Genomic DNA, 56396 nt, shown 5'->3' with positions numbered 1-56396 from the left:
TGGAATCGTCCATGCGGACCTTGCCAGCTTCTTGAAAGCTGGAAGCAAATTCAGGACCGCACGCGCATGACAGCTTGGCCGCGCGCGGCCTTTTCTCTTAGACGGTTGAAGGGCTCAAACGGTTGACCTAACTCCATTCATCAATGAACGCATTGCCAGACGCGTCACGTCTTTGCCGTCTGGTCTTGCCGAAAAAATTTGCCGACCATTCTTCTTCTCTTCTGCGGCCCAATTAAGCATCGTCAGCGCTTCTTCGACGATGTCTGTGTTTGTGCGGAGTCCGAGCGTGGACTTCAACTCCGCCATGATTTCATCTGGGACCTGCACGCGAACTTCGGCCATTGGGAACTCCTTCTGATGGGCGGTGGCTTCCCTGTTTTACGGAGAATATGAGCCGAATTTAAGCAGACTTCCGCCGCCAATAGTGGCAATTTTATCCAGTTTCGGTCATTTCTCCCTAGAAGAAGGGCCCTTGTCCTACGCTTTGGAGACGGCTCGCGGCAACGATGGGCACGACGCTTGCTCCACAAGCCGTTCGATTGCGTGGAATCGTGCTGCTGACGCGCCGGGCGTGCGGCCCGCTGCAGCAGGCCCTGGAGCCAACCGGCAGACACCCGTCGACGCGCCCCCCGCTGCACAAACGGGTGGCGCGCCCCGGGGATCAGCGCTCGACCAGCACGTATTCGTGCTGCGCGTCGCGCAAGGTCAGTGTGCGCTTGTCGTCCTTGCGGCCGACGACGAACTCCAGGCCGCTGAAGCCGGGCACCACTGTCAGCAGCGAATCGGTGCCGTCGGGGTTGCGGCGAGAGCCCATGTCGCTGGCGTACTCGCCAAAGTCGAAACGCAGCGCGTTGTCCAGCTGGCTGACCCGAATCTCGCCGAGCACCGGGTGGCCGTAGGTCTTGGCCAACCCCGTGGCCACCGCGGCGGCCGCCGGCACGGTCAGCAACTTGCGATCGGCCGCCAGCTCGTCATAGAAGGACTTGGCTGAAGCGCTGATCTGCGCGTCGGCCTCCGGCCGGCCGTCGAACAACACCTCCAGCAGCTTGCGGCGGAACACACTGCGCACCATCCACCCCGGGTCGGCATTGGTCAACACCACCGCGCCGACGTTGTGCTCGGGCAGCCACATCATGTCGCTGTGGAAGCCGATCATGTCGCCGCCGTGGTGAACGACCGGCGTGCCGTAGACCGTGTTGACCTGCAGCCCCATGCCGTAGGTGACGTCGGTGCTGACGGTCACTTGCGGCGCGCGCCGTGCCATCAAGACATCGCGCGACAGCAGCTGCTTCCCATCCGGCAGCCGGCCACCATCGAGCTCCATCTGCACGTAACGCAGCACGTCGTTGACCGTGCTCCATGCGCCGCCGGCCGGGCGCACGGGGATCACCGACAGGTTGGTGCGGTCCTCGGCATGGGTCATGCGGCCGTCGACATCGGGCGCATGGGCCGCTGCCACGTTGCCTTGCTTGGCCAGCTTGAAGTCATGCGTCGTGTTGGTCATCTTCAGTGGGCCGAAGACGCGCTCCTGCATCGCCTTGTCATAAGCCGCACCCAGCTCCATCTGCGGGTAGGCCACGTGGCCGCCGAGGTAGCCCGCCGCCGCGGCCATCGGGTTGGAGTACTGGAACAGCTCGCCGAAACCACTGGTCGGCTGCATCGTGCCCAACAGCGTCATCGCGCTGGCCGGCGTCATGTCCTTGAACTCGAGCAGCCATTCCAGGTCTTGCCGCGGCATGCCGGTGCAGGCGCAGATGAGGTGCTTGACCTTGACCTGCCGGGTGGTCTGGTCGCTGCCGAGCTTGAACGACGGCAGCAGGCTGACTGCCGTCGACTCCCAGCCGATCTTCTGCTCATCGACCAGCGTCGCGAGCATCAGCGTGGCCATCGCCTTGGTGTTCGAGGCGATCATGAAGCGGGTGTCGCCGTCGGGCCGGCCCTGCTTGCCCATCTCTTTCACGCCGAAGCCGCCCGAATAGACGACCTTGCCGTCTTGCACCAGCCCAAGCGCCACGCCCGGCACGCCGGTGGCAGCCATGGCCCGCTCGATGAAGCCACCCAGGTCGGCCAGGCGCGCCGCGTCGAGCCTGTTCGCTTTCTTGCCGGCGAACGATTCGCGCTGATAGCCCTTGGGCAACAGCTTGCCGAAGACCTGGCCGACCTGAGCGCCCCGCTTCTCGCCGACATCGCCGGCCATGTCGTAGATGATCACCGTCCACAGCTTGTTGGCGCGGCGCACCTCGGCCGACACGTCGCGCCTCTCGTTCGGCGAGGTTTGATAGCTGAAGCCCTGGCGGTCGCTCCAGCCGTCTTTCGGCGCGATGGGCGTAGCCACCTTCAATGGCCACTTGGCATCGGGCTTGTACGCGGCCCAGGCTGCGGCCAGCGCAGCATTCGCGTCCGGCGCGTCGATGTCGATCAGCGCCAGCCACGAGCCCCCCTCGGGCGCCTCGAGCAGCGTCGCCGGGCCCCGCACACTCAAGCGCCAGCCGACCGGCGCGAGGAAGGTGTTGCCCGCGACCGTGGCGCTCGGCGTGTCCTTGACCAGCGCGGCAGGCGCAGCCGCGGCGACGGGCGCCACCGGGGCCGCAACGGCCGCACCGAGCCACGGCAAGGTGAGGGACAGGACAACGCTTTGCAGGGCTCGCATGTGGGGCCGCTCCTCTTTGGATGAATGTGGGCGCCATCATGCAGGCCGAGCCGCCTTGCGTACACCCGTGCGAGCCCAGGCAGCGAAAAGCGAGACACGGAATGCAGAAAAGGGCGCCCCGCCTGCGTGGAGCGCCCTTGTAGAAGACCTTGACGGATCAAGACAAGGCCGGCGTCCGCCGGCCCGCCGTCAGGGCTTGATCTGCGAGTTCGTGATCACCGGCTGGCCGGCCTTGGCCAGGATGAAGATGCCAGGCAAGCCGTTGGTCTCGAACTTGTCGTTCGGGTTGTCGATCAACGTCGAGTTGGTGATCGACATCGTGCCGGTGCGGTTATTGCTGACGAAGAACGACGCGCCGCCGCCCTCATTGGCATGGTTGTGCTGGATCTTGTTGCCGCACATCGTCAGGTTGATCGTGTTGCCGTCCTGGTAGATGCCGCCACCGCTGCCCCCGCCGGGCGTGCCCGGGGCGGCAGGGTTGGCGCCGTTGCCGACAGCGGTGTTGTAGCTGATGAGGCTGTTGTAGATGCTGAAGTTCGTGGCCAGGCCGCTGATCGCGCCGCCGTTCGAGCAGCTGTTGCCGTAGTACGAACCGCCACCGAAGGTGCTGCGCGTGATGTAGACCGGTGCCGTGGGTGACGCGCCATAAGCGCGGATCGCCGCCCCGCCCAGGTCAGGGCCGGTCGTTTCGCAGGTGTTCCGGAAGAAGCGCGTGTTGACGACCTTCAGCCGGCCGCCACGCGCGTAGATGGCACCACCGCCGTAGACCTCGGACAAGCCGTAGGTCTGCCCCTTCGAATTGCCCTTCGTCAGCGTGATGTTCTGCACCGTCAGGCGCGGCGTGTCCTGGGTGTCGCAGTGGTCGGTCGTCCAGACCTGCTTCGGGTCGCAGGTGTTCATGTAGAGGATGCGCCGCACGCCAGCGCCACTGAGCGTGACCTTGCCGCCGCCGTCGATCACGACGTTGGGCTTGTTGTTGAAGACCTTGGCCGTCTGCGTCAACGTGATGGTGACCGGGTCCGGTCCGCAGTTGAACTTGATGGCACCGCCTTGCGCCACGGCGTTGACAAAGGCCGCCGACGTGCAGCTGCTCGGCGACCCGGTGCCTACGACGCGGGCATTGGCGATGCTGTCGGCCTGCGCCGCGGTCGGGACGGCGCAATTGCCGTCGGGGTTGCCGGTGCCCGGCGTCGCGGCGTAGGCGGATCCTGCAACAGCCAGGGCCAACAGGGCAAGGCGAGAGGCGCCGGTGTGTCGGGCTTGAAAAGTCGAGTCAAGTTTCATGGCTGCCACATCTCTCAAAGTCTTCACATCCTTCAAGATAGGGGATGCAGCGGCGGAGACTGTGAGCGCATGTGACGAGGTGTGGCGACCGGCCCCGGCGGGGGCCTACATCCAGACGCACCTCAAGCGCTTTACCCGGCAGTTCGGGCGATTCGTTCCCGCAATGCCATTGCAGCGTGCGGGGCCTTTTCTTTCGCGCCGCTGATGAAGAACATGAACACGTCGCGCGGCGACGTGGCCGGCAGCTCGGGCGCCACGCGTGGCACGCCCGCCGGCTCTGCACCATCGCGCCAGACTTGGCCACAGGCAGCCAGTTGGTCCAGCGCTTCCGGTGCAACGCCCAGCGGCAGGCTCGAGTCGGTGCGCATCATGCGGGTGTAGACGAAGTCACCGGTGACGTCGGCGAACGACGGGTAGTCGTCCGAATCGGTGAACACCGTCGCGGCGTGGTAGCGCCGCGCGAGCGCCAGGTAGTCGGGACTCTTGAAACTGTCGTGTCGCACGTCCAAGACGTGGCGCAGCGGCCGCTCGCCGACCTTGGACGGCAACAGCTTCAGGAAGGCCTCGAAATCCACGGGGTCGAAGCGCTTGGTCGGGGCGAACTGCCAGACGATCGGCCCGAGCTTGTGGGCCAGCTCGGCGATGCCACTGCGGACGAAACGATCGACCGACTCGCCGGCTTCGGCCAGCACGCGCCGGTTGGTCGCAAAGCGCGACGCCTTGAGCGAAAAGACGAAATCGTCGGGCGTCTCGTCGCGCCACTTGGCAAACGTCTCGGGCTTTTGCGAGCTGTAGTAGGTGCCGTTGACCTCGATCGCGGTCAACTTGCGGCTGGCGTACTCGAGCTCACGGCTGTGCGGCAGGTCAGCCGGATAGAAGTTGTTGCGCCAGGGTTCGAAGGTCCAGCCGCCAATGCCTACGCGGATGGCGGGGTGCTGCTGCGGGGCGTCGCTCATGCCTGCTTCCCTGGGGCGTTCGTGATGGCTGGCGAGCATACCTGCCCACCTGCCACCCTGCCCAGAGGAGGTCAACGCGAGGCGAGCAAGCCGCCTGCAAGCAGCGCGGGGGTCAGCACCCGGTGGCGCTCCAGTTCCTTCCGCGGCGGGAACCACATCGTGTGGCTTGGCGTGGCGCGCACCTTGTCGATGAACGCGCGCGCCATGCCGGCGTTGCGGTAGTAGCGCATCAGGGCGTCGGCATCGACCGCACGATCGTCGTCGACGCCGGCAAAACTGGGCCGGTGAAAGCCGATGCGCGCGGCCGGCGCGGCACCGCGTTGGCGACCGGCCAGCAGCACCATCGTGCAGGCACTGGCGCACAGGCCGTCGACATAGGTGTTCAGGCGCCGCTGGCGGATGTCGGCGGCAATGCTCTCGGCCTCGAACAGGCGGCCGCCGGCCGATTGCAGGCGCACCAGACGGACGCCCGGCGCGTTGGCCAGCAGCTCGTGCACCTTGTCCGCCGAGCCGGCGCCCAAGGTACCGGACAGCAGCAGGCTGCGGCCATCGGCGCTGATGCGCGCGTCGACCACCGCGACCGGATCCTGGCCGAGCGCGATCTGGCCCATCTCGAACGTCCGGGCGCCGCCGTGGCGCTCTGCAAAGGCGAGGCCGAAGGCCAGTCCGCCAGCCAGCACCAGCACGCGCAAGGCCCAGGTGGTCGCGCAAGCCCCGGCATGCTGCGCCTGGCGGCTCGCGGCGCGCCAGACACCGATCTTGCAGCAGGCCACGGACAGCAGCAGCAGCACCGAACCGGCAAGCTGCAACAGGGCCGACAGCTGCAGGCTTTGCGCATCGTCGGCCGCACGGCCGGCCAGCAAGGCCAGCAGCAGCAAGGGCAGCGCCTGGGCCAGCCAGCCGCCTTCAGACATGGTGCGCCCAACCCGACGCACCACCGCCTTGGGGGGGGGCTGCTGGTGGTTGATCGGCGGCATCGCTGAGTGGCTCTTGTTGAACCACGATGCTAGGAAGACGGCGAGCGGCTGACCGATGAAGAAAAGGCCAATGCACCGCCCTTTTTCACGCCTCGGTGTTTTCCCGCGAAGGGGTCGAAAGGCGTCAGCCCTCTGGCGCGAGGCACGCGAGGCTCCCGTCCCGATGCCCCGATGCAGCGCTGGAATCCCGACCCCGGTTCAGTCCATCGAGCTCAGCCTGTCGTGTCGGCGCGGCGGCGTGGCGCGCGGCCGCACAATAAAAAAGGCCCCGCCTTGCGAGCGGGGCCCATTCCCAACGAGAGAGGAACTTACCAGCCGATGGTGACCGTGGCGGTCGTGGGTGCCGGCGTGTGCAGCGACGAGCTGTAGTTCCACACGTCGTCGTACGGGAAGCCGTACGACTGCTTGGCAATGTTGTGGTCGTGCCAGAACTTGGCGAACCAGTTCGCGGCCTGGCCGCCCGGGTAGAAGTAGTTCGAGTTGCTCCAGTGGGCCGGGTCTTCGACGACGTGGCGATTGAGCGCCGCGCACATCTGGGCCTGGATCTGCAGCTGCTTGTCGTAGGCCGGCGTTCCCGGCGTGGTGCCGGTCGCGTCGTTCAGCACACCATTGCCGAGGAAGGCCTCGGCCGTCGTCGGGGCGCGGTAGATGTTGTAGGTGCCCTGCCCGTCGGTGAACTGGAACCGGCCATTGACCACTTGGCCGGTGAACGTGCCCTGCGCGTTGGTGAAGGTCAGCGTCTGCGTCGTGTACTTGTTCCACACGCTCTGGATGTACGAATCCATGTAATGCGCGTTCGGCGCGCCGTCCTTGAAGGTGCCATGACCCGGCGCCACGATGCGATAGGGCGAGTAAGGCGCCTGCGCCAGGCTCTTGAACTCGTTCGGCACGTTGGCCTGGAAGGCCGAGAACAGCGCGTCGCGGGTTTCGGTCTCGCCGACGGTGCGGTCATAGCCGCCCAGGCCTTGCAGGCGCAGCTTGACCGGGAAGCCGAAGTGGTCGACGCGTGTCGTGTTGCCGAAGAAACCCGTCTCCGGAACGATCGCCATCTCGATGAAATCGAAGTAGACGTCGATGTTCGGATCGTTCGGGTTCTCGATATTGGCACCCGCATAGCCGATGTTGCCGTTGCCGTCGACCAGCACCTTGATGTACATCGGGCTGCCGACGCTCAGCATCATGCGGGCCGAGTTGATCGGTGGGATCGTCACCGATTTCGATTGCGACAACGGGATGAAGTAGTTCGTGTAGGCCTCGCCGTTCTTCCACAGCGCGCCGTTGTCCGACACCTGCATCGGGATCAGGTTGCCGTTCGCATCGACGTGCACGAACTGGCCGGTGTTCCAGTCCTTGCCGATGATGGACCAGTAGACCTGCGAGTCGGGGTACACACCGCGGGTGTTGTTGACCACGTTGAAGGTCGTGCGCTTGTTCCAGGTGCCCACGCCGATCCAGTAGTCGGCTGTCACGACGCCGGATTCGCCCATGCCCGACTTGGTGGCAATCGCGCGCAGTGTCTGCGAGCTGGAGACGGTGACCGGGCCGGCATAGGTGGGTGACGACGCGGTCGGCGACGAGCCGTCGAGCGTGTACTTGATCGTCGCGCCGGCCGTGGCGCTGGTCATCGTCACCTGCTGCGCGCTGCTGAACGAGCCGCCCCAGGGGGACAAGACCGGCGCAGCAGCATTGCCATCGCCACCACCGCTGTCGAACTTGTAGACAGCCTTCGCGACGGCCGACTTGGTCAACCCGCTCTTGAAGCCGACCGCCTTGATCGTGGTGAATTTCTTGACGGTGATCGGCGCCGTGTATTTCGGCGAGGTCTTGGTCGGCGTCGTGCCGTCCAGCGTGTAGCGGATGGTCGCGCCGGCGGTGCTCGTCGCCAGGGTCACGCTGACCGCCGAGGCATAAGTGCCGCCCGGCGGGTTGAAGGTCGGTGTGGCCACCCTGTCGCCACCACCGCCAGAGCCGACGGTATAGCTGAACCACGGCGTGTCGTAAGCCGGTGTGCCCTTGTTGTAGGTGAAGCTGTAGTCGATGACGTTGCCGGTGGCGACCGGCTGCACGATCTGCTCATAACGCGCGTTGCCCGCCACCCAGCTCATGCGGGCGTTCTGCTGCGGGCCGCTGTTGAGCTTGTAGTGAACGTCCACCCACGTGGTGGTGCCGGAGGTCGGCTTGAACCAGACGGTCGCGACGCTGCCGCTGACGGCGACGCCTTGCGTGTAGTCGTCCGAGGTCTGGGCTTGCGCCGGCAGGATCCAAAGAAAAAGGCTGGCCCACGTCAGGGCGAGCCAGGCAGCAAGTCGTCGCATCGGGTGCTCCATTGATGGCCGGGTGGATGAGCAGCCGCGGCAGCAGGCCCGGCATTTCTCAGCGGGCCGATGGTAGGTCGATGCGAGGGGTTGTGAAAGCGCTTTCTCCTCGATACCGGGAAAGCACCGAGCCATCCGTTGCGGCCAGTTTCAAATCACGCACTTTGCAAATGAGCGCGCTCTGATGCCGGCCGCTAACGTCTCGGTTCCCTGGCGCGCACCGCAAGCTGACCGGACAGCCCGCGGTGCGCGGGCCTCACCAGCCGACCGTCACGGTGACCGTGGTGGGCGCCGGCGTGTGCAGCGACGAGCTGTAGTTCCAGACATCGTCGTAGGGGAATCCATAGGACTGGCCCGCGATGCTGTGGTCGTGCCAGAACTTGGCGAACCAGTTCGCGGGTTGGCCGGCGGTGTAGAAGTACCTGGAGTTGCTCCAGTGCTCCGGATCCTCGGCGATGTGGCGGTTCAGGGCCGCGCACATCTGGGCCTGGATCTGCAGCTGCTTGTCGTACGCGGGGGTACCGGGCGCGGTGCCCGTGGGATCGTTGAGCACGCCGTTGCCGAGGAAGGCCTCTTCAGTGGTCGGTGCGCGCGCGATGTTGTAGGTGCCCAGACCATCGGTGAACTCGAAGCGCCCGCCGTTGACACGCCCAGTGAAAGTGCCTTGGGCGTTGGTGAAGACCAGCGACTGCGTCGTGTAGCGCGACCACACCTCGGCAATGTAAGCGTCGAGGTAGTGAGCGTGCGGGCCATCGTGGCGGAAGGTGCCGTGGGCCGGCGCCATGATGCGGTACGGCGCATAGGGCTCTTGCGCGAGGCTCTTGAACTCCGCAGGCGTCTCCGACTGGAAGGCGGCGAAGATCGCGTCGCGCGTCTCGGTTTCACCCACGGTGCGGTCATAGCCGCCCAGGCCTTGCACGCGCATCTTCACCGGGAAGCCGAACTGGTCGACCCGTGTGGTGTTGCCGAAGAAGCCCAGCGTCGGCACGATCGCCATCTCGACGAAATCGAACGTGACGTCGATGTTGGGATCGTCGGGGTTCTCGATGTTGGCACCGGCATATGCGATCTTGCCGTTCACGTCGACGTTGATCCAGATGTACATCGGGCCACCGACGCTCAGCATCAGGCGTGCGGAGTTGATCGGCGGGATCGTCACCGACTTGGCCTGCGCCAGCGTGTAGAAGTAGTTGCTGTACGGCTTGCCGTTCTTCCACAGCGCGCCGTTGTCGGACAGCTGCATCGGGATCAGGTTGCCGGCCATGTCCACGTGCACGAACTGGTCGGTGTTCCAGTCGCGCCCGATGATGGCCCAATAGACCTGGTCGTCGCGCCAGGCACCGTTGGTGCCGTTGGCGATGTTGAAGGTGGTTCGCTGATTCCAGGTACCGACCCCGATGAAGTAATCGGCCGATTCGACGCCCGAATCACCGAACCCCGTCTTCTGCGCGACCGCACGCAGCGTCTTCGACGACGCCACGGTGATCGGGCCGGTGTAGGTGGGCGAGCCCGCCGTGGGCGCCGAACCATCGGTCGTGTACTTGATCACCGCGCCCGGCGTGGCCGTGCTGATCGTGACGCTCTGGGCGGTGGCGTAGCTGCCGCCGGTCGGGCTGAAGACCGGCGTTGCGACGTTGCCCTTGGTGATGGTGTAGATGCCTTTGCCGACGGGCGACTTCTTCAGTCCGTCCTTGTAGGCGCGCGCCTTGATGGTGGTGGACTTGGTCACCTGGATCGGACCGGTGTAGATGGGCGACGACAGCGTCGGCTTGGTGCCGTCGAGCGTGTACCGGATCGTGGCGCCGGGCGTCGCGCTCGCGAGTGTCACGCTCTGCGCCGATGTGTAGCTGCCGGGCGATGGGCTGAATGTCGGCTTGGCCGCCGTGTCCGACCCACTGGTGCCGACCGTGAACGTGAAGACTGGCGTGTCGTAGGCCGGCGTGCCCTTGTTGTAGGTGAAGCTGTAGGTGATCACGTCGCCGCCGGTGACGAGCTCGCGCAGCAGTTTCTCGAAGCGCGAGCTGCCGGCAACCCACGGCATGCTGAGGTTCTGCTGCGGCCCTTCGTTCAGCCGGTAGTGGAGGTCCACCCACGTGGTGGTGCTGGAGGTCGGTGCGAACCAGATGGTGGCGGTATTGCCGGCCACCACCACACCCTGGGTGTAGTCGTCGGGGGTCTGCGCTCGGGCCGGCGAGAGCAAGACCATCAAGCCCGTCAACATGATGACGAGCCACTCGGTCATTCGTTTCATCACTGTCTCCTCGAATGGTTGTGAGCTCCGTTCGCCCGATTGGGCGACGGGCGAAGTCCACACGAGGTGCCGGCGCAGATGCCACCGCCAACTCGCGCGGCGCGATCCTAGGACGACAACGAAAGTTTTGAAAGCGCTTTCAACAATGACAACGTACGCCATCGGGAAAACACCGAGCGGTGTTCGGGCGGCCGTGTTCAGCAGGGGGTTTGCTGCGCCGTCAGGCGATGCACGTGCGGTTCTTTCCGGTGCGCTTGGCCTCGTACAGCGCCTCGTCGGCGCGCTCCAGCGCCTCTTCGATCTTCTCGCCCAGGCGGTACTCGGTGACGCCGGCCGAGAAGGTGACGAAGACCTCCTTGCCATCGTGCATGAACAGACTCGCGGTCAGCAGGCGCTGCAAGCGCGTCAGCGCCTTCTGCGCCTCGTCGAGCGGCGTGCCGGGCAGCAGCACGACGAATTCTTCACCGCCGAAGCGGGCCACCACATCCACCGGCCGCAGCGATTGGCGCACGTGCTGCGCCAGCGCGACCAAGGCCTGGTCGCCGACCGAATGACCGAGGCTGTCGTTCAGCCGCTTGAAGTTGTCGATGTCGAGCAGGCCTACCGCCAGCGGGCCGCCATCGCGCTCGAGTCGGCCCTTCTCGGCTTCGAACGCCTGCATCAGCCCGCGCCGGTTGGCGATCTGGGTCAAGGCGTCAGTGCCCACTTCGTCGGACAGGCGGCGCAGCTCGGCTTCGAGCGAGCGCACCTGCGCTTCGAGTTCGGTCGCGCGCTGGTGCTCGCCGGCCAGACGCTCGCGCGTGCTGCTGACCAAGCCGTGCACGCTGCGGCTCTCGTCGACCATCTCGCGCACGACGCTGGCCAGCGACTCCAGCGAATCGGCGCGCTCGATCGTTTCGGCGTAACGCAGCATGCCGTCGCTGAAGCGGCCGGTGTGTTCACCCAATTCACCGAGCTCGGACAGCATGCGCTGGATCAGCCCCTTCAGCGCATCGCGGGCCTTGTCGCGGTCACCGCGCAGCTCGCGCTGACGGATGCGCGCTTGCGAGAGCAACTGGCTGGCCGACTGCACGGCCCGCGCACTCGGCGGTCCGGACAGGCGCTCGCGCACGCTGGCGACCTGGCCCTGGACCCAGCTGTCGTCTTCGGCCAGCTCGGTGAGGCCCTCGCTCAGCTCCAGGCTGAACCTGTGCACCTGGTCCAGCAGGTGGTGGCGGTGCGCCAGCAGGCGCCGGGCACGTTGGCACAAGACCTCGGTCTGCTTGACCAGCTCGGGCGTGGCGCCTTCTGCGGCCAGGCGGTCGCCCAGCTCCTTCAGCTCATTGGCCAACTCGGTCGCCCGGGCGGAATCGGCCGGCAGCGCGGCCTGCACCGTGGCCTGCAAGGGGGCGACCACCTTCGGCCAATCGCCCTCATGGTCGTCTTCCAACGGGGCGACGCCGCTCACAGGGCCTGCGGGGGCGGCTGCGCCTTCGGCTTCGGCCTCTGGCGTGTCGACGCCAGTGGTGGTCTCGTCCCAAGAGCCGACCAGTTGCTTCAGGCGGTGCAGCATGCGCTGCATGTCGCCGCGGCTGGAATCGAGCACGCGGCGCAGGCTGTCTTTCTTGCGCGCCATCGTCCATTGCTTGCCACCGCGCTCCAGCCCGCGCGCCAGCCTTTCGATCAACTGGGCCCAGGACTGGGACAGCGACGTGGCCGACTCACTGCTGCGTTCCAGCCAGCGCTGGGCTTCGTCCCATTGGCCATGCAGCATCTGCTGCACGAACTCGTTGCGCTGCGATGCGTCGTCGGACAGCCGCTGCGCCATCTTCTCGGCCAGGGCCTTGGCGCGCGGCGGCAAGCCGCCACCACGGACCTCGCCGCTTTCTTCGGCCCAGGCCTGAGCGTAGTTCTCAGGCGTGGGCTCCAGCTTGGCCAACGCCAGGCGACGCAACGCCGCCTTGGCGATCTGGGCCGGGGTGAGGCTGCTGGCTGCGTCTTTCACGCTCTACTCGCTCCCCGCAGGGAGCGACCCTCTCATGTGCCGTGCTCGCGCCGCACGCGCACCGGTATCGGCCCGCGTTGCCAGTCGCCCTGGCCGGCCACGATCTGCTGCTGGTTCCAAGGACCGATCTGTTCGCCCGGCACCGGCCGCGAATACAGGAAGCCCTGCATCAGGTCGCAGCCCTCGTTGACCAGCGCCTGCTGTTGCGCCAGGGTCTCGACGCCTTCGGCGATCACCCGCAGCTCCAGCACCTGGGCCAGCGCGATGATGGTCCGCGCGACCGCGGTGCCCTTGTGCGTGACCGCCATGTTCTTGACGAACGAGCGGTCGATCTTCACTTCCGAGATCGGCAGGTCGGTCAGGCGCGACAGCGATGAATAGCCGGTGCCGAAATCGTCGACCGAGATCTGCACGCCCATCTCGTTCAAGCGCTGCAGTGTCGGCTGGATGCTTTGCAGGTCCTTGACCAGGCTCTCTTCGGTGATCTCGAGCTGGATCATGCGGTGCGGCAGGCCATAGGGGCTGACCGCGCCGTGCACCAGCTCGACCATGTCCTTCTGCAGGAACATGCGGTAGGGCATGTTGACGGCCACCGTCCCGTCGAAGCCGAACTCCTGCTGCCACATGTGCGCCTGCTTGGCGGCCTCGCGCAGCACCCACTCGCTCATCGGCACGATCAGGCCGGTCACCTCGGCCAGCGGGATGAACTCGTTCGGCGCCACCAGTTGGTCGCCGCGCCGCCAGCGCATCAGCGCTTCGACACCGACCATGCGGCCAGTCGAGATCTCGACCTGCGGCTGGTAGTGCAGCACCAGTTCGTCGCGCTCGATCGCCTTGTGCAGCGCGGTTTCGAGCTCGAGCTTCTCGCGCCCGCGGGTCGCGCCTTGCGGGCTGTAGACCGACAGGCGATTGCGGCCATCGTCCTTCGCGCGATACATCGCCACATCGGCGTTGCGCATCAGGTCGTGCACGTTCGTGCCGTCGCGCGGGTACAGCGCGATGCCGACGCTGGCGGTGGCAAAACATTCCTGGCCGCCGGCGTAGACCGGCTCGCGCAACACGTCGAGGATGCGCTGGGCGACGCGCTCGGCATCGTGCTCGTCACCGACTTCGGGCAACAGTGCGATGAATTCGTCGCCGCCCAGTCGGCCCACTGCTTCGAGCGAGCGGTGGGTGCGGGTGCCGGCCGATTCGACCACGCCCTCGACGATCTGGTCGGAGTGGCGCACGCAGCTGCGCAGCCGCGCGGCCACTTCGATCAACAGCTCGTCGCCGGCGGTATGACCCAACGTGTCGTTGATGTTCTTGAAACGATCGAGGTCGATCATCAGCAGCGCGACCTGGTGCCCCAGGCGGCGCGCGTATTCGAGCGCGCGTTCGGTCCGCCAGACCAGCTGGCGCCGGTTCGGCAGGCTGGTCAGTGCGTCGTTGTTGGCCAGCCGGCGCACCGTGTCTTCGGCCTGGCGGCGATCGGTCACGTCCTGCACGATGCCGGTGTAGCCGACGCAATGGCCATGCTCGGCAAACTCCGGCTCGGCCTCGACGTGCAGGATGCGGAAGCGCCCGTCGGGCAGGTTCATCGGCACGTCGGTCGCGAACACCGACACCTGCTGCAGCACCTCGCGCGCCGAACGCAGCAGCGCCCGCCGGTCCGATGGCGGGATCGAGCGCATCAGGTAGTTCAGGCCCGGCTGGTCGTCCGGCCCGAAGCCGAACACGCGCAGCGCTTCTTCCGACAGGTCGAGCCCATGGCTCAGCGGCACGCTGGGGTCGTACCACCAGTCGAAGCTGCCCATGCGGGCCAGGTCTTGCGCGCGCGCCAGCTTGGACTTGCTGCGTGCCAGCTCCAGGTTCGTGCGCGAGGCGCGCAGCATGTAGCGCAGGCGGCCAGCCAGCAGGCTCCATTGGTTCGACTTGACGAAGAAGTCGGTCGCGCCGGCCTGGTAGGCCCGGTTGATCGAGCCTTCGTCGTCGAGCCCGGTCAGCATCAGCACCGGGATGTTCTCGAAGCCGTACATCCGGCGCAGCTCGCGGCAGGTCTCGAAACCATCGAGGCCAGGCATCCGCGCATCCAGCACCACCAGGTCAGGCGTCCAGTCGCGCAGCAGGCGCAGCGCCGATTCGCCGTCGGTGGCTTCGGTGATATCGAAACCGTGCTGGGTCAGCGCGGCCGACACCAGCATCAAATTCACCTCGTCGTCGTCGACCAGCAGCACCCGGGGGCGCTCGGCGTGGCTGAAGCCGAGAGAGGACCCTGCCGCCGTCATGAGGCTGCCGACCCATCAAGGGACGAAGGGCCGCTGCCGGATCCCTTGCCCCCTGCGGAGGGTGCGCCACTCCCGGCGGCTGCGGAGGCGCCCAACTGCGCCTGGACCGCTTCGCGCACGAGGATCGCCTCCTGGAAAAACCGGTCGAGCAGCGGATCGAGCTGATCGAGCTCTTGACGCCGGATGCGGCCCTCGATGTCGGCGCAGATTTGCGAGAAAGTCAGTGCGCCCACGCTGGCCGAGGCCGACTTCAAGGTGTGAGCGGTGCGTGCGAGCGCATCCCACTGGGCAGCTTGGCGCGCTTGCTGGGCCTCGGCCTCGTGGCGCTCGAGCGAGCGGACGTAGGTGCCGAGCACCCGGGATAAAAAGCCACTGCCGCCGGTCGGGTCCAGTTGGCGCAGCTGGTCAAGGCTGGCCATATCAAGCACCGAGCGGTGGGAGTCGTCGAGAGCAGGCGTAGGCCGGGCTTCTTGCATGGTTGTCGAGCGGTCTGCCTCCCATGGACCCTCAGGCGCCTGACATTGGCGCGGGGCGCAACCCACCTGCGGCCTTGGAGCCAGGGAGCAGCGAGCCCAATATACATCCTGTAAGCATCGGTCGTGCCGCCATGTGGCGTCAAGCCCGAATTGGTGGGCGAAAACTTCGCCGAGCTGGCCTTTTGGCACAGCTTGCGAGACTCATTTCGCATCGCGCGCCGCAGGGGCCCGCCGGGCAACACGCTCCGTACAATGCATCGCATGGCCCGCACCCACCGCCTGCCCCGCCACCGATGCAGTGGCCGTGGTTTGGCGATGGCGTTGGTGGTGTCTGCGCTGATCTCCGGCATCGTCGCCTTGATGTGGCAACTGGCCGTGCCTTCGACCACCGCGCCCGCGTCCAGCCATGCATGGCTCGCGATGCTGGCCTTCGGGGCCGCCTGTGCCGGCGCCGGCTTGGCATGGGGCCACCAGCGTAGCGCCGCCCGCTTGCGCGAAGCCCGTCTGCGCCAACAACTGGCCACCCAGCTCATCAACGCGTGGCTATGGGAGACCGACAGCCAACACCGGCTGCGGCAATGGCGCCCACCGCCCGGCGCCACCAACGCAGCCTGGGCCGATGCCCGGCCATTGACCACCGCACTGTGGGACCAGTTCGACCTGGGCGATCCGAACGGCGCGGCACTGAAGGCCCGCCTCGATGCCCAAGCGCCGATCGAGGCCCTGCGCGTGCGGCGACAGGGCGAAGCCCAGCCCTGGCTGTTGCGCGCCCACCCGCGGTTCGACGACGAAGGCAGCTTTGCCGGCTACCTGGGAAGCGCGCATCCGTTGGGCGACGATGAGCAAGGCCGCTTTGCCCAGACCCTGCTGGCCAAGCTGTGGCCCGAACTGGACGTGCCGGCACTGGCCTTGCGGCCCAGCGGCCCGGCCGGTGACCCCGAAAGCAGCTGGGAGGTGACCGCCCTTTCGCCCGACGCTGCCCGCCTGCTCAAGCTCGGCCCGCAAGACGGGTTGCTCAGCTGGGCCGATGCGCGCAGCCGGCTGCCGCCGCCGCTTGGCCAGGCCGTGGCTCACCTGCAGCCAGGACAGACGCGCGAGGAAGGTGGCTGGACGCTGCACCTGCAATCGGTAGGCGACGACAGCACGCCGGCGGGTGGCCGCCTGCTGCTGTTGCGGCCCAAGGCGGCAGAAGAACCGGTCGATGCCGGCGCCGCCGAAGACCAGGCGTCGTTCGCCTATTCGGTGTCGCACGACCTGCGGGCACCGATCCGCGTGGTGGAAGGTTTCACCCGCATCCTGAAGGAAGACTACGGGCGTTTTCTCGACCGCATCGGCAACGACCACCTCGAACGGGTGCTGGCCGCCGCCGCGCGCATGAACAGCATGATCGACGCACTGCTGGCCTTGTCACGCCTGCAGCAGCAGCCCCTGTCGCGCAAGCCGGTGGACCTGTCGCAACTGGCGACCTACATCGTCGAAGACCTCAAACGCGAGCACCCCGAGCGCATGGCCGAGGTGACGATCGAGCCGGGCATGCTGGTGCAGGGCGACCCGACGCTGCTGCGCATCGCACTGGAGAACCTGCTCGGCAACGCCTGGAAGTACAGCAGCCAGACGCCGCTGACGAAGATCGAGTTCCGCCACGACACCCACCAAGGGCAGCGCGTGATGATGGTGGCCGACAACGGCGCCGGCTTCGACATGCGTTTTGCGGACCGCCTGTTCGGCGTCTTCCAGCGCCTGCACAGCGCGAACGACTTCCAGGGCACTGGCGTGGGCCTCGCTTCGGTGCGCCGCATCATCCGCCGTCACGGCGGTGATATCTGGGCCGAAGCCGAGGTCGGCAAGGGCGCCCGCTTCTACTTCACGTTAGGTTAGCCCCCACGCCCCCTTCCGCGCACGCCACTTGGTGGCGGCGGCTCCTGTGAGCGCCGCGCGGGTCTAACCCGAGGCGGGGCGAGAGAGAAGCTCGACCGCATCGAGCAAGGCCGTGGCCTGGGCGTGCAGCGAGCGACCATCGGTCTCCGCCAGACGCTGCAGGCGGGCCAGCGCTTCGGCGCGCGGCAGCGAGTAGCGGTGCATCAGCACCCCGACTGCCACCGGCACCGGGTCGGCGATCGGGTCATGGCCGGTCACTGGCGTCGCCGGCGCCAGGCCCGGCAGCGGGCTGGTGGGTATCGGGGCGCGACGGGCACGCACGCTGGACAGCGCCGCCTCGACCGTCGGCACGATCTGGGCAATGTCGAGCGGCTTGACCAGGTAGGCCACGGCACCAAGCGCCTTGACCTGCGCCACGGTGTCGTCGTCGGCAAAGGCCGACAGGAACATGAACGGGGTGCCGAGCGAGCTGCGCAGGTAGGCGGCGACGTCGAAGCCGGACTTGCCCTCCATGCGGATGTCCAGCAGCGCCAGGTCGGGCTTGTGCTCGCGCGCCAGCAGGATCGCGTCGTCACCGTTGTCGGCGTCGATCACCTCGTAGCCGGCGCGAGCCAGGCCGTGGGTGACGGTGGCCAGCACCAGCCGGTCGTCGTCGACGACGAGGATCTTTCCCTTGGCGCTGGTGCTGACGGCATTCATGGGGTGTCTCTGGGCTCGATTTTGGCCCACACCGATGGGGAGCAATCGTCAGAAATCACAACGGTTCCAGGACCGCCACCGCCGGCGGCTCCAACCGCAGGGTCGCCACGACCTCTTCACCGCGCTGTTCCAGCGTCATCGCCGAGCCTTTTCGAGGTAGCAACGCGCGCACCAGGCCCAAGCCCGAGATGCCAGGCGGCACTTGTCCCAAGGCGAAACCCGCAGGCAACCGGCTCGCACTGGCCACCGAGATGCACACTGCGCCAGCCTCACAGTCGAGCCGGCAGCGCACGTCGCCGTTCGGGCTGTGCTTGATCGCGTTGGTCAGCAGCTCGTTGACGGTCAACGCGATCGGGATCGAATCAGCCTCGGTCAAGGCGAAACGGTGCGGTGCCGGGCCGTCGACGTCGTAGCGGATCGCGCGGCCGAACATGCGCTGCACCGACAGCGTGATCGCCTCGATCACGCCGCGCACCCGCAGCGGGCCGGTCATGCCGACCTGCAGGCCATGCACCTGCGCAATCGCATGCACCTGGCCCACCGCTTCGTTCAGCGCCACCGCCGCTTCGGGATGCCGTTGGGCGTTCTGCTGCAGCAGCCCGGCCACTCCTTGCAGGTTGTTCTTGATGCGGTGATGCACTTCCTTGACCAGCATCTCGCGCTGCGCAATGGCCGCCTCGAAGCGGGCCTGCTCGGCGGCGCGCTGCTCGGTCACGTCGCTGGCCACCAGCAGCAAGTGTTCCTCGCCACCATCGCCGGAGTCACGCAGCGCAACGATGCGCACATCCCATTCACGTGCCGGCTCACCGGTCTCGGGATCGGCGTCGCGGTGCAACTCGCGCCGCACCATCTCCCGGCTGGCGACCGCCTGGTGCAGGTCGGCCGACAACGCCGCCGCCTCGGGGCCAGGCAGCCACAGCGCGGGCGGCCGGCCGATGATCTGCACCGCCGGTCGCCGTGCAAATGCCGACAGCATCTGGTTCAGCCGCAGCACCTGCAGGCCACGGCCATCGAACAGCGCGATCGCCAACGGCGCGGTTTCGATGATGCGCTGCAGGCTGGCCTGCGCCTGCGCGATCTGGTTCTCGGCCTGGCGGCGGCGCTCGATGTCCAGCAGCGCAAAGGTCAGCTGGCGAGCCCCCGTGTCGCGCCCGGTGACGACCGCGTTGCCGACGACCCAGAATTCGCGGCCGTCGCGCGCCACCAACCGGCACTCGAAGGTCTCGGCCTGGCCTTCGTCCAGCACGTTGAGCCAGTCGGTGCGACGCAGCGGGTGGTTCGGCTCGGCCGAGGCGACCACCGCAATCGGCAGGCCCTGGAAGTCGACGAGCTCTCCGCCGAACATGCGGCGCGCCGAGCGGTTCATCCACTCGATGCCGCGCGGCCCGACGGTAACGATGCCCACCAGCACCGAATCGAGCACGGCGCGCGTGCTGTCGGTCTGCTGCACCAGTGATTCGCGCGCCCTTGCCTGTTCCTGCAGCAGTTGCTCGTTGTGGCGGCGGGCGTTTTCTTCGTCGGTGATATCGAGGGTGACCACGCTCATCGCCGGCCGGCCGGTGCCCAGCTCGGCCGGCTCGACGCGGGTCAACAGCCAGCGCCGGCCGGTGTCGGGGTGGCGCACCGCGTAGCGCACCTCGGCCGCCTCGCGCTGGCGCAAGGCCTGCTGCAACTTGGCGTAGTCGGCCAACGATTCGGTTTCGACGACATCGCGGCCAATCGACAGCTGCGAGTTGGCGCCATTGCCCGGCGCCCCTGCGGCCAGCGCGCCGGCCGCAGGCGTGAGCGAAGCGGCAGAGGTCCAGCCCTGCTCGGCGTCCCAGGTGGCCACGCCGACACCGGCGGTGCCCATCAGCGCATTGATCTGCACGGCCGCACGCGCCGCGTCATCCTGCAGCGACAGATCCTCCATCTGCAGCAGCCAGCGCACCGGTGCACCCAGCGTCGGCGCAGGCAAGCGCCGCGCCTGGGCACGGACATGGATACGCCGCCCGCCGCGTCCGTCGACCCACGCATTGGCCACGTCGCTCTCGGCAACCACCGGCATCGCCGGCCAATGCCCTTGCCAGCCCAGCAGCTGCTGCCAGCTGTCGGGCAGCGCTGGCAGGCCGCGGGCATCCCCCCCGGCGGGGCTCAACGCCTGCCAGGCGGCGTTGCTGCGCAGCAGCCGTCCGCTGGCGTCGGCCAGGGCCAGCGCGGTCGGGCTCATCTCGAACAGCGCCGTCAGCTCGGCTGAAACCTCGGCACTGTCGTCCAGCGCGGGGCGGATCGGTGGGCGGCGGGAAGAGAAGATCGGCGGCATGTGGGGCGGGCTGAGCTTCACCCGCAAGGGTTGTTGAGGACAAAGAGGCCGCGGCCGAGTGTACGGCGCACCACGGATGCGCCAGACGTGCCGCCCGCAGCGCCGCTGCGCACAAATTGGCGGACAACGCTGCGCCCGCCCGCGTCAGCTCAATCGCTGCGCAGCTGGCGCGCCGTCCCCATGGCCTTCAAGGCCGCTCGGTTCACCTCGCCGGACGAGAGCATCATGGCCTCGGTGTGATCGCGGATGTCGATCGGCGATTCCATCTCGACCGCCATCGCGAGCTCCAGATAGGGCCGGTACGGCCCTTCGCCGTGCACCAGCGCCTGCGCGACCCGCTCTGGCACCGGCAACGAGCCCAGCAATTGACCGAAGGTCTGGCCCAGCATGCGGTCGAGCAGCGAGAACACCCCGCACAGGAAGACCTCGTTGCGCGTCGTTTCGTCACCGTGGTTGCGCGCCAGCTCTTCCATGAACAGGCCGCGGCGGACCGCCAGGAACATCATGGGCTTCAGGTCCGGGTCGTCGATCGCGCTGGTCATCAGCAACGCCAACCAGCGCTTGAGCCGGCCGTAGCCCAGCATCATCAGTGCATGCGAGAACGAGTTGATCTCGACCGACAGGCCAAAACCCGGCGAGTTGATGTAGCGCATCAGCCGGAACGCGAGCGACGGGTCGCCGCGCAACACCGCCTCGAGCTTGGCCGCGGGTTCCTCACGCTCGACGCGCTGGATCAGGTCCATCACGACCTGCACGCTGCCGGGCACGCCTTTCTTGGGCTTGTCGCCGTCTGGCGGGTCGCCCAGCGGCCAGCCCAGCACAGCCTGCGCACCGCGCTTGAAGCTGTCCCCCGCTTCCGCGGGCGTCGCGTTGCCCGATTGCACGAAGGGCAGACTGCGTACCGCACCGCCGGGGGGCGGGGCATCGGTCAGGCGTCGGTCGTCGGCGCGGTCGACGATGGCGCACTTGAAGCACGCCATCAAGACGGCCGGCAACGGGCTCAAGGGCCGACCTTTGAGCACCATCATCAGGCCTTCGGCGGCACGATCCCGGATGCGCTGGTCCCAGACCGGGTCGCTGGCCAGAAAGGCCGGCACCTCGATCATCAGGTGGGGCGGCGTCTTCACGTCCATCAGCGCCGACAGCCAGGCTTCGCTGGTGAGGTTCAAGGACATCGGGCCCGCTTCAGTCGGCCAGGCGTCGTCCAGCGCGGCCAACAGGCCGTTCGGATCGGGCGCAGCGCCTTCGGTGACCGGGTGCACGGTCAACCGGGTCGACATCGGTGTCCGGCGGGCGTCGAACAGCGCGCCACAGCCAAGGATCACATGTTCAAGAATCGCGTGCGTCCCGGGGGCTGTGCTCATGAGGTGGGCTAAATCTTGATGTAGTCGAACAGCGACATGCGCTGCATGCTCGAATAGGTCTGCAAGGCGGCCTGGTAGCCGGTCTGCTGATTCTGGAAATCGGAAATGGCCTGGACCATATCGAGGTCTTCTGCGTCGGAGCGTGTCGTCTCGCCGAACAGCTTCAGATCATCAAGCCGGCCTGACACGCCGTCAATGCGATTCAACACCTCACCAGTCATGCTGCGGGTTGATTGCAGATGGTCGCTCAGGCTGTCCAGGTCGCGCAAGCCATTTTGCACAGTCTGTGTGATTTGCGCGGTGGTTCGCAAAGGAGTCTTCAACTCGTTGACCACACGGTCCAGCGCGTCGAACACGCTCAGTTCGGGTTCGGCCGGAGCCAACTCGAAGCTGTCGCCGTCGCCCGGGGTGCCACTGACGGTCACGGCCATGCCGTCGATCTCGATCGCCTGGCCATCGACGAAGGATGCATTGGCCACGCTGGTGGCCACACCGTCACGCAGGATCGAATAGGTCGTCGCCCCGCCGCTGACGGTGAAGTTGATGGCATAGGTCGAACCGGTGACCTGGTCCGGCGCGGTCACGCGGCCGGCGTCGATCCAGGCGCCGCTGCCGCTGACCGTGCGGGTTTCGAACACTCCGTTACCGGTGGGTGCCGACAACCACACCTGGCCGCCATCGAGCGTCAGCGGCAAGGGCTCGTCGGAAGCGACGCGCACCGACCCGCCGGTGCCCACATAGTCCACGCCACCTGGCCGCTCGAGGAACGGCGGGCGGCCCGAACCCTGGCCGGAGAACACATAGCCGCCCGAGCCGTCGCTGCGGTTGGCCACTCCCATCAGCTGCTTGCGGATCTCGGACAGCTGGTTGGCCACGTCGGCCCGCTCGGCGTCGCTGTAGCTCGCATTGCCGGCCGCGGTGACCAGCTCGCGCGCTTGTTGCAGCAGCTCGCCCGCATCGGACAGCGCGGATTCGGTCAGGGTCATCGAGTTGCGGCTCGCGTCGACGGCGCGTTGCGTCGAATCGGCGCGCTGCATCAGCGCCCGTGCGCGTTCGGCGCGCGCGGCGGCCGTCGGGTCGTCGCTGGCGTGAATCACTCGCAGACCGCTGGTCAGGCGTGCCTGCGCGTCGGTCATTTCGTTCTGGCGGCGCTGCAGGTTGGCCAGCGAACTGGCGTAACTCGTCAGGGTGGAGGTGCGCATGGTGGGTCAGTCCCTTCAGCTTCCGATCTGCAACATGGTGTCGAACACCGCTTGCGCGACCTGCAGCACCTTGGCTGCGGCCTGGTAGCCCTGCTGGTACTGGATCAGCCGGGCCGCTTCTTCATCGAGGTTGACACCGGTCTTGGACGCCAACTGTTCGGTGGCCTGGGTCGACGAGGCGTTGGAGATCTCCGAAGCCACGCGCGCGCTCTGCACGCGCACGCCGACGTCGGCCATCGTGTCGGCATACGCATCGGTCACCGTGGTGCCGACGAGGTAGTTGCCGTTGGCATCGAGCGTGCGGCCCACGAACTGTTCGTCGGCCAGGTGCGACTGGGCCAGCGCATTGCCGTTGTTGGTTGCCGGGAACAGGGTCTTGTCCACCGTCACCGTGTCGCCGGTGGCCGGCACGCCGTTGAGCTCCAGGGCGAAGCCGTTCAGCTCTATCGGCTCGCCTGCCGTCCATTGGCCGGTGCCGCTGCTGGCCAACGCACCGGTGCTGCGGTCACGCAGTTCCCAGGTGTAGGCGCCGGTCTCGTCACTGAAGGTGACGGTGGCCGTCAGGTTCGGATCGACGGTGCCGTCGGTCATACGCAGTTGATCGACCGTCGCGGTCCCGGTGTTGTCGACACCCACCGAGGCTTGCACCGGCAGGGCGGCGGCCACGCCGTTCGGATCGTCGAGCACTCGGTGCATGCCGCTGGCGGCGCGCGCCACAGGTTGCAACAGGAACCGATCGGTCGAATTCGGCGCCGGCGTCCCGATGCGGACAGTGAAACCATCGACGGTGTCACCGTCGGCAATGCTGCGCGTCACCCCGTCGGACAGACGCACCAGCTGGTATTGGCCGGCATTGTTCGGGTCGGCTCGCAGCGAGTAGTCGCTGGCTTGCAGCAGGCTGGCGTCGTCGATGTCCATCGACACGGACGAGAGCAGCTGGCCGTTGACATCGCGGGCGTTGGTCGCAGCCGGCAACACCTGCGAGGGGCCGACTTCGAAGATGTCGGAGCCGGCATTGCCGTTCAGGTCGATGCCCATCGACTGGGCATGGTTGACCTCGGAGGCGAACGCCAGCGCCATCTGGCCCAGCCGGTTGCGCGCATCGACCAGGTCGTCATTCTGGAAACGCAGCAGGCCGGCCATCGAGCCGGAACTCAGCAGGTCTTCGCTCAGGGCCAGCGAATGGCCGTTGGACGTGACCGACAGACCGACGCGCGAGGCGTCCAGGTCGTCCGGTCGCACCGTCACCTCGGCCGATTCGCTTCCCAGCACCAACCGGTGACCACCGGCAAGGAATACCCCCACGGAGCCGTCGGACGCGGGGATCGTCGTCACGTTGACGTACTCGCTGATCTGCTCGATCAGGCGGTCGCGCTGGTCCAGCAGGTCGTTGGGCTGCTGGGTCTGGCCGCGGTTGGCGGAGATCTGTTCGTTGATGTCGGCCACGCGGGCGGCCAGTGCCGTCACCGTCTGGGCCGAGTTTTCCATGTCGCTGCGCACGCCGGCCTGCAGGATGTCGAGCCGGTCCGATGCGTTCGAAAAACGATCGCTGACATCGGCGGCACGCGCCAGCACGGCCTGGCGGGCCGAGTTGTCACCCGGCGCGTTGGCCAGGTCGACCATCGACGCAAAGAAGTCGCCCATCGCGTAGCCCAGGCCCTGGTCGCCGGGCGGGAAGATGTTCTCCAGCTGCGACAGCTGGTTGTAGCGTGACTCGTCGGCGGCGGCCATCGACTTGGCGGCCGCGGCCTGCATCGTCAGGAACTGGTCGTGCGCGCGCTTGACGTTGACGACGTTGACGCCTTTGCCAAAGAAGCCGGCGCCGGTGAATTGGCCGTTGGCAGTGGCCAGCTCCACTTCCTGGCGCGAATAGCCTTGGGTGTTCGCGTTGGCGATGTTGTGACCGGTGACGTTCAGCGATGCCGAGTTGGCAAACATCGCCCGCATCCCGATCGACATGAGGGTGGAACCGGCCATGCGACGCTCCTGTCAGCGAACGCCTGCGGCGCTCAGGCGGTGGCGCTGCGTTGCAGGCGCAGCGTGGTATTGATGACTCTCGACAGCTTCTCGGCGTAGGCCGGGTCGGTGGCATAACCGGCGCGCTGCAGGCCTTGCGCGAACCCGTGCGCATTGCCGCCCGCGGCCAGCACCTGTTCGTAGCGCGGGTTGGTCTTCATCAGCTTGGCGTAGTCGGCAAAGCTCTCGGCATAACTCGAATAGGCGCGAAACTTCTGCACGACCTTGCGCGCGACACCGTTGACGTATTCGGTCGTCATCACGTCGGCGGTCGGACCGTTCCAGTTGCTGCCGGCCTTGATCCCGAACAGGTTGTGCGCCGGCGTGCCGTCGCTGTGGCGGATCTCCTTGCGGCCCCACCCGGTCTCGTGTGCCGCCTGGGCGATCATGAACGACGCGGGGATGCCGCTGGCCGCCTCGGCGCTCGCAGCGGCCGCCTTGTGCTGCTGCACGAAGCCGAGCGCCGACTGCTGCGGAATCTTCACTTCGGCATTCGGCTTCAGCGGGTTCACCGGCGTGCGGTTGGCGCTCTCGTGCTTCGGGATTGGGCCCGGGTTCATGCCCATCTGCCGCTCGAGCTGGCGCGCGATCACGTCGGACAGGCCACCCGGCATGCCGGAGAGCTTGCCGGCCCACTGCGTGTCGAGCATTTCCGAGCCGAGCTTGGTGGCCTCGTTGTCGAGCATGCCGGTGGCCTGCGACGACTCGCGCATGCTCTTCAACAGTTGCTGCATGAACAGCGACTCGAACTGCTTGGCCGCCTCCCGCACCACTGCCTTCGGGTCCTTGCCGGCCGAAACCTTCAGCGACTCGATGCCGCGCGCGTCACCGTAACCGGTGCGGGCCAGGGCAGCAGGGTTGTTGATGCTCATGGCATGTGCCTCGTCAGATCACTTCCAGCTCAGCCTGCAGTGCACCGGCGGACTTCATCGCCTGCAGGATGGCCAGCAGGTCTTGCGGCGTCGCGCCGAGCGAGTTCAGGGCCTTCACCACGTCGGCCAGTTGGGCGCCGGCAGGCAGTGCGATGAGCGAGCCGCCCTGTTGGGTGATCGAGATGTCGGACTTCTCGCGCACCACCGTCTCGCCGCCCGACAAGGCGCCGGGCTGGCTGACGACGGGCGACGAGCTGATGGTGACCGACAAGCTGCCGTGCGCCACCGCGCAAGGCGCCAGCGTGACGGCCTGGTTCAGCACGATCGAACCGGTGCGCGGGTTCAGCACGATCTTGGCGGCCGGCCTGGCCAGCTCGAGCGGCAGGTTCTCGATGTCGGCCAGGAAGCCGATGCGCGAGTCGCTGTCCATCGGCGCGCGCACGCGCACGACGCGGCCGTCGACCGCCTGCGCGGTGCCGGCGCCCTTGGCGGCGTTGATGGCCTGGGCCACCGCACGGGCGGTGGTGAAGTCAGCCGAGTTCAGGTCGAGCTGGATCGAATCACCCTGGTTCAGCGGCGTCGGTACCGAGCGCTCGACGGTGGCGCCCTGCGGCACGCGGCCGCCGGACAGGTGGTTGATCTGGACCTTCGAGCCGTTGGCCGAAGCACCGGCGCCGCCGACGATCAGGTTGCCCTGGGCCACCGCATAGACCTGGCCATCGGCACCCTTGAGCGGCGTGGACACCAGCGTGCCGCCGCGCAGACTCTTGGCATTGCCGATCGACGAGACGCTGATGTCGATCTGCTGGCCGGGTTGGGCGAAGGCGGGCAGTTGCGCGGTGACCAACACCGCGGCGATGTTCTTCAGCTGCATCGGCGTGCCGGGCGGCACCGTGATGCCCATCTGCTGCAGCATCGAGGTGATGCCTTGCTGCGTGAACGGGGTTTGCTGGGTCTGGTCGCCGGTGCCGTCCAGGCCCACCACCAGGCCGTAGCCGATCAACTGGTTGGACCGCACGCCCTGGACGGAGGCGACTTCCTTGATCCGTTGTGAAGCCTGGGCCGGCCAGGGCCACCACAAAGCCGCACTGGCGACCAGGAAGGCCAGCGCCATCGCGGCGCGCAGGAGTCGGTCGGAGGCGGGGTTGGTGTCCATGGCGTTGGTGGTTGTGGACCCCCAGGTCCGCTTTGCAGCGGCCCGCCCCCCGCGGGGGTCAAGGAACTAGGGGCGGCCCGTCGTTCCTTGAGGTTTCCTTCCAACGCATTCTGGGCAAACTTAAACCGGCCAAAGGCTCAAAAAGAATCGGGCCAACCAGCCAGTTCCCTGCGCATCGGCCATCGCGCCGCGGCCACGGTGCTCGACACGCACGTTGGCCACCTGGGCGCTGGGGATCGTATTGCCGGGCTGGATCGAACGCGGGTCGACCTGGCCGGTGAAGCGCAGCACGTCGACATGCTGGTTGACGCCGATCTGCTTCTCGCCGGCGACGATCAGATGGCCATTGGGCAGCACGCCGACCACGCTGGCGGTGATGGTGCCGGTGAAGTCATTGGTGCTGGTGGTCGCGCCCTTGCCGGCAAAGGTGTTGCCGCTGGTGGCCGAAGCGTTGGCGCCGGCCAGGTGGCTGAGCTTCACACCCGGCAATGCCGAGATGCCGACGCCCAGTTCGCCGGTCTTGTCGACGGTCGAGTTGGCGCTTTGGCTGGCAGCGATCTTCTCGACGATCTGGATCGTCAGCGTGTCGCCGACCAGGCGGGCACGGTGGTCTTCGAACATCGGCCGGTAGCTGGCGGACTGGTAGATCGAGCCGGTCACCGGCGCTTGCGGCGCAGCGGCGTAGCTGTTGGTCATCGGCGCCATCGCGGGGATCGGCGGCGGGCCGGACTCGGGAATGGCCGGCGCGGTGGCGGTCGGGAAATCGACCTTGGCCTGGGTGGGCAGCACCTCGCAAGCGGCGAGCGAGAACAGCGGGAGCGCAGCGGCGAGGCTGCGAAGCAGGGGCGTCATGGTGTCTCTCACGGCGTTGATCACAGTTGCGACAGGCGTTGCAGCATCTGGTCGGAAGTGGAAATGGCCTTCGAATTCAGTTCGTAGGCGCGCTGCGTCTGGATCATCGACACCAGCTCTTCAACGACGTTGACGTTGCTGGTCTCGACAAAGCCCTGCTGCAAGGTACCCAGGCCCGAGTTGCCGGGCGATGCGCTGTTGGGTGCGCCGGACGACGCCGTCTCACCGAACAGGTTGCTGCCGCGCGGCTCCAGGCCGCCCGGGTTGACGAAGCTGGCCAGCTGCAGCTGGCCCACCGTCTGCGGCTGGGCCTGGCCGGGCAGCGCGACGCTGACGGTGCCGTCGGCGGCGATCGTCACGCTTTGCGCGTTGGCCGGAATCGTGATGCCGGGCTGCACCAGGAAGCCGCTGTTGGTGACCATCTGGCCCTGCGAATCGAGCTGGAACGAGCCGTCGCGGGTGTAGGCGGTGCCGCCATCGGGCGTGGTGATCTGGAAGAAGCCGTTGCCCTTGATCGCGACGTCGAGGTTGCCGCTGCTTTGCTGCAGGTTGCCCTGGCTGAAGTTGCGCGCGCTGGCCACGGCCCGGGTGCCCAGGCCGACCTGCAGGCCGGTCGGCAACTGCGTCTGCTCGGAGCTGGCCGCACCCGATTGGCGCAGGTTCTGGTAGATCAGGTCTTCGAACTGTGCGTGGGCCCGCTTGTAGCCGCTGGTGGCGACGTTGGCGAGGTTGTTCGAGATGTGGTCCAGCTGGGTTTGCTGGGCTTCCATCCCGGTCTTCGAAATCCAAAGCGAGCGAATCATGTGACATCTCCACGAGGGGTCCTGGCCCGCATGATCCCGGCAACTTGAGGGTGGCATCGCTCGGAAAAGCAGGGCTTCTGGGGCCTGAATCTGTTCCGCGCAGGCGCGCTCGGCTGCCGTGGTAGTCCCTGATGCGCCCAGGGCTTCGTCGACCATGCCATGGTCGAATGCTTCGCATCCCGGTTCGGCCGACCGGGCAACCCAGCCACCTTGTCAAAGGCAGCGACACTGCCCTTCGTGAAAATGCGCTTGACGAAATACTGCGCCGCCCGGCCCACACCGCCTACGGCCGGCCTGGCGGGGCTCTGCGCCGTCGTCCTGCAGGCTGCCGTGGCGGCGTCGCCGCTGTCGGCAGCTGCCTTGGAGCCGACGCCGGCAGCGATAGACGGGCCTGCCAGTGCAGCCTCCGTTCCTCCCGGGCAACCGGAGCGCGAACGGGTTTTCACCATCGGGGCTGCCGTGCCAGGCTCCAGAGCGTTCGCCAGCCTGTCCGACTTCAATGCCAATGCCGGATGCCTTCGCGCCGGCGACAAGGTGCTGCTCGAAGCAGGGCGAACGTTCACCGGCCGCCTGCAGCTGCGGGCCTGCGCCGGTGGCGGCACCGGCGGCGCGCCGATAGAGGTGCGCAGCTTCGATCCACGCACCCCCTTCGATGCAATCAAGGTGCAGCACGAGGCGCGTATCGAGGGGGGCGTGCAGGCACGTTCGCTCGGCCTCGACTGGCTTCGGCTGGACGCGGACGATGCGCCCGCGGGCATGCCGCCGCTGGCGCCCGGCTTGGCCATCTACCGGATGGGACCGCTGGAAGCGAACTCTGTCGCCGAGTTGACCGTCGGCAGCGCACGCTTGCCTGTCGCGCGGGCACCTGACGACCCCGGGGCCGCAGGCGCCCGCTTCTTCGCCGCCAGCCGCATTGCCGACAAGAGCAGTGGATGCTCGGCAGCGGTCTGCCTGCAAGCCGAAGACGCCGCGGCGTCGCTTGTCATCCGCCGCGCCGCCGCCGTGGCGGGGGAGTCGAACGCCTATGCGGTCGTCCGCAGCAGCGCGTGGTCGCTGGAAGCCAGCCCGGTGGCTGCATTCGACGCGACGACGGCAGAGGTACGTCTGGCGGCACCGGTTTCCGGCCCGGGGCTGCCCGCCGCGGCCCTGCCTCGCAACGGCTTCGGGTTCATCCTCATGAACTCGCTCGCCTTTCTCGACAGCGCCGGCGAGTGGGTCTTCGATCGCCGCACGCGCATGCTGTACCTCGCCTGGAATGCGGCCTCGGCTGCGCCTCGCGCGGACGAGACAGGCATCGCTTTCGCCGCCCCAACCACGGCCGAGCGCGAAGCTGGAGTTTCGTTCTCCGGTGCCGACGGTCGATACGGCCTTGCACTGTCGCGGCTGATCGTTTCCGGCAGCGCGGGCCATGGCGTTCGGATCGAGCGTGCCGCCGATGTGCGGATTGCGGACCTGACCGTCGAAAGGCCGGGCCAGGGGGGGTTGGCGATCGTGGACGTGGCTGGTTCCGCGCAGGTGCAACGCGTCCGCGTCCGGCAGGCGTCGGACAATGGTGTCCTGTTCCGCTCCGTACGCACCGTGGTGCTGCGCGACAGCTTCATCTCGAACTCAGGTCGTGTCGCCAACCAGCGGCGTTTCGGGATGGACATGAATGGGGTCCGCGCCAGTGGCTTCGAAAGCGTCTCGATCAGCAACAACAGGTTCGAATCGTCTGGCTATGCTGGCGTGATGCTGGGTGAGCCGCCGGCGGGCGACACGGCGAACGAGCGGCTGCAAGTCGAAGTGGTCGACAACCGGATCTTCGGGTTCTGCGGCGCCCTGAACGACTGTGGTGCGATATACGTGAACGGCCGCGACAAGCCGCCACCCAGCGGCCCGGCGCCAGGCAGCGTCAAGCGGATCAGCAACAACGAGATCGCCTTGCCCGCTGGTCATCTCGACGGCATACCGGGCGAGCGTTTCCGGACCGCGCCGGCCGACGGAAAGAACGGGGCCTATGTGCGATTCGTCGGCGCCGTCTACCTGGACCATCAGGCCAGCGGCTACGAGATCAGTGGGAATCGAATCTCGGGTGACTACGAACCCTATGGGTGGCGTGTTTCGAACGCCGGGCGGATGAATGCGTGTTCGAGAGCTGACGCGGCGCGGTGCACCGCTGAAGGGGACGGCTACGCGTGTTACACGGCTCAGCTCAGCCGATGCAACCATGTGGGCGCCGCAGGCAAGTGAATTCCCGAGGCGCGGGCCGACGCGGCGGACGGGCCCGTCAAAGTGCCTGCACGACCTGCCTGAGCACCATCTCCCCATAGGGCGGCAGAGGATGCAGACCATCGCCTCTTCCCATCAGCTCGCGCGGTGTGAAGAGCTGGTCTTTCCAGCTTGCGTCCGGATGAGGCAACAGCACGGCCGAGACACTGTCGCACGCGGCGGCGAGGACCTCGTCGCGCGCCTGCGTGATGAACCGGTGCACTCCGATCGGGTCCTCGTACATCCTGTTCAGTGACCAGCCGGGGTGATCCCTGACGATCTCGGACATCAGCGGAAAGGGTTGCACGATGATCCGCGAACGGAAGGACTCCCTCAGGCGGGAGAGAAACTTGAAACCGTCCTGGCCTCGCAGGCAGCCCGAGATCAGCGATCTGTAGCAGGCGGCAGAAAGCGGGCGATTCGAAAGGTCGTTCTTCTTCGGTCCGTAACCATGAAGCTGCCCTTGAAGCGTCGCCGGATTCTTGTAGTAGAAGCCACCGTCCACGTAGCCGAGCGCGCTGACGACGATCACGTCGTAGGCGTCGACTGGAAGCTCCGCGGCCTCTTCGGGCGACACGCGCGGCGGGAAGTTCGGATTGACCGCCTCCTGAATCGGGACGAGCTTCCCACCCTCCAGGTCGAAGGACGGACCCTCGCCGCCGGGAAACACCTGGAAGTGGACTTCATGGCCATGAAGAACATCCGGCGTTTCGTCGAACGCCAACTTCAGGCAGCCCAGCTGCGAATTGCCGACAAAGAGGATCTTCACCGGCCACCCCCTCCGAACGCCTCGAGAATGGCCTCCTCGCAAATGACGTCCTCGCTGAAATCGCGCGGGCGGGGCGTATCGGATTTCACCGGTGGCTGCATCTGGCTGGACGCAACGTAGGCGTCGCCGAGGTGTACGCGGAAGAAGGTGTCCATCACCGCGGCGACAGCTTCGGGCCTGACCGACCGCAGGTTCTCTTCATAGAACATCGCCTTCGACCAGGGGTTGGTGACGATTTCATACGAGGGGAAGTAATCGATGTCGTCGTACCGACTCGACAGCTCGCCGGCCGCCGCCCTGAGGATGGACTTCGAATGGACGGTCGCGACCATCACGTGACGGTCGCTTGCGGTCGCCGTCAAGGGCACCGGTGACACGGTCAGCAGGAACCGGCACTTGCTGCGCTGCCTGGAGTGCACCAGGCGCCTGAACTCGAGAAAGTCCTCCACGACATCCTGGAAGCCGAAGTTCATGAACCCATGGACGTCAGGGTCGTAGCGGCCGGCGATCGTGCCGGGGGCTGTCGGATACACAGTGCCGCTGGGGCGATGCACCCAGGCCTCGGTGAGCCCCATCGTGAACACCATCAGGTTCATCGCTTCGAACATCTGCCGGACCTTCGCGAGGTGGAATCGACGATGAGCCAGAACTTCATCGTGCGACTCCAGGCCCTGCGGTTCGACGCCGGGGCGAAGGGCGTCGAAAAAGGCCCCTGCCCCGCTACGCCATACAACATCGTCCGGCGCAGCTTCACCGAACGCCTCCTGCGCCAGCTGCAGCAGTTGCCGAGTGGTGTAGATATTGCCGTAGCGCGCCGAGTACGTGGCGTAGCCGAATCTCTGTTGCTCCTCCTGGGGAAGGCCCACAGGAGGCGGTTCCATGTCAATCACCTTGAAGCCGTTGCGCTTGAGGTGGCGGCCGATGTGCTGTGCGAAACAGCTGCCCGCGGTGGCGATGCGGTCGGAGGGGCTGATCGCCCACTTGCGGCAATAGAGCCCTTCGGGGACGAGATCGTTCGACGAAGCGACGGCGCTCTTCCAGAACGAGGTCGAGGGACGGTCCTGATAGGGGCTGTTCCGCATGGTGGGGTCTTTCTCGTCGGGTTCGAGTTCATTGTAGAAGGCGCACTGCGCCGGCCCCGGAAGCACAACGGCCCGCCGAAGCGGGCCGTCGATCGCGGAAACGGAACCCTCAGGCTTCGGCCACGCCGCTGGAAGCAGCGCGCCACGGATTGCCCTGGGCGCCATAACCGGAGGCCGCCTTGGCGGTGCCGGCTTCGGGCAGCAGGATCTCGATCGATTTGTCGAGCGAAACCGACGCGCGCGCAATCGCCTCGCGCAGCGCGGCAACCTGGCCACCGGCCATCGCCAGGCGGCGGCGCAGTGCCGGCGGCATGCCGCCGCTGCGGGCGGCGCGGGTCGAATGGTCGACGGCCAGCGACAACGCGCGGTGCAGCGCGGTCGAGGCCATCTCGGTGCTGTCGGCGTCGCGGTTCTTCAGCGCCTCGGCCAGCTCGACCAGGCAGGCTTCCACCGCGGTCAGCGCCGACTCCAGGTCGGTGGTCTGGCGCAACGCGTTTTGTTCGGCGGGGGAGCTCAGCATGATGGGGTGGGTGCTGTGGCACGCGGCCAGGGTGAGTCAGGCCGTGCGGCGCGCGCAAGCGGGCCGCAGGGGTCGAATGTCTCGGCGGGCGGCGCGGGTTGGGCCGCGCCGGGTTCATGTCACGACGACGAGTACTTGCGCAGCAGCTCTTGGGTGTTGGCGATCAGCTTGTCGGCAATCGCGTCGGCATTGACCTCGAACTTGCCGTCGCGGATGGCCTGGGCCATGCGGGCGACCTTGTCGGCGTCGAAGGTGCCGTCGGTGTCGGCACTGCTGATCACGCTGGCGGCGGTCGAGATGTTCACGGTCGCGCTCGGCTCGGCAGCACCGGTGCTGCCACCGGTCTTGTCTGCACTGCCCGACTTGCGATCGTTCTGCATCGGTGCCACGACGGCTTTGGTTTCGAGTGAACCGATTTTCATGGTGCTCTCCTGGATTCCGAAGCGGCCCGGGCGGGAACTTTCGGCATAGATCGGGTTTCGACAGTGCCCGGCAGAACTTTAGGACTATTTCTCGCGAGCCCCAAGCGAAGGGCCGCCCCCGAGCGTTTGATACCCCTCAGGGGGCTTCGCTCATTGTTCACAGCGCCACCTCCACCCGCCGGTCGCCCACCGGACGGCCCTGCAGCAGCCGGCCGGACTCGGTGCGGATCCGCACCGCGTGCCCTTCCAGGCCGGGACTCATCGCTTCGCCTTCGGTGACGACCTGCCAGCCGGGGCCGACGGCCACGACGCGCACGGTCTCGCCGGCAGCGAACCACTGCCTTGCCTTCAAGTCTGTCTGCCGCAACGCGGTGCCGGCAGCCACCGGGCGGCTCAGGGTACGCCCGATCGCCAGCCCAGGCTGGCTGATCGGCAGGCCGGGCGCCGCTGCCAGATCGACCTCGGCTTCGGTGAAATGTTCCGCCCCCAGCTGGGTGCCGCCAGGCAAGGCCGTCTGTGTGACGAGCGAACGGGCCCAGACATGCACCGTGACCGGCAGCGTGACATTCCAGTGCTTGATGCCCTGGGTGCACTTCAGACCGATGCGAGTGCGCCCCCAGACCGGCAGGCCGGGCGGCAGATAGGGCTCGATGCGCTGGCAAGGCGCCAGCTTCAACCGCGGATCCAGGCTGCCCACCTCCACCTCGATGCGAGCCTGCCCCAGGCCGGCGCGGCCGGCGCTGTCGCGGGCCATCTGCTGCACCTGGGCACTGACGGCCGCCATCTCGGCGTTGTCACCCGCCGCAGGCGCGGCCGCCTGGCCCCAGGCCAGCCCCCCTGCCAGTCCGGTCGCCAGCACCGCCAACGCGCCGGCAGCGTGCACCAATCCACGCGAACAGGCGCGCGAGGCGGACGAGAAACGGGTGAGGTTCATGGCCAGTGACTGTAGGGATGCTGGCCGGCAACCAAGGCGCGAAATGGCAGGGGCATGGGCTGCTATTCGAGCCTTTGCACCAGGGACCGACTTTCACAATCGGCGAACGCGGCGTTGTGTCCGTTATCGGCCCGCCGCCCCGCCTCTGAAGGATTTTTCGCCATGAACGTCAACCGCCTGACCCAGAAGCTGGACTTCCAAGCCCAGGCCTTGACGCTGCGTGCCGAGCGCCAGCGGGTGATCGCGAGCAACATCGCCAACGCCGACACCCCGGGCTACCAGGCCCGCGACATGGACTTCTCGACCGCCCTGAAGGCGGCCACCGGCCACCTGCCCGTGGCCGGCCAGATGGCGACCACGCAGGCCGGCCACATGGCCCTGCCCGGCAACGCCAGCCCGACAGCCACCGCACTGCGCTACGCCACCCCGAGCCAGACCAACCTCGACAGCAACAGCGTCGACATGGACCGCGAGCGCGCCAGCTTCGCCGAGAACTCGGTGAAGTACGAGGCGACGCTGCGCTTCATCAACAGCCATGTCCGCGAGATGCTGGACGCGATGAAGAGCCCGACCCAAGGCTGATGAGCGCTGAAGGAGCATTCACATGAGCATGTTCAAGGTTTTCGACATTTCCGGCAGCGCCGTTTCGGCACAAAGCCAGCGCCTGAACGTGGTGGCTTCGAACCTGGCCAACGCCGACAGCGTGGCCGGCCCCGATGGCCAAGCCTACAAGGCGCGCCAGGTGGTGTTCCAGACCGTGCTGATGGGGGCCTCCGGCAGCGCCGCCGGCGCCGACCCCGGCAACCCGGTCGACGGCAGTGCCGGCGTGCGTGTATCGACCATCAACGAAGACCAGACGCCCGGCCGCAAGCTGCATCAGCCCGGCCACCCGGCCGCCGACGCCGAGGGCTACGTGACCTTCAGCAACGTCAACGCGGTCGAAGAGATGGTCAACATGATCTCGGCCTCGCGTTCGTACCAGAACAACATCGAGGTGATGAACACCGCGAAAACCCTGCTGCAGAAGACGCTGCAACTGGGCCAGGGCTGACGCGCCCTCCTCCTAACCCGGACAGCCACGCGCCATGACCATCGCCGCCCTGAACACCAACACCAAGACCGCCGCCAGCAGCGTGAGCGACAGTTCGACCAGCGCGGCCGAACAGTCCGACCGCTTCATGAAGCTGCTGGTCGCGCAGATGCAGAACCAGGACCCGTTGAACCCGATGGACAACGCCCAGGTCACCACGCAGATGGCGCAGATCAGCACCGTCTCTGGCCTGGAGAAGCTCAACGGCACCGTGTCGGGCCTGAACGGCCAGTTCGTCCAGCTGCAGGCGATGCAGAGTGCCGCGCTGATCGGCCACGACGTCGCGGTCGAAGGCAACACGCTGCGCGTGCAAGACGGCACCGGCGATGGCGGCTTCGAGCTGAGCAACGCCGCCACCGATGTCAAGGTCGAGATCCAGAACAGCGCCGGCGCCACGATCGGTACCGTCGAGCTGAAGGATCTGGAAGCTGGCCGCCACGATTTCAGCTACGCGGTGCCCGACGCCTACAAGAACAGCGCGCTGAGCTTCAAGGTCACCGCCACCAGCGGCAAGACCAGCGTCGACGCGATGACGCTGGCGCACGAACGCATCAAGGCCGTCAGCACCTTCGGCGACACCCTGGCGCTCGAGCTGGCCAACGGCGACCGACTGGCCTACGACGCGGTCTGGGCCTTCCTCTGATCCGACGGCCTCTCGTCTTCTCCACATTCACCTCCCCCCTTTTCCCCGCCCCAGGAGCATCCCATGAGCTTCCAGCAAGGTCTTTCCGGCTTGAATACCACATCCAAGAGCCTGGAGGTGATCGGCAACAACATCGCCAACGCCAACACCTTTGGCGCCAAAGGCTCGCGTGCCGAGTTCTCTGACATGTATGCAGCCGCGCTGAACGGCGCCGGCACCAACAACATCGGCATCGGCGTCAGCCTGGCCGCGGTGTCGCAGCAGTTCACGCAAGGCAGCATCACCGCGACCGAGAACCCGATGGACCTGGCGCTCAATGGCGGCGGCTTCTTTCAGCTGTCCGACACCAGCGGCAGCACCGTCTACAGCCGCAACGGCCAGTTCAAGGTCGACCAGAACGGCTTCATCGTCAACAACGCCAGCATGAAGCTGATGGGCTACATGGCCGACAACAACGGCGTGATCCAGCCCGGCGCCGCGGTGCCGCTGCGCCTGCCGACCGCCGGCATCGAGCCGAACGTGACGTCCGAGGTGAACCTGGAATTCAACCTCGACAAGAGCGAGGGCATCACGCCGGCCGCGACGCCGCTGATCGACTTCGACGACCCGTCGACCTATGCCGAGGCGACCGAAGCCACGGTGTACGACGCCGCCGGCCAACCGGTGACCGTGAGCTACTACTTCCAGAAGACGGCCGACGACACCTGGAACGTCTTCGCCCGCGCCAATGGCACCAGCTGCGCCGGCACCGACGCCGATCCGCAACCGGTGACCACGCTGACCTTCTCGGCCGACGGCTCGACCTTCACCTCCAGCAACGACACGCTGGACATTCCCACCACGGTCGATGCCGACGGCGTCTCGACGCTGGCCATCCCGGGCGTCGAGCTGGACTTCACCGGCTCGACCCAGTATGGCGCGGCGTTCGGCGTCACCAACCTCGACCAGGACGGCTACAGCGCCGGTTCGCTGAGCGGCATCACCTTCGACTCGTCGGGGGTCGTGATGGCCCGCTACACCAATGGCCAGACCAAGCCTGCCGGCCAGCTGCAGCTGGCGAATTTCCGCAACCCGCAGGGCCTGCAGCCGCTGGGCGGCAACGGCTGGCGCACCACCTACGCATCGGGCGACCCGCTGGTCGGCACGCCCAGCAGCGGCTCCTTCGGCGCGCTGCAAGCCGGTGCGTTGGAAGAGTCGAACGTCGACCTGACCGGCGAGCTGGTCAGCATGATCACCGCGCAGCGCAACTACCAGGCCAACGCGCAGACGATCAAGACGATGGATCAGGTCATGCAGACGCTTGTCAATCTGCGCTGATCCTGAATTCGAACCTGACCAGAAGACTCCGCTGAGGTGCCGCGATGGACCGCATGATCTACCTGTCGATGTCCGGCGCGAAAGCCGCGATGTCGCGCCAGGACGTGCTGGCGCACAACCTGGCCAACGCGTCGACCACCGGCTTTCGCGAAGAACTGGCGGCGTTTCGCGCCGTGCCGGTACGCGGCGACGGGGCCTCGACCCGCGTCTATTCGCTGGAAACCACCGTCGGCTACAAGTCGGACTCGGGCACCGTGCAGCCCACCGGCCGCAACCTCGACGTGGCGATGAAGGGCAACTCTTGGCTGTCGGTGCAAGGGCTCGACGGCACCGAGGCCTACACCCGCGCCGGCTCGCTGCAGGTCAGCGCCGAGGGCCTGCTGGTCACCCACAACGGCCTGCAGGTGCTGGGCGATGGTGGCCCCATCACCGCGCCGGCCAATGCCGAACTGCAGATCGCTTCCGACGGCACCGTCAGCGCCACCGTGCCGGGCGGCAAGCCGCAATCGGTGGGCAAGCTGAAGCTGGTCACCCCTGAAGCCGACAACCCGCTCAGCCGCAGTGTCGACGGGCTGTTCCGCGCTCCCAACGGCGACCTCGCCGCCGACCCAAACGCTCGCCTGCAAGACGGCGCGCTCGAAGGCTCGAACGTCAGCCCGGTCGAGACCATGGTCGCGATGATCTCGGCGGCGCGCCAGTTCGAGCACCAGATGAAGATGATCCAGACGTCGGAGCGGCAAGAGCAGACCGCAGCGAAGCTGCTGTCGGCCAACGGCTGACCGATCCCGGCCACCGCAGCACCCGGCCCGCCTCGGCGGGCCGTCTCATTTGGCGCGGCCCGCACCCGCGACCCTGGCGTTCAACATCGTCGACCTCGAGCTGCACACCGCCAGCGGCGCATGCACCCACTTGCACTTGACACGCCCCAAGCGGTGGGGGTGAACTACAGCCTCGCCGCCAGGCGCCGCACGACAGGTGCGGCACGGGATTTGCCGCTTCCGAACGAGAACAAGTTCGAAGAAGGAGGGCCGATGTGAATCCACCCGCCAGCACCCGGTCGCAGGAGTTGAGAGCCTTTCTGTTCCTGGCCATCGTCCTGGCACCGATCATCGCCGTGCTGGTCGTGTCCGGCTACGGCTTTCTCGTCTGGATATATCAGCTGCTCGCGGGCCCTCCGGGGCCGGTGTCCTGAGCGGACGCACGAGGAGGAGCCCCGTGCACGAAGAACTCCACATCGCAAGCCTCGTCGTGCACTCGACGCCGGCTCGCCGGAACCGCGTCGCCGCGACGATCTCGACGCTTGCTGGCGCCTGCATCCACGCGGTCGCCGACAGCGGCAAGGTCATCGTGACCTTGGAGACCTCGACCGCCGACGAAATGACCCTGCGAGTGGCCGAGATCCAGCATGTCGATGGGGTTCTGTCCGCAGCGCTGGTCTATCAATGTGCCGATCGCCTGGACGTCATGAACGAGGAACTGTCCGATGCGCCGACGTGACTTCATCCGGCAGTCCGCGGCCGCCGCCGCGGGGGCCACGGCCGGCGTTCCCATCGCGGGGCTCGCCCAACAGCCCGCCGGCGATTCGCAGACCAAGTGGTCCAAGGCGCCGTGTCGTTTCTGCGGCACCGGCTGCGGCGTCATGGTGGCCGTCAAGGACAACCGCGTGATCGCCACCCAGGGCGATGCCCAGGCGGAAGTCAACAAGGGCCTGAACTGCATCAAGGGCTACTACCTGTCGAAGATCATGTACGGCCAGGATCGTCTGACGACACCCTTGCTGCGCATGAAGGACGGGAAGTACGCCAAGGAGGGCGAGTTCGCGCCGGTGTCGTGGGACACCGCCTTCGACGTGATGGCCGGACAGTTCAAGCGTGTGCTGAAGGAAAAGGGGCCGACTGCCGTCGGGATGTTCGGCTCCGGCCAGTGGACGATCTGGGAAGGGTACGCGGCGCTGAAGCTGTTCAAGGGCGGCTTCCGTACGAACAACATCGACCCGAACGCACGCCATTGCATGGCCTCCGCGGCCGTCGGCTTCATGCGCACCTTCGGCGCCGACGAGCCCATGGGCTGCTACGACGACATCGAGGCCGCCGACGCCTTCGTGCTGTGGGGCTCGAACATGGCGGAGATGCACCCGATCCTGTGGACCCGCGTCACCGACCGCCGCCTGAGCACGCCGACCGTCAAGGTGGCGGTGCTGTCCACCTTCGAGCACCGCTCGTTCGAGCTCGCCGACATCGAACTGGTCTTCACGCCGCAGACCGACCTGGCGATCCTCAACTTCATCGCCCACCACATCATCAGCACCGGCCGGGTCAACCAGGCCTTCGTCGAGAAGCACACGACCTTCCTGCTCGGTAACGCCGACATCGGCTACGGCCTGCGGCCCGATCACCCGCTGCAGCGTGCTGCGAAGAACGCCGGGCCGAATGCCGGCGGCTCCAAGTCGATGACGTTCGACGAGTTCGCGAAGTTCGTCTCCACCTACGACCTGGACTACACGGCCAAGCTGTCAGGCGTGCCACCCAACCGCCTGTTGGCGCTGGCGCAGCTGTACGCCGACCCGAAGATAAAGGTCATGTCGTTCTGGACCATGGGGTTCAACCAGCACACGCGCGGTGTCTGGTGCAACAACATGGTCTACAACATCCACCTGCTGACGGGCAAGATCTCCACCCCCGGCAACAGCCCGTTCTCGCTGACCGGCCAGCCCTCGGCCTGCGGAACGGCACGCGAGGTCGGCACGTTCGCGCACCGCCTGCCCGCCGACATGGTGGTGACCAATCCGAAGCACCGCGCGCACACCGAAGAGATCTGGAAACTGCCTCACGGCACCATCCCGGACACGCCGGGCTACCACGCAGTGTTGCAGAACCGGATGCTCAAGGACGGCAAGCTGAACGCCTACTGGGTGATGGTCAACAACAACATGCAGGCGGCGGCGAACCTGATGCAGGAAGGCTACCCCGGGTATCGCAATCCGCAGAACTTCGTGGTGGTGTCCGACGCCTACCCGACCGTGACCGCGATCGCCGCCGACCTGATCCTGCCGACCGCGATGTGGGTCGAGAAGGAGGGTGCTTACGGCAACGCGGAGCGTCGTACGCATTTCTGGCACCAGCTCGTGACCGCCCCGGGAGAAGCCCGGTCCGACCTCTGGCAGCTGATGGAGTTTTCCAAGCGCTTCAAGATGGAGGACGTGTGGCCGGTCGAGCTGCTGGCGAAGCAGCCGCAGTACCGGGGCAAGACGCTCTTCGAGGTTCTCTTCCGCAATGGCCAGGTCGACCGGTTTCCGGCATCGGAGGTCGAGGCGGGTTACGACAACGCCGAAGCCAAGGCCTTCGGCTTCTACCCGCAAAAAGGCCTGTTCGAGGAGTACGCACAGTTCGGCCGCGGACACGGCCACGATCTGGCGCCATTCGACACCTACCACCAGGTCCGCGGCCTGCGCTGGCCCGTGGTCCAGGGCAAGGAGACCCTGTGGCGCTACCGCGAAGGTGCGGACCCCTACGTGAAGCCCGGCGCGGGCTTCCAGTTCTACGGTTTCCCGGACGGCAAGGCGCGCATCTACGCCCTGCCCTACGAGCCGCCGGCGGAGAGCCCTGACAAGGAGTATCCGTTCTGGCTGTCCACCGGCCGCGTGCTCGAGCACTGGCACTCCGGCTCGATGACCCGACGCGTCCCGGAGCTTCACAAGGCCGTCCCCCACGCCGTGTGCTACATGCACCCCGACGATGCGCTGGCGTTGGGGGTGCGCCGCGGGGTCGAGGTCGAGATCGCTTCGCGGCGCGGCAGCATGCGAACGCGGGTCGAAACGCGCGGCCGCAACAAGCCTCCGCGGGGGCTGGTCTTCGTACCGTGGTTCGATGCGAGCCAGCTGATCAACAAGGTCACGCTCGACGCGACGGACCCGATTTCGTTTCAAACCGACTTCAAGAAGTGCGCCGTGAAGATCGTCAAGGTCGCGGGTGCCAAGCCGGGGGCAAAGGCATGAAGCCTCGCTACCTTTTGCGCACGCTGGCGGCGCCCATGCTACTGGCCATGACACTGCTCGGCCTGCATGCGCCGGCCGTGCCTGACGTGATCGACGCGATGCGTGGTGCCGTTCCGATCATCGAAGAAGCCAGCCCGCCGCGCCTGGGCAACGCCGTCAACGACGACAACCGGCTCCAGCGCAACTACCGCTACCAGCCGCCGGTCATCCCACACCGGGTGGACGGCTACCAGATCGACAAGAACTTCAACAAGTGCCTGGACTGCCACGCTCGCGCGAAGACGCCGTTTTCGCAGGCGATCCCTGTCAGCGACACGCACTACATCGATCGCAGCGGCAAGGTGCTGGGCCAGATCTCGACGCGCCGCTACTTCTGCCTGCAGTGCCACGTTGCGCAGGAGCCGGTTCCCCCCCTGGTCGGCAACGACTTCAAGGGTGACCCCGCTGCCGATCTGGCGTCTCCCTCCGACCTCCCGAAGCAATAGGAAAGGCCGGACATGCTGCTGGACCGCATCAAGCGCTACTGGCGAGTCGTTTCGAGGCCGAGCGTCCACTACAGCCTCGGGTTCCTGACCGTGGGCGGCTTCATCGGCGGCATCATCTTCTGGGGCGGCTTCAACACGGCCATGGAAGCCACCAACAGCGAAGCGTTCTGCACGGGCTGCCACGAGATGCGCGACAACGTGTTCGTCGAGTTGAAGTCGACGATCCACTACACCAACCGATCGGGCGTGCGCGCGGTCTGCTCGGACTGTCACGTCCCCCACGAGTGGACCAGCAAGGTGGCGCGCAAGATGCAAGCCTCCAAGGAGGTCTGGGGCAAGATTTTCGGCACCATCGACACCCAGGAAAAGTTTCGCGCGACGCGGCTGGAACTTGCCCAACACGAATGGGCCCGCCTGAAGGCCAACGACTCGCTCGAATGCCGCAACTGCCACCAGTACGCGAGCATGGACTTCACCCGGCAAAGCGTGCGGGCCCAGAACATGCACTCGACCTACCTGGCGAACAAGGAAAAGACCTGCATCGACTGCCACAAGGGCATCGCGCACCAGTTGCCCTACATTCCGCCGGGCGACGCCCCCACCGACACCCCTGGCCAGGTCGTCCCCCAACCGGGCATCGGCGCCGCGGCGCCCGTGGCGAGCGCTGCGGGCGGTTAGCTCGCCAACGGGCAGGTTGCCAGCAGCGCGGCTGCGGCCCGTTGGCCGATCGCCGCGCCGCCGGTGACCTCGTTGCCTGCGTTTTTCTCGTTGTCCGGAGTCTGAACCTCAGTGCGCCACCACGGCCGGCACCGAGAACTCTCTACCCACCACAGCCCGCGCGTAAAAGTAGTTCGCCCTGGCCCGGTCGCTCAGCTCGTCGAGGTGAACGTCGCCGGAAGGATCACAAGGAAAGCTCAGTCCCCGGCCTTCGTGGAACAGCGACATGAAGCGCAATTCGTAACCGGAGCCGGCGTGGGGGGCCAGCGTGGCTTGCTTCGCCAGGACAGCATTCGGGTTCGGGTTCATGACGTGCTCCTCGTATCCGTGGTCGTCTTGAGCGACTGATACGCAGCGCGGGCCTGTTTGGAGGCAGCAGCGCGATGCATTCAACGCCCTTATCCACTAATACGGAAAGCGTGGGCAGTTCAGGACATCGGAGACATCGCAGAGCGCCAATACTTCACTGGAATGGCGCCAGCATGCGTTCGAGCGTCGCGATGAACGGGGTTTCCATCAGCGGCAGGATGAACAGCAGGCTCGCCAGCCCGATGCCCATCGTGATCGGGAAGCCGATCGAGAAGATGTGGGTCTGCGGTGCGATGCGGGAGATGACCCCCAGCACCACGTTGACGAACATCATGATCGCGACCAGCGGCAACGCGATCCACAGGCCCATCTTGAACACCTCGGCGCCCCATTGGTGCGGCATCGTCGCGGTCAGGAAGGCAAAGGGCTCCGGGCCGACTGGAAACGCCGTCAGGCTCTGCACCACCACGGCGATCACCGTCAGGTGGCCGTTGACGACGATGAACAGGAAGGCGACCAGCGTGCCGAAGAAGCGGCTGACGGCGGTCGACTGGGTGGCCGTCAGCGGGTCGAAGAAGCCTGCGAAGTTCATGCCCATCTGCAGACCGGCGATCTCGCCGGCGAACTCCACCGTGGCGAAAACGATGCGCACCGCAAAGCCGAGCGACAGGCCGATCAGCAGTTGCTGGACCACCAGCAGCACGGCATCGGCCGAATCCAGTGGCACCGGCGCGATCGGCGGCGCCACGTTGCCGGCGCACACCGCCACCAGGAAGGCCAGCGCCACCCGCACGCGCATCGGCACCAGGCGCTGGCCCAGGATGGGCATGGCCTGGAACAGCGCCAGCACACGCAGGAAAGGCCACAGCACCGGCGTGATCCACGCCAGCAGCTGAGCCTCGGTGAGGGTGATCATCGAAAGCGGAGCCCAGCCGGCGCCGGGTCGCCCCAAGGCGGCTGGGCACCCCTGCGGGGGGTGGTCGCGGAGCGACCGGGGACAGACATCAGCCGGCTGCGGAAGGAATGGCCAACAGCATGTTGCGCAGGTAGTCGACCAGCGTGGACATCATCCACGGGCCGGCGACCGCGATCACCGCGACGGCCGCGATCAGCTTGGGCACGAAGCTCAGCGTGGCCTCGTTGATCTGCGTGGCGGCCTGAAAGATGCTGACCAGCACGCCGACGATCAGGATCACCAGCAGCATCGGCGCCGACACGGTGAGCAGCATCATCAGGCCCTGCTGGCCGTAGGTGAAGACTTGGGCGGAATCCATATCGACGATTGATGGTGAGTAACTCAGGCCTCGACGGGCCGCTCCCTAGGGGCCGGATCCCCTCGGGGGACCGGCGCCGAAGGCGACGTAGGGCCTTGCTACGTGGCGAAACTGGCGGCAAGTGAGCCGAGCAGCAGGTTCCAGCCATCGGCCAGCACGAACAGCATCAGCTTGAACGGCAGTGCCACCAGCACCGGCGACAACATCATCATCCCCAGGCTCATCAGCACGCTGGCCACGATCATGTCGATGATCAGGAAAGGCACAAAGATCAAAAAACCGATCTGGAAGGCGCTTTTCAACTCACTGGTCACGAACGCCGGCACCAGCACCTTGAACGGCACGTCCTCGCCCTTGACCGACGGATCCAGCTTGGCCAGCTTGGCGAACAGCTGCACGTCGGACTGGCGCGTCTGCTTCAGCATGAACTCGCGCATCGGCAGCTCGCCGCGCTTGAGCGCTTCGTCGAACGCGATCTGGTTCGCCGCGTACGGCACCCAGGCGTTGGCGTAGACCTTGTCGATCGTCGGCGACATCACGAAAAAGGTCAGGAACAGCGACAGCCCGACGATCACCTGGTTCGGCGGCGCGGCCTGCGTGCCCAGCGCCTGGCGCAGCAGGCCCAGCACGATGACGATGCGGGTGAAGCCCGTCATCAGCAGCAGCACCGCCGGCAGGAACGACAGCGCGGTGAAGAACAGCAGCGTCTGGATCGGCACCGAGTAGCTGGAGCCGCCCGCCCCCTGGCCGATGACCAGTGGCAGCGACGGGCCCGGTTGGGTCGCTTGCGCCTGCGCTTCGGCGGGCAGCAGCACGGCACCAAGCAGCATCAGTCCGCCGGCGTAAAGCACACGTTGCAGCGCGTTGGGTGCGCTCATGGCGACGAACTCCCCGTCGGGCCCTGACCCGAACGCCACTTGGCAATCAATTGGCTGACCGTCGCAGCCTGCGGCGTGCGAAGCGACGGCGGCACCTCGGCCGGCGCATCCAGCTGCGTCAGGTGGGTGATGTTGTCGGGCGTCACGCCCAGCACCAGCCAGCGCGCCGTGGCGCCCTGCCCCAGCTCGACCACCACCACCCGCTGCGAGGGCGACAGCGACAGGCTGGACACCGTGCGCATCAGCCCGTCCTGCCCCGCGCCGGCGTAGCCGGAGCGACGCAGCAGCCACAGCGCGACGGGAATCAGCGCCACCACGGCCATGAAGGCCAGCAAGGGCATCAGCGACGACGAGGTCATGCGATCAGCGTCCTTTTGAAGGAAATCATGTCCTGCTGAGGCGGCGCATGCGTTCGCTGGGCGTCACGATGTCTGTCAGGCGGATACCGAACTTGTCGTTCACCACCACCACTTCGCCCTGGGCGATCAGGAAGCCGTTGACCAGCACATCCATCGGTTCACCGGCCAGGGTTTCGAGTTCGACCACCGAGCCCTGGGCCAGCTGCAGGATATTCTTGATCGGAATCCGCGTGCGGCCCAGTTCCACGGTCAACTGGACGGGAATGTCCAGGATCATGTTCAGGTCATTGCCCGCACCGGCCACACCCGTCGGCGAGAAATTGGTGAACGACGCGGGCGAGACCTGCTCGGCCGGGGCCGCCAGCTCGCTGGCCACGTCGCCGCCGCCCTTGGACTCGGCAAGCGCCGCAGCCCAGGCATCAGCCATGTCGTCTTGGTCATTGGCCATTGCAGGCTCCTTCAGCTGGCGTTGGTGTCACCCAGCCAACCCATGTTGGAGCTGGTGAGCAATTGGTCGATCTTGATCGCATAGTGGCCGTCCGCCGTGCCGTAGTGGCAATCGAACACCGGCACCCCATCGACCTTGGCCTGGATCATCGGCAACAGGTCGAGTTCGACGAAATCCCCGGGCTTGAAGGCGAGCAACTGCTCGACCGTGGCCTGGGCGGTACCCAGCTCGGCGACCAGGTCGACTTCGGCCGACTTGATCTGTTCCTTCAACAGGTTGACCCAGCGGCGGTCCGGCTCGGACGAGTCGCCCTGGATCGACGAGTACAGCACGTCGCGGATCGGCTCGAGCGTCGAGTACGGGATGCAGAAATGGATCGTGCCCGAGGTCTCGCCGATCTCGAGCGTGAACGACGACGACACGACGATCTCGCTCGGCGTCGCGATGTTGGCGAACTGCGGCTGCATCTCCGAGCGCTGGTAGTCCAGCTCGAGCGGGTAGATGCCGTGCCAGGCGCGTCGGTACTCGGCGATGATGCAGTCGACCAGGCGCTCGATCACACGCTGCTCGGTGGCCGAGAAGTCGCGGCCTTCGATGCGGGTGTGGAACTTGCCCACGCCGCCGAACAGGGCATCGATCACGGAGAACACGATGCTCGGGTCGCACACGATCAGGCCCGAGCCGCGCAGCGGCCGCACCGAGACGATGTTGAAGTTGGTCGGCACGACGATCTCGCGCAGGAAGGCCGAGTACTTCTGGACCTTGATGCCGTTGATCGAGACTTCCGGGCTCTTGCGGATGAAATTGAACAGGCCGATGCGGATGTTGCGTGCGAACCGCTCGCCGATGATCTCCATCGTCGGCATGCGGCCGCGCACGATGCGCTCCTGGCTCGCGATGTCGTAATTGCGGATGCCACCAGTGGGCATCTCCTCCTGCTCGAGCTTCTGGCTTTCGCCGGTGATGCCCTGCAGCAGCGCGTCGACTTCGTCTTGCGAGAGGATTTGCTGGTTCATGGTGCCTCAGAGGCCGTGAGCGAAGGCGTGGTCTGCGCGCAAGGTGGCAAGGGCCGATGTCATTGAATGATGAACGACGAGAACTGCACCGACTTGATCGGCAGCTCCTTGACGTCTTCGTCTTCCGCCTTGGGCTTCTTCTTCTTTTTCTTCTTGCTCGCCGACACCTCTTCTTCGTCCGGCAGGTCGATGCCCATCGGGCGCAGCGCTTCGCGGCGCACTTCCTTGGCCAGCTCTTCCTTGCCTTCAGGCTCCATCAGTTCTTGCGAAGTCTTGTGCGCCAGCAACAGCAGCACGTTGTTGCGGATCGCCGGCATGTAGGCCTTGATCTCGTCGCCGACCGTGGCGTCGGCCACTTCGAGCGTGATGCCGACCTGGGCAAAGCGGTCGGCCTCGCGGTCAGCCAGGTTGACGACGAAGGGCTCGAGCGGCACGAACACCGGCGGCGTGCGCTTCTCGTCCTTCTTGCTGCTTTCCTTGGCGACAGCCTTGTGGCCGGTGTCGGCGCCTTCGCCGTCCTCGTCTTCCTCGGCGGCTGCGGCCTCGGCAGCGGCCTTCTTCTTCATGTAGACGACGGCACCACCCCCGCCCATCCCCAGCAACGCCACCATCGCAGCGATCAGGATGATCAGCTTTTTCTTGCCCTTCTTGGGCGCGGCTTCAGCGGCATCAGCAGTGGCTGCGGCAGCGGACATGGTGGCGGCTCCTTGCTCGGTTCAATTCGCTTGCCGTTCGGCCGCCCAAGGCAGCGCGCAAACGGGTTGCGTTCCCGAGGATTATTGAGAGCAAGCGCCGCGCGAGAAGGCGCGAATAGCGGGTGATTTATGGCCGTCCTGCCAACTGCTGGCAGGAAAGACATCTTCCGCGCCTGGTGGGTGTGCTGGTTTCGCGCGGCGGCGGTCCCAGGCGCGACCAGCGCGGCCGCTTCGAAGCGGTCGCGCGACCCGCCCTTCAGGCGACGAGGTCGATCAGCCCACGCTGGGCAGGCTGGGCGGCCGTGGCAACCGCCGCCGTGTCGCTGCCGGCGCGTGCGGGCGCCAACCAACCGGGCAGAGCAAAGGTACGCTGGGCCTGCGGATCGCCCTGGCGGGCGTGCTGGCCAGTCTGGTCGGACACGCTGCCGCCGGAAAGCGACAGGCCGACATCACCCAGCGCCTCGGCCAGTTCTGGCAGCGCTTCGGTCAGCGCAGCGCGGGTGGCAGCCACGTCGGCGCCCAGTTGCACCTCGGTGCGGCCGTCGCGCAGCGCGATGCGCACGTCGATCGGGCCCATGTCCTGCGGGTTCAGCTCCAGCGTCGCGTACTGCACGCCGTCTTTCAGCCAGGTGCTCAGCTGGGCGCCAAGTGCGGCCGGAAAGGCGGCGCTGCCCGGTGCAGGGACCAAGGTGGCCTGGGCCGGCGGCGCCTCGGGGGTGGGCGCCGGTGCGGCCGGCGCGTCGCCAGCGACCCCCAGGCTGGGCAGCGAGAACTCGGCGCCAGCCTCGGCCACCACCGCATCGGTGACCGCAGCCGTGGCCAGGTTCACCGGGGTGTTGTCCAACGTCGGCTTCAAGCCGCTGATGTCCAGCCCCTGGCCCGCTTCTGGCGCCGACGGGGCACCGAAGGCGGTGATGTGGCGTGCGTCAGCGCCGGCCTTGTCGTCCAGCGTGGGCAGCGACTTGTCCGCCGCCGCCAGGCCGTGCCGGCCGTGGCCGCTGGCTTCTGCGCCCAACTTGGCGCGCACGGCCGCCAACAGGCTCGCACCGCGCAGGGACGCCGCGAGTTCGGTCGGCGTGGCGGGTGCGTCGGTCGGCGTGGTCGTGGGGGGCGTGGCGTCGTCCACAGGGTCGCGCAATCGCTTGTGCACATCGGCGCGGTGTTCGTGCTCGGCGGGGCGCTCGGCACCGACGTCGCTGTGCTCGTCGTCGTCCGCCGTCGGCTTGGGCGAGGTGGCGGCATCGACGGCCTCGGGCTCGTCGTTGACGGCCCCTTGCAGCAGCTGGGCAAAAGACGCGCTGGCGCCGTGGCTGCTGCCGTGACCGGCCGCCGCGTCTTGCGGCGAACGGGCCCGGGCCACATGGTTGACAGGCGCGGCGGTGGGGGCGGCTGGGGCGTTCAGGCTCATGCGATGTGACCGTGGGTTCGGTGGGTCGTTCGGTTCGGCGGCGTTCAGGCGGCGGCGAAAGCCGAGCGACGCGCCCAGGCCAGGCGCTGTGCGGCTTCGTCGGTGGTTTTCTGTTCGCGGCGCTGCTCACGCAGCGCACCCGCTTGCAGGCGGCGCTCGATCAGGCGTTGCACGGTGGCCACCTTGGTCTCGCGATGGCGCAGGCGCAGGCGGGCCGCCTCGACCCGGCTGGCGGCCTGCTCGGCCACGCCCTGCTGGGCACCGATGGCTTGCTCCAGCCGCTCCACGAAGCCCTGGTAGCACTGCAGGATTTCGATCGGCGCGCACTGCGCGAATTGGGCCGCCCAGCGCTTGCGGTATTCGCCACGGTAGGTGACCAGCGACTCGGCCTGGTCACGCGCCGCGCGCTCCTGCGCCTCGGCGTTGCGCCAATCGGCCAGCGCGGCGTCGCGCTTTTCCTTTTCGCGTTCGAGCAGGGTATGCAGCAGGCTCAGGCGGTCCATGGGGGTGCTCGGTCAGGAGATCGTTCGGGTCAGGCGCCGGAGTTCAGCGCCAACAGTTGTTTGCGGCTGGCATCCAGCGACGCGCTCTCGTGCATGCCTTGTTGCAGCAATGCGGTCAGTTTCGGGTTCACCTTCACGGCAGCGTCGAGCTCGGCATCGGCGCCCGGGGTGTAAGCGCCGAGCTGGATCAGGTCACGCGCCTTGTTGAAGCGGGCCAGCCACTGGCGGGCGCGGCGCGCGCCTTCCAGGTGCTCGCGCGGTGCGACCGCGGTCATCACGCGTGAAATCGATTTTTCGACATCGATCGCCGGGAAATGGCCACTTTCGGCGAGCTCCCGCGACAGCACGATGTGGCCGTCCAGGATGCCTCGGGCCGCATCGGCGATTGGGTCTTGCGGGTCGTCGCCTTCGGTCAGCACGGTGTAGAAGGCGGTGATCGAGCCCACGCCGTTCAGGCCGTTGCCTGAGCGCTCGACCAGCTGCGGCAGCTTGGCAAAGCAGCTCGGCGGATAACCCTTGGTGGCCGGTGGCTCGCCGATGGCCAGTGCGATCTCGCGCTGGGCCATCGCGTAGCGGGTGAGCGAATCCATCAGCAGCAGCACATGCTGGCCGCGGTCGCGAAAGTGCTCGGCGATCGCGGTCGCGTAACCCGCGCCCTGCATGCGCACCAGCGGCGGCGCATCGGCTGGCGCCGCGACGACCACGGCACGGGCCAGCCCCTCGTCGCCGAGGATGTCCTCGATGAATTCCTTGACTTCGCGGCCCCGCTCGCCGATCAGCCCGACGACGATCACGTCGGCCTTGGTGTAGCGGGCCATCATGCCCAGCAGCACCGACTTGCCGACACCAGTGCCGGCAAACAAGCCGATGCGTTGGCCACGGCCGACGGTCAGCAGCGCATTGATCGCACGCACCCCCGTGTCGAGTGGCTTGCGCACCGGGTCGCGGTCCATCGCGTTGATCGGGCGGCGCACCATCGGCTCGTTGTGCACGCCGCCGATCGGGCCGCCACGGTCCATCGGCCTGCCGTGGGCATCGACGACGCGGCCGAGCAGGCCGTCACCCATCGGCAGGTGCAGGCCACGGTCTTCGCTGCGGCGAAACGGATGGTTCTCGATGCCGAAGCGCGGCGGGATCTGCGGCACCGGCAGCGGCACCACCCGCGCCCCGCTGGCCAGGCCATGCAACTCGCCGGTGGGCATGAGGTACGCCCGGTCGCCGTTGAAGCCGACCACTTCGGCCGTCACCGGCTGCTCACCCGGCGAGCCGACGGCGCAGACAGCGCCGACCGGTGCGCGCACACCAGCGGCTTCGAGCACCAGCCCGGTCACGCGCACGAGCGAGCCCTGCATCTCCAGCGGTTGCGGCAGGCTGGCGTAGTTCTTGATGTCGCCGAGGAATCGGCTCCATTTCTGGTCGCGGGCGGCGGCAGTCATAGAGCCCCCTTGGCCCTGCGGGCCGTCCCCCCGAGGGGGAGCGAGCGCCTTCGGAACGGCCGTGCAGCGCTCACAGGTCGACCTCCGCATCGCTGACTTCGTCGTTCAGCGGCTCGCTGCGGCCAAACACCGCGGCAGCCTGGGCCCAGCGCACCTCGATGCGCGCATCGACCTGGCCCAGGTCGGATTCGACGATGCAGCCACCCGGCTGCAGCGTCGCATCGCCCTGCAGCAGCACGCCACGGGCACGCAGCAGATCGGCCGCGCCGGCCTCGACCAGCGGCAGATCCTGCGGGTTCAGCCGCAGGCGCAGGTGGCGCGCCGACAGGATCACGGCGCCGATCGCGTCCTGCGCGACCTGCACGATCACATCAGGCCGTTGAGCGATCTCACTGCGCACGACCTGGCGCGCCAACATCACCGCCGTCTGCACCAGCGTGTCGGCCAACTGCGCGTCCAGCGCTTCGGTCTGGGCGTCGAACGCGGCCAGCAGCTGGCCCATCTGGGCGCTGATCTGCTGCGCGAACTGGCGCTTGGCGGCGTCGAGCGCTTCGAGCCCGTCGCGGTAGCCTTGTTGGTAGCCCTGGGTGCGCGCTTCCTCGATGCGGGCCAGCCACTCGGTGGCGGTCGGCTCGGGCGGCGCGGCAGGTGGTTGCACCGGCTCGGGCCGGGCCTGCTTGGCCTGCGGCTTGGAGCCCGCCGCCGCACCGTTGCCCCCCAGGTCGCCAAAGGCGCCCGGGGTCCAGGCGGCGTAGTCGTCGAGTTCCTCGCGCGGAATGAAACGCGAGTAGGCGCTCGCCGGCTTGTCCTTGCCGCCGGTCGGTGGCGGCACCTGCCGGATCCCGCTCGGTTTAGAGGAAGTCATCCGCGCCTCCGGAGGCCAGCACGATCTGGCCCTCATCCACCAGGCGGCGGACGATCTTCAGCAGTTCCTTCTGTTCGGCTTCGACTTCGGACACGCGCACCGGGCCGCGCGACTCGAGGTCTTCGCGCAGCGACTCGGCGGCGCGGGTCGACATGTTCTTGAACACCTTCTCGCGCAACTCCGGCGTGGCGCCCTTGAGTGCGATGACCAGCGATTCGCTCTGCACTTCCTTCAGCACCGACTGGAAGCCCTTGTCGTCGAGCTTGTTCATGTCCTCGAAGGTGAACATGTTGTCCATGATGCGTTGTGCCAGGTCGCCATCGGCTTCGCGGATGTAGTCCAGCGCCGAGGTCTCGACCGACGTGCCCATCATGTTGATGATCTCGGCCGCTGCCTTGACGCCGCCCAGCGATGCCTTCTTCAGGCGATCACCACCGGCCAGCACCTTGTTCAGCACTTCGTTCAGGTCTTTCAACGCGGCCGGCTGGATGCCGTCCAGCGTCGCGATGCGGATCAGCACCTCGTTGCGCTGGCGTTCGGTGAACGACTTCAACACGTCCGAGCTCTGGTCATGGTCCAGGTGGACCAGGATCGCGGCGACGATCTGCGGGTGTTCGTTGCGCAGCAGTTCGGCCACCGAACCGGCGTCCATCCACTTCAGGCTTTCGATGCCGGAGACGTCGGAGCCCTGCAGGATGCGGTCGATCAGCAGGTTGGCCTTGTCTTCGCCCAGCGCCTTCTTCAGCACCGCCTTGACGTACTCGTCGGTGTCGGGCACCAGGATGTGCTGCTCGGCGGCGGTGGTGGTGAAACGGTCGAGCACGGCCTCGACGCGCTCGCGCGGGATGACCTTCAGCTTGGCGATCGTCTCGCCGAGCTTCTGCACTTCTTTCGGGCCCAGGTGCTTGAAGACCTGAGCCGCTTCTTCTTCGCCGAGCGACATCAGCAGAATCGCTGCGTTCTCGATGCCCTGGTCGTCGTTGGAGGAGTTCATCTGGATGTCTCGTCAGGCCGCGGCTTCGCCATTGACCCATTCGCGCATGATGTTGGCGACGGCTGCGGGGTTGTCCTTGGCGAGTTGGCGGGCACTGTCGAGCTTGCGGTTTTCGCGCGGCGCCTCGAGCGCCGGCAGCATCGCTTCGCCGGGCAGGCCGTTGTCGTCGACCACCGCGTCGAGCTGCTTGCCGCGCTTGTCGTCCGACTTGGCATCGACGGCCACCGGCGGCCGCAACGCGGGCCGGATGACACCGAAGATCAGGCCCAGGCCGACCAGGGCCAGCGCGCCCGGCACGGCGCCGGCACGCACGAGGTCGAGAACCCACGGTTGCTTCCACAGCGGCAATTCATCCACCTTCTCGGTCACATCGGTCTGGAACGGGGCGTTGATGACGCGAACCGAGTCGCCGCGTTCCTTGTTGAAGCCGACCGCTTCCTGCACCAGTGCGGTCAGTTTTTCGAGCTCCTCGGCGCTCAACGGGATCGTTGAGGTCTTGCCCTTGGCGTCGGTCTTGCTGCGGTGGTTGACGACGACGGCCGCATTCAAGCGCTTGACGACGCCGACCGCGTTGCGCTTCATCTGCACCGTCTTGTCGACTTCGTAGTTGGTGGTCGCTTCGCGGCGACCCGAACCGCCAGTCTGCGAGCCGCCGTTGGCGGCCTGCAGCGGCGCGGCGCTGCCGTTGATCGGGGCGGCGGCCGGCGTCGGTGGCTGGTTGCTGGTCGCACCCGGCACACCGGACGGCGTTGCGCTGCCCGCATTGTTCGCCTCGCTGGTCGACTGGCTGCGCACGGCAGCCGGCTCGGTGCCCTGGTTGGGGCGGAACTGCTCGCTGGTCGACTCGACCTGCGTGAAGTCGACGTCGGCGGTGACGGTAGCGCGCAGGTTGTCGCGACCGACGACCGGCTCCAACAGGTCCGTCACGCGGGCCAGGTAGCTCTTCTCGACCTGCGCCACATACTGCAGCTGCTGTTCGTTGAGCGACTTGCCGTTGTCTTCCTCGGGGCCCGAGATCAGCGCGCCGCGCTGGTCCAGCACGCTGACCGACTTGGGGTTCAGCTCGGGCACGCTGGACGACACCAGGTGCACGATGCCCGCGGCCTGGGCACGATCAAGCTTGAAGCCGGGGTGCAGCGTCAGCATCACGCTGGCGCTGGCCTTCTGCTGTTCGCGGAAGAACCCGTTCTGGTTCGGCAGCGCCAAGTGCACCCGGGCGTCTTCAACGCCTTCGAGCTTGCTGATCGTGCGCACGAGTTCGCCCTCCAGCGCACGCTGCATGTTGGCGCGCTCCTGGCGATCGGTCTGGCCGAAACGGCTGACATCCAGAAGTTCATTGCCGACGACCGAAGCCTTGGGCATGCCCTTGGCGGCCAGCTTCATCTTGGCGTCGTACAGGCGGTCGGCCGGCACCTTGATCGCGCCGCCACCGTCCGTGTATTTGTAGGGCACGTTCATCGCGCCCAGCTCGGCGACGATCGCGCCGGCTTCCTTGTCCGGCAGGCCGGCATACAGCACGCGCCAGTCACCCTGGCTGGCCCACATGGCCATCGCGACGACCGTGGCCACCAGCGCAGCGAGCGCGACACCCAGCTTCATCTTGTTGGCGGACGGCATGGCCACGAGGCGCCCGACCAGCCCATGGGGCGGCTCGGCGGGAACCAGGGGAACGGGCACTGCGGCGGTAGCGTCCATGGGGTGTCTTTCGGGGGAGCATGAGCGGGCCACGAGGCCCTGTTCAACTTTCGTACCTGGCCATTGTTTGGCAAGCCAGCAGGTGGACAAGACGGAAGAAGCCTGAAATTCCCCCTTCAGTTCCAACCATCGCTGCCGAGCCCACCCCCTACGATTCAGTCCCAGCAAGCTCAGCGTCAATGCGTCTGCCGAGCCATCGCCGAAGGGGCCCCGCCATGGACATGAAACTCAAACCGTTCGACTTCTCGCAGGCTGTCGCCCGTGCCGGCCTGTCGCGCGATGGCATGCCGCTGGCCAAGACCCGCGCCAGCGAGGACGTCGACAAGGCCAGTTTCTCCAGCGCGATGACCGACGCCTTGAAAGCGGTGAGCAGTCAGCAGCTGAAGGCAGAACATCTGCAGCACGAGTTTCAGCTCGGCAACCCCTCGGTCAGCCTCGAAGACACGATGATCGCGATGCAGAAATCGCAGATCGGGTTCCAGGCCGCGCTCACCGTGCGCAACCGCTTCGTGCAGGCCTACACCGACGTGATGAACATGCAGGTGTAAGGCCTTGGTGGTCCCAGGCTAAGCGAGATCGAGACGCCGGGGCGCCCTGTTCCACTCATGTCTCCCGCCGCCAGTCTTTGACTGACGGCTCCTCCTCTACCTCACTCCACAGGGCACCCCGGCATCTCGATCCGGCACGGTCTTGCCCTTCCATCGCGCGACCAACCCCGCTGCCAGCTGAGGGTGCAGGGTGACTGGTGCAGCGAAGTAAAGGAGGAGCTGAGCGCCACGGGCGGTCGGCGGGGGACATGAGCGGAAACAGTCTCCCTGCGCCCTCGGCTCGCGCCAGAGCTCTGACGAGGAGGCGGCTCAGTCCAGGCTGAGCATCCGCCGACGCTTTTGCGTCTGGTCGATGTAGCGCTGCAGCATGCGCCTGGCGTCGGGATCGAGGTGCAGCAGTTCGCAGCCCAGGCGGACGCCGCGGGCGTGGGGCTGGATCGACGTGACGTGGTGCACCATCAGGGTGCCGCGCAACAGGGTGCCGGCGTCGAGCTCGAGGGTGCAATCGTTGATGTTCACGCCGGGTTCGAACATCGGCATGTCCGACGGCATGAACAGCGCGCAGCCGCCGACGCTGACGTCGAGCACACGCAGCTCGAGCATCATGTCCGGAATGGATGGGTGACGAAAGCGTGCCGTCGGCGCACTGCGTTCCAGCGTGCGCACGCGGAACGCGTTGCGGCGCTGGAAGCGGAACAGCTCGCGCGGCATCGCCGCCTGCAGCACGCAATGCTGGCGGCCATGCACCAGCATGCGGTCTGCCACGTCGAACTGCAGCTTGATCTGGTCCAGGTAGCCCACCGCGACCGCCTCGTCGGCTTCCACCAGGCGGTGCACGGCCGGTGCCATCAGGTCGGCGGCGAAGGCGATCTTGCCCTGCGCCGCGTCGACGGTCCACAGCGTGGTCGAGTAGGCCGAACCGTCGGAGCCGTTCAGGTTGATCGTCACGCTGCGGTCCATCAAGGACTTCAGCAACGACTTCACCTCCACCGGATCGCCGACGCGGAAGGATTCGACCGCCCCGGGCTGTCCCAGGGCGTCGAGCGTGGCGGGTTGGGTGTCGATCGTCATGTCAGTTGCTCATCTCGCTGCGCAGCAGGCCCAACCAATGGATTTGCGCGGATCCGGCATCTGCCGGTCCGCTGCAAAAGCCCCCTCGGGGGCAGCGACCGGAGGGAGCATGGGGGCTCAATGAAGGGTCTTGGTCTTGCCGTGCATCAGCTTGTCCAGGTCCTCGAGCCAGGGCTCGGCCAGGTGGCGGATCTCGGCGTCGTTCAGCAGGATGCGCTGCATGATGCGCGACTTCAGCTTCGATTCTTCGGCGCGCAGGCTCTTTTCCTTCGCTGCATGCTTCAGCTGTGAAATCAGCACGGCGCAAGCACCTTCGAGCTTGACGACTTCATCCCAGTTGCCGGTGCGGGCGGCTTCAAGCATGTCGGCGCTG

Annotated in this window: 53 protein-coding genes; 13 read left to right on the top strand and 40 right to left on the bottom strand. The window is 66.9% G+C overall.

What is annotated here, in order from left to right; all coding sequences use genetic code 11:
* Positions 1-114 precede the first annotated feature (114 nt).
* The 10 genes from VFY73_RS15180 to VFY73_RS15135 all read right to left on the bottom strand — a co-directional run bounded on the left by VFY73_RS15180 (position 115) and on the right by VFY73_RS15135 (position 15160).
* Entirely contained in the window at positions 115-342 is a 228-nt protein-coding gene (locus tag VFY73_RS15180; RefSeq protein ID WP_329720164.1) for a hypothetical protein, read from the bottom strand.
* A gap of 319 nt (positions 343-661) precedes the next feature.
* A complete protein-coding gene (locus tag VFY73_RS15175; protein WP_329720162.1) occupies positions 662-2650 on the bottom strand; it encodes a serine hydrolase domain-containing protein in 1989 nt (662 codons plus the stop codon).
* Positions 2651-2839: 189 nt separating this feature from the next.
* Positions 2840-3934: a hypothetical protein gene (locus VFY73_RS15170; protein WP_329720160.1), complete on the bottom strand. Its 1095-nt coding sequence runs from the start codon at positions 3932-3934 to the stop codon at positions 2840-2842.
* A 131-nt stretch (positions 3935-4065) separates the two neighbouring features.
* Complete coding sequence (locus VFY73_RS15165) at positions 4066-4890, bottom strand: DUF72 domain-containing protein (protein WP_329720158.1); 825 nt, start codon at positions 4888-4890, stop codon at positions 4066-4068.
* Between the two features lie 71 nt (positions 4891-4961).
* Complete coding sequence (locus tag VFY73_RS15160; protein WP_329720156.1) at positions 4962-5804, bottom strand: hypothetical protein; 843 nt, start codon at positions 5802-5804, stop codon at positions 4962-4964.
* A 371-nt stretch (positions 5805-6175) separates the two neighbouring features.
* Positions 6176-8182: a beta-1,3-glucanase family protein gene (locus VFY73_RS15155; RefSeq protein WP_329720154.1), complete on the bottom strand. Its 2007-nt coding sequence runs from the start codon at positions 8180-8182 to the stop codon at positions 6176-6178.
* A 256-nt stretch (positions 8183-8438) separates the two neighbouring features.
* The gene (locus VFY73_RS15150; RefSeq protein WP_329720152.1) at positions 8439-10433 is read right to left on the bottom strand and encodes a beta-1,3-glucanase family protein; all 1995 of its coding nucleotides are present in this window, start codon (positions 10431-10433) and stop codon (positions 8439-8441) included.
* Positions 10434-10653: 220 nt separating this feature from the next.
* Positions 10654-12417: a GGDEF domain-containing protein gene (locus tag VFY73_RS15145; RefSeq protein ID WP_329720150.1), complete on the bottom strand. Its 1764-nt coding sequence runs from the start codon at positions 12415-12417 to the stop codon at positions 10654-10656.
* Between the two features lie 32 nt (positions 12418-12449).
* Complete coding sequence (locus tag VFY73_RS15140; RefSeq protein WP_329720148.1) at positions 12450-14684, bottom strand: putative bifunctional diguanylate cyclase/phosphodiesterase; 2235 nt, start codon at positions 14682-14684, stop codon at positions 12450-12452.
* On the bottom strand, positions 14681-15160 hold the full coding sequence (locus VFY73_RS15135; protein ID WP_329720146.1) for an Hpt domain-containing protein: 480 nt from the start codon (positions 15158-15160) through the stop codon (positions 14681-14683). Before VFY73_RS15135 ends, VFY73_RS15140 begins: the two co-directional genes overlap by 4 nt.
* Before the next feature lie 261 nt (positions 15161-15421).
* Here VFY73_RS15135 and VFY73_RS15130 point away from each other — a divergent pair, with 261 nt between their 5' ends.
* Entirely contained in the window at positions 15422-17038 is a 1617-nt protein-coding gene (locus tag VFY73_RS15130) for a sensor histidine kinase (RefSeq protein ID WP_329720144.1), read from the top strand.
* A gap of 63 nt (positions 17039-17101) precedes the next feature.
* Here VFY73_RS15130 and VFY73_RS15125 read toward each other — a convergent pair whose 3' ends face one another.
* From VFY73_RS15125 to flgG, 9 genes are all read right to left on the bottom strand, one after another.
* Positions 17102-17737 (bottom strand): response regulator, encoded by a 636-nt coding sequence (locus VFY73_RS15125; RefSeq protein WP_329720142.1) that lies wholly within the window; start codon positions 17735-17737, stop codon positions 17102-17104.
* A gap of 55 nt (positions 17738-17792) precedes the next feature.
* The gene (locus VFY73_RS15120; RefSeq protein ID WP_329720140.1) at positions 17793-20060 is read right to left on the bottom strand and encodes a sensor histidine kinase; all 2268 of its coding nucleotides are present in this window, start codon (positions 20058-20060) and stop codon (positions 17793-17795) included.
* A 128-nt stretch (positions 20061-20188) separates the two neighbouring features.
* Positions 20189-21403 (bottom strand): EAL and HDOD domain-containing protein, encoded by a 1215-nt coding sequence (locus VFY73_RS15115; protein ID WP_329720138.1) that lies wholly within the window; start codon positions 21401-21403, stop codon positions 20189-20191.
* Positions 21404-21411: 8 nt separating this feature from the next.
* Positions 21412-22605 (bottom strand): flagellar hook-associated protein FlgL, encoded by a 1194-nt coding sequence (gene flgL, locus VFY73_RS15110; protein WP_329720136.1) that lies wholly within the window; start codon positions 22603-22605, stop codon positions 21412-21414.
* A gap of 15 nt (positions 22606-22620) precedes the next feature.
* Positions 22621-24582, bottom strand: a complete 1962-nt coding sequence (gene flgK / locus VFY73_RS15105; protein ID WP_329720134.1) for a flagellar hook-associated protein FlgK — start codon at positions 24580-24582, stop codon at positions 22621-22623.
* A gap of 32 nt (positions 24583-24614) precedes the next feature.
* Positions 24615-25493, bottom strand: a complete 879-nt coding sequence (flgJ, locus tag VFY73_RS15100) for a flagellar assembly peptidoglycan hydrolase FlgJ (protein WP_329720132.1) — start codon at positions 25491-25493, stop codon at positions 24615-24617.
* Between the two features lie 13 nt (positions 25494-25506).
* A complete protein-coding gene (locus VFY73_RS15095) occupies positions 25507-26649 on the bottom strand; it encodes a flagellar basal body P-ring protein FlgI (protein WP_414654466.1) in 1143 nt (380 codons plus the stop codon).
* A gap of 120 nt (positions 26650-26769) precedes the next feature.
* Entirely contained in the window at positions 26770-27501 is a 732-nt protein-coding gene (locus tag VFY73_RS15090) for a flagellar basal body L-ring protein FlgH (protein WP_329720130.1), read from the bottom strand.
* A 20-nt stretch (positions 27502-27521) separates the two neighbouring features.
* Positions 27522-28304 (bottom strand): flagellar basal-body rod protein FlgG, encoded by a 783-nt coding sequence (gene flgG / locus VFY73_RS15085; RefSeq protein ID WP_329720128.1) that lies wholly within the window; start codon positions 28302-28304, stop codon positions 27522-27524.
* Positions 28305-28463: 159 nt separating this feature from the next.
* Between flgG and VFY73_RS15080 the strand changes: the two genes are divergently transcribed.
* A complete protein-coding gene (locus VFY73_RS15080; RefSeq protein WP_329720126.1) occupies positions 28464-30533 on the top strand; it encodes a right-handed parallel beta-helix repeat-containing protein in 2070 nt (689 codons plus the stop codon).
* A gap of 37 nt (positions 30534-30570) precedes the next feature.
* Here the strand turns inward: VFY73_RS15080 and VFY73_RS15075 are convergent, their stop codons facing one another.
* The 5 genes from VFY73_RS15075 to flgA all read right to left on the bottom strand — a co-directional run bounded on the left by VFY73_RS15075 (position 30571) and on the right by flgA (position 34278).
* A complete protein-coding gene (locus VFY73_RS15075; RefSeq protein WP_329720124.1) occupies positions 30571-31320 on the bottom strand; it encodes a hypothetical protein in 750 nt (249 codons plus the stop codon).
* A complete protein-coding gene (locus tag VFY73_RS15070; protein ID WP_329720122.1) occupies positions 31317-32402 on the bottom strand; it encodes a GSCFA domain-containing protein in 1086 nt (361 codons plus the stop codon). Before VFY73_RS15070 ends, VFY73_RS15075 begins: the two co-directional genes overlap by 4 nt.
* Positions 32403-32511: 109 nt before the next feature.
* Entirely contained in the window at positions 32512-32922 is a 411-nt protein-coding gene (locus tag VFY73_RS15065; protein WP_329720120.1) for a hypothetical protein, read from the bottom strand.
* 119 nt (positions 32923-33041) lie between these two features.
* Positions 33042-33344, bottom strand: a complete 303-nt coding sequence (gene flgM / locus VFY73_RS15060; RefSeq protein ID WP_329720117.1) for a flagellar biosynthesis anti-sigma factor FlgM — start codon at positions 33342-33344, stop codon at positions 33042-33044.
* Between the two features lie 157 nt (positions 33345-33501).
* On the bottom strand, positions 33502-34278 hold the full coding sequence (gene flgA, locus VFY73_RS15055) for a flagellar basal body P-ring formation chaperone FlgA (protein ID WP_329720115.1): 777 nt from the start codon (positions 34276-34278) through the stop codon (positions 33502-33504).
* A 162-nt stretch (positions 34279-34440) separates the two neighbouring features.
* Between flgA and flgB the strand changes: the two genes are divergently transcribed.
* From flgB to VFY73_RS15005, 10 genes are all read left to right on the top strand, one after another.
* Positions 34441-34860 (top strand): flagellar basal body rod protein FlgB, encoded by a 420-nt coding sequence (gene flgB, locus VFY73_RS15050; RefSeq protein WP_329720113.1) that lies wholly within the window; start codon positions 34441-34443, stop codon positions 34858-34860.
* Between the two features lie 22 nt (positions 34861-34882).
* Positions 34883-35329 carry a flagellar basal body rod protein FlgC gene (gene flgC / locus VFY73_RS15045; RefSeq protein WP_329720111.1) on the top strand — a complete coding sequence of 149 codons (447 nt, stop codon included), beginning with the start codon at positions 34883-34885 and terminating at the stop codon, positions 35327-35329.
* A gap of 34 nt (positions 35330-35363) precedes the next feature.
* Positions 35364-36011 (top strand): flagellar hook assembly protein FlgD, encoded by a 648-nt coding sequence (locus tag VFY73_RS15040; protein ID WP_329720109.1) that lies wholly within the window; start codon positions 35364-35366, stop codon positions 36009-36011.
* 63 nt (positions 36012-36074) lie between these two features.
* Entirely contained in the window at positions 36075-37328 is a 1254-nt protein-coding gene (flgE, locus tag VFY73_RS15035) for a flagellar hook protein FlgE (RefSeq protein ID WP_329720107.1), read from the top strand.
* 44 nt (positions 37329-37372) lie between these two features.
* The gene (gene flgF / locus VFY73_RS15030; RefSeq protein ID WP_329720105.1) at positions 37373-38107 is read left to right on the top strand and encodes a flagellar basal-body rod protein FlgF; all 735 of its coding nucleotides are present in this window, start codon (positions 37373-37375) and stop codon (positions 38105-38107) included.
* A gap of 254 nt (positions 38108-38361) precedes the next feature.
* Positions 38362-38520 (top strand): periplasmic nitrate reductase, NapE protein, encoded by a 159-nt coding sequence (gene napE, locus VFY73_RS15025; RefSeq protein WP_329720102.1) that lies wholly within the window; start codon positions 38362-38364, stop codon positions 38518-38520.
* Between the two features lie 23 nt (positions 38521-38543).
* Positions 38544-38825, top strand: a complete 282-nt coding sequence (locus VFY73_RS15020; RefSeq protein WP_329720100.1) for a chaperone NapD — start codon at positions 38544-38546, stop codon at positions 38823-38825.
* Positions 38812-41322: a periplasmic nitrate reductase subunit alpha gene (napA, locus tag VFY73_RS15015; RefSeq protein WP_329720098.1), complete on the top strand. Its 2511-nt coding sequence runs from the start codon at positions 38812-38814 to the stop codon at positions 41320-41322. The genes VFY73_RS15020 and napA overlap by 14 nt, the downstream gene beginning before the upstream one ends.
* A 35-nt stretch (positions 41323-41357) precedes the next feature.
* A complete protein-coding gene (locus VFY73_RS15010) occupies positions 41358-41807 on the top strand; it encodes a nitrate reductase cytochrome c-type subunit (protein WP_329720212.1) in 450 nt (149 codons plus the stop codon).
* Between the two features lie 12 nt (positions 41808-41819).
* Complete coding sequence (locus tag VFY73_RS15005) at positions 41820-42485, top strand: cytochrome c3 family protein (protein ID WP_414654465.1); 666 nt, start codon at positions 41820-41822, stop codon at positions 42483-42485.
* 108 nt (positions 42486-42593) lie between these two features.
* On the opposite strand, the gene VFY73_RS15000 is transcribed toward VFY73_RS15005, so the two are convergent.
* The 14 genes from VFY73_RS15000 to fliF form a co-directional block, all read right to left on the bottom strand.
* Entirely contained in the window at positions 42594-42833 is a 240-nt protein-coding gene (locus VFY73_RS15000; RefSeq protein ID WP_329720096.1) for a hypothetical protein, read from the bottom strand.
* A gap of 154 nt (positions 42834-42987) precedes the next feature.
* Positions 42988-43749 carry a flagellar biosynthetic protein FliR gene (gene fliR / locus VFY73_RS14995; protein WP_329720094.1) on the bottom strand — a complete coding sequence of 254 codons (762 nt, stop codon included), beginning with the start codon at positions 43747-43749 and terminating at the stop codon, positions 42988-42990.
* A gap of 88 nt (positions 43750-43837) precedes the next feature.
* Positions 43838-44107, bottom strand: coding sequence for a flagellar biosynthesis protein FliQ (fliQ, locus tag VFY73_RS14990; protein ID WP_329720092.1), 270 nt, complete (start codon positions 44105-44107; stop codon positions 43838-43840).
* Positions 44108-44205: 98 nt separating this feature from the next.
* The gene (gene fliP / locus VFY73_RS14985) at positions 44206-44937 is read right to left on the bottom strand and encodes a flagellar type III secretion system pore protein FliP (protein WP_329720208.1); all 732 of its coding nucleotides are present in this window, start codon (positions 44935-44937) and stop codon (positions 44206-44208) included.
* A 44-nt stretch (positions 44938-44981) separates the two neighbouring features.
* Positions 44982-45344 (bottom strand): flagellar biosynthetic protein FliO, encoded by a 363-nt coding sequence (fliO, locus tag VFY73_RS14980; RefSeq protein ID WP_329720090.1) that lies wholly within the window; start codon positions 45342-45344, stop codon positions 44982-44984.
* A gap of 25 nt (positions 45345-45369) precedes the next feature.
* Positions 45370-45792: a flagellar motor switch protein FliN gene (gene fliN / locus VFY73_RS14975; RefSeq protein WP_329720088.1), complete on the bottom strand. Its 423-nt coding sequence runs from the start codon at positions 45790-45792 to the stop codon at positions 45370-45372.
* Between the two features lie 11 nt (positions 45793-45803).
* A complete protein-coding gene (gene fliM / locus VFY73_RS14970; RefSeq protein WP_329720086.1) occupies positions 45804-46808 on the bottom strand; it encodes a flagellar motor switch protein FliM in 1005 nt (334 codons plus the stop codon).
* A 59-nt stretch (positions 46809-46867) separates the two neighbouring features.
* On the bottom strand, positions 46868-47503 hold the full coding sequence (locus VFY73_RS14965; RefSeq protein WP_329720084.1) for a flagellar basal body-associated FliL family protein: 636 nt from the start codon (positions 47501-47503) through the stop codon (positions 46868-46870).
* 256 nt (positions 47504-47759) lie between these two features.
* Positions 47760-48911 carry a flagellar hook-length control protein FliK gene (locus VFY73_RS14960; RefSeq protein ID WP_329720082.1) on the bottom strand — a complete coding sequence of 384 codons (1152 nt, stop codon included), beginning with the start codon at positions 48909-48911 and terminating at the stop codon, positions 47760-47762.
* A gap of 44 nt (positions 48912-48955) precedes the next feature.
* Positions 48956-49414, bottom strand: a complete 459-nt coding sequence (gene fliJ, locus VFY73_RS14955) for a flagellar export protein FliJ (protein ID WP_329720080.1) — start codon at positions 49412-49414, stop codon at positions 48956-48958.
* Positions 49415-49443: 29 nt separating this feature from the next.
* Positions 49444-50850, bottom strand: coding sequence for a flagellar protein export ATPase FliI (gene fliI, locus VFY73_RS14950; protein WP_329720078.1), 1407 nt, complete (start codon positions 50848-50850; stop codon positions 49444-49446).
* Between the two features lie 70 nt (positions 50851-50920).
* Positions 50921-51715 carry a FliH/SctL family protein gene (locus VFY73_RS14945; RefSeq protein WP_329720076.1) on the bottom strand — a complete coding sequence of 265 codons (795 nt, stop codon included), beginning with the start codon at positions 51713-51715 and terminating at the stop codon, positions 50921-50923.
* A complete protein-coding gene (gene fliG / locus VFY73_RS14940) occupies positions 51702-52709 on the bottom strand; it encodes a flagellar motor switch protein FliG (RefSeq protein ID WP_329720074.1) in 1008 nt (335 codons plus the stop codon). The genes VFY73_RS14945 and fliG overlap by 14 nt, the downstream gene beginning before the upstream one ends.
* A 12-nt stretch (positions 52710-52721) precedes the next feature.
* Positions 52722-54404 carry a flagellar basal-body MS-ring/collar protein FliF gene (gene fliF / locus VFY73_RS14935; RefSeq protein ID WP_329720072.1) on the bottom strand — a complete coding sequence of 561 codons (1683 nt, stop codon included), beginning with the start codon at positions 54402-54404 and terminating at the stop codon, positions 52722-52724.
* A 215-nt stretch (positions 54405-54619) separates the two neighbouring features.
* On the opposite strand from fliF, the gene fliE reads away from it, so the two are divergent.
* Positions 54620-54952: a flagellar hook-basal body complex protein FliE gene (fliE, locus tag VFY73_RS14930; RefSeq protein WP_414654464.1), complete on the top strand. Its 333-nt coding sequence runs from the start codon at positions 54620-54622 to the stop codon at positions 54950-54952.
* 309 nt (positions 54953-55261) lie between these two features.
* Here fliE and VFY73_RS14925 read toward each other — a convergent pair whose 3' ends face one another.
* Both VFY73_RS14925 and VFY73_RS14920 read right to left on the bottom strand, forming a co-directional pair.
* Positions 55262-56023 carry a flagellar brake protein gene (locus VFY73_RS14925; protein WP_329720070.1) on the bottom strand — a complete coding sequence of 254 codons (762 nt, stop codon included), beginning with the start codon at positions 56021-56023 and terminating at the stop codon, positions 55262-55264.
* Between the two features lie 117 nt (positions 56024-56140).
* Positions 56141-56396: flagellar protein FliT (locus tag VFY73_RS14920; protein ID WP_329720068.1), on the bottom strand; the 256-nt coding region annotated here is incomplete at its 5' end.

The sequence above is a fragment of the Ideonella sp. genome (genome assembly GCF_036277275.1).
In the GTDB taxonomy this organism is placed as follows: Bacteria; Pseudomonadota; Gammaproteobacteria; order Burkholderiales; family Burkholderiaceae_C; genus Ideonella.
The sequence above is the reverse complement of the archived record's forward strand: the minus strand, read 5'-3'. Positions and strand labels throughout refer to the sequence as shown.

What these genes read in the sequence shown, in the direction of transcription:
- VFY73_RS15180 (WP_329720164.1), bottom strand. Translation starts at nt 342, where the DNA reads ATGGCCGAAGTTCGCGTGCAGGTCCCAGATGAAATCATGGCGGAGTTG.
- VFY73_RS15175 (WP_329720162.1), bottom strand. Translation starts at nt 2,650, where the DNA reads ATGCGAGCCCTGCAAAGCGTTGTCCTGTCCCTCACCTTGCCGTGGCTC.
- VFY73_RS15170 (WP_329720160.1), bottom strand. Translation starts at nt 3,934, where the DNA reads ATGAAACTTGACTCGACTTTTCAAGCCCGACACACCGGCGCCTCTCGC.
- VFY73_RS15165 (WP_329720158.1), bottom strand. Translation starts at nt 4,890, where the DNA reads ATGAGCGACGCCCCGCAGCAGCACCCCGCCATCCGCGTAGGCATTGGC.
- VFY73_RS15160 (WP_329720156.1), bottom strand. Translation starts at nt 5,804, where the DNA reads ATGTCTGAAGGCGGCTGGCTGGCCCAGGCGCTGCCCTTGCTGCTGCTG.
- VFY73_RS15155 (WP_329720154.1), bottom strand. Translation starts at nt 8,182, where the DNA reads ATGCGACGACTTGCTGCCTGGCTCGCCCTGACGTGGGCCAGCCTTTTT.
- VFY73_RS15150 (WP_329720152.1), bottom strand. Translation starts at nt 10,433, where the DNA reads ATGAAACGAATGACCGAGTGGCTCGTCATCATGTTGACGGGCTTGATG.
- VFY73_RS15140 (WP_329720148.1), bottom strand. Translation starts at nt 14,684, where the DNA reads ATGACGGCGGCAGGGTCCTCTCTCGGCTTCAGCCACGCCGAGCGCCCC.
- VFY73_RS15135 (WP_329720146.1), bottom strand. Translation starts at nt 15,160, where the DNA reads ATGCAAGAAGCCCGGCCTACGCCTGCTCTCGACGACTCCCACCGCTCG.
- VFY73_RS15130 (WP_329720144.1), top strand. Translation starts at nt 15,422, where the DNA reads ATGGCCCGCACCCACCGCCTGCCCCGCCACCGATGCAGTGGCCGTGGT.
- VFY73_RS15125 (WP_329720142.1), bottom strand. Translation starts at nt 17,737, where the DNA reads ATGAATGCCGTCAGCACCAGCGCCAAGGGAAAGATCCTCGTCGTCGAC.
- VFY73_RS15115 (WP_329720138.1), bottom strand. Translation starts at nt 21,403, where the DNA reads ATGAGCACAGCCCCCGGGACGCACGCGATTCTTGAACATGTGATCCTT.
- flgL (WP_329720136.1), bottom strand. Translation starts at nt 22,605, where the DNA reads ATGCGCACCTCCACCCTGACGAGTTACGCCAGTTCGCTGGCCAACCTG.
- flgK (WP_329720134.1), bottom strand. Translation starts at nt 24,582, where the DNA reads ATGGCCGGTTCCACCCTCATGTCGATCGGGATGCGGGCGATGTTTGCC.
- flgJ (WP_329720132.1), bottom strand. Translation starts at nt 25,493, where the DNA reads ATGAGCATCAACAACCCTGCTGCCCTGGCCCGCACCGGTTACGGTGAC.
- VFY73_RS15095 (WP_414654466.1), bottom strand. Translation starts at nt 26,649, where the DNA reads ATGGACACCAACCCCGCCTCCGACCGACTCCTGCGCGCCGCGATGGCG.
- VFY73_RS15090 (WP_329720130.1), bottom strand. Translation starts at nt 27,501, where the DNA reads ATGACGCCCCTGCTTCGCAGCCTCGCCGCTGCGCTCCCGCTGTTCTCG.
- flgG (WP_329720128.1), bottom strand. Translation starts at nt 28,304, where the DNA reads ATGATTCGCTCGCTTTGGATTTCGAAGACCGGGATGGAAGCCCAGCAA.
- VFY73_RS15080 (WP_329720126.1), top strand. Translation starts at nt 28,464, where the DNA reads ATGGTCGAATGCTTCGCATCCCGGTTCGGCCGACCGGGCAACCCAGCC.
- VFY73_RS15070 (WP_329720122.1), bottom strand. Translation starts at nt 32,402, where the DNA reads ATGCGGAACAGCCCCTATCAGGACCGTCCCTCGACCTCGTTCTGGAAG.
- VFY73_RS15065 (WP_329720120.1), bottom strand. Translation starts at nt 32,922, where the DNA reads ATGCTGAGCTCCCCCGCCGAACAAAACGCGTTGCGCCAGACCACCGAC.
- flgM (WP_329720117.1), bottom strand. Translation starts at nt 33,344, where the DNA reads ATGAAAATCGGTTCACTCGAAACCAAAGCCGTCGTGGCACCGATGCAG.
- flgA (WP_329720115.1), bottom strand. Translation starts at nt 34,278, where the DNA reads ATGAACCTCACCCGTTTCTCGTCCGCCTCGCGCGCCTGTTCGCGTGGA.
- flgB (WP_329720113.1), top strand. Translation starts at nt 34,441, where the DNA reads ATGAACGTCAACCGCCTGACCCAGAAGCTGGACTTCCAAGCCCAGGCC.
- flgC (WP_329720111.1), top strand. Translation starts at nt 34,883, where the DNA reads ATGAGCATGTTCAAGGTTTTCGACATTTCCGGCAGCGCCGTTTCGGCA.
- VFY73_RS15040 (WP_329720109.1), top strand. Translation starts at nt 35,364, where the DNA reads ATGACCATCGCCGCCCTGAACACCAACACCAAGACCGCCGCCAGCAGC.
- flgE (WP_329720107.1), top strand. Translation starts at nt 36,075, where the DNA reads ATGAGCTTCCAGCAAGGTCTTTCCGGCTTGAATACCACATCCAAGAGC.
- flgF (WP_329720105.1), top strand. Translation starts at nt 37,373, where the DNA reads ATGGACCGCATGATCTACCTGTCGATGTCCGGCGCGAAAGCCGCGATG.
- napA (WP_329720098.1), top strand. Translation starts at nt 38,812, where the DNA reads ATGCGCCGACGTGACTTCATCCGGCAGTCCGCGGCCGCCGCCGCGGGG.
- VFY73_RS15010 (WP_329720212.1), top strand. Translation starts at nt 41,358, where the DNA reads ATGCTACTGGCCATGACACTGCTCGGCCTGCATGCGCCGGCCGTGCCT.
- VFY73_RS15005 (WP_414654465.1), top strand. Translation starts at nt 41,820, where the DNA reads ATGCTGCTGGACCGCATCAAGCGCTACTGGCGAGTCGTTTCGAGGCCG.
- VFY73_RS15000 (WP_329720096.1), bottom strand. Translation starts at nt 42,833, where the DNA reads ATGAACCCGAACCCGAATGCTGTCCTGGCGAAGCAAGCCACGCTGGCC.
- fliR (WP_329720094.1), bottom strand. Translation starts at nt 43,749, where the DNA reads ATGATCACCCTCACCGAGGCTCAGCTGCTGGCGTGGATCACGCCGGTG.
- fliQ (WP_329720092.1), bottom strand. Translation starts at nt 44,107, where the DNA reads ATGGATTCCGCCCAAGTCTTCACCTACGGCCAGCAGGGCCTGATGATG.
- fliP (WP_329720208.1), bottom strand. Translation starts at nt 44,937, where the DNA reads ATGCTGCTTGGTGCCGTGCTGCTGCCCGCCGAAGCGCAGGCGCAAGCG.
- fliO (WP_329720090.1), bottom strand. Translation starts at nt 45,344, where the DNA reads ATGACCTCGTCGTCGCTGATGCCCTTGCTGGCCTTCATGGCCGTGGTG.
- fliN (WP_329720088.1), bottom strand. Translation starts at nt 45,792, where the DNA reads ATGGCCAATGACCAAGACGACATGGCTGATGCCTGGGCTGCGGCGCTT.
- fliM (WP_329720086.1), bottom strand. Translation starts at nt 46,808, where the DNA reads ATGAACCAGCAAATCCTCTCGCAAGACGAAGTCGACGCGCTGCTGCAG.
- VFY73_RS14965 (WP_329720084.1), bottom strand. Translation starts at nt 47,503, where the DNA reads ATGTCCGCTGCCGCAGCCACTGCTGATGCCGCTGAAGCCGCGCCCAAG.
- VFY73_RS14960 (WP_329720082.1), bottom strand. Translation starts at nt 48,911, where the DNA reads ATGAGCCTGAACGCCCCAGCCGCCCCCACCGCCGCGCCTGTCAACCAT.
- fliJ (WP_329720080.1), bottom strand. Translation starts at nt 49,414, where the DNA reads ATGGACCGCCTGAGCCTGCTGCATACCCTGCTCGAACGCGAAAAGGAA.
- fliI (WP_329720078.1), bottom strand. Translation starts at nt 50,850, where the DNA reads ATGACTGCCGCCGCCCGCGACCAGAAATGGAGCCGATTCCTCGGCGAC.
- VFY73_RS14945 (WP_329720076.1), bottom strand. Translation starts at nt 51,715, where the DNA reads ATGACTTCCTCTAAACCGAGCGGGATCCGGCAGGTGCCGCCACCGACC.
- fliG (WP_329720074.1), bottom strand. Translation starts at nt 52,709, where the DNA reads ATGAACTCCTCCAACGACGACCAGGGCATCGAGAACGCAGCGATTCTG.
- fliF (WP_329720072.1), bottom strand. Translation starts at nt 54,404, where the DNA reads ATGGACGCTACCGCCGCAGTGCCCGTTCCCCTGGTTCCCGCCGAGCCG.
- fliE (WP_414654464.1), top strand. Translation starts at nt 54,620, where the DNA reads ATGGACATGAAACTCAAACCGTTCGACTTCTCGCAGGCTGTCGCCCGT.
- VFY73_RS14925 (WP_329720070.1), bottom strand. Translation starts at nt 56,023, where the DNA reads ATGACGATCGACACCCAACCCGCCACGCTCGACGCCCTGGGACAGCCC.